This window comes from Pararhizobium arenae, assembly GCF_001931685.1.
GTDB lineage: Bacteria > Pseudomonadota > Alphaproteobacteria > Rhizobiales > Rhizobiaceae > Pararhizobium > Pararhizobium arenae.
The window spans coordinates 225,880-281,208 of the sequence record NZ_MOOY01000004.1; the positions used below are offsets into that span (position 1 = coordinate 225,880).

General features: G+C 61.0%; 57 protein-coding genes and 2 tRNA genes (2 of these 59 cut by a window edge). 27 read left to right on the forward strand and 32 right to left on the reverse strand.

The features are described from left to right. The 3 genes in view from BLX89_RS10440 to pheT are tightly spaced (at most 43 nt apart) and all read left to right on the forward strand, a layout consistent with a single transcriptional unit that may run on beyond the window. Positions 1-210, forward strand: the 3' end of a protein-coding gene (locus tag BLX89_RS10440; protein WP_075290813.1) for a BUD32 family EKC/KEOPS complex subunit. Its footprint begins 585 nt before the window's first position; only the last 210 of its 795 coding nucleotides appear in the window; its start codon lies off the left edge, out of view; it ends in the stop codon at positions 208-210. Positions 211-253: 43 nt separating this feature from the next. Further along, positions 254-1,339, forward strand: coding sequence for a phenylalanine--tRNA ligase subunit alpha (gene pheS, locus BLX89_RS10445; RefSeq protein ID WP_075290815.1), 1,086 nt, complete (start codon positions 254-256; stop codon positions 1,337-1,339). Between the two features lie 38 nt (positions 1,340-1,377). Next, a complete protein-coding gene (gene pheT, locus BLX89_RS10450; RefSeq protein WP_075290817.1) occupies positions 1,378-3,804 on the forward strand; it encodes a phenylalanine--tRNA ligase subunit beta in 2,427 nt (808 codons plus the stop codon). 212 nt (positions 3,805-4,016) lie between these two features. Here the strand turns inward: pheT and BLX89_RS10455 are convergent, their stop codons facing one another. Together BLX89_RS10455 and BLX89_RS10460 are read right to left on the reverse strand one after the other, a co-directional pair. Next, on the reverse strand, positions 4,017-4,883 hold the full coding sequence (locus BLX89_RS10455; RefSeq protein ID WP_075290819.1) for a DUF2865 domain-containing protein: 867 nt from the start codon (positions 4,881-4,883) through the stop codon (positions 4,017-4,019). A gap of 149 nt (positions 4,884-5,032) precedes the next feature. After that, a complete protein-coding gene (locus tag BLX89_RS10460) occupies positions 5,033-5,647 on the reverse strand; it encodes an MOSC domain-containing protein (protein ID WP_075290821.1) in 615 nt (204 codons plus the stop codon). A 58-nt stretch (positions 5,648-5,705) separates the two neighbouring features. Between BLX89_RS10460 and recR the strand changes: the two genes are divergently transcribed. Together recR and BLX89_RS10470 are read left to right on the forward strand one after the other, a co-directional pair. Further along, the gene (gene recR / locus BLX89_RS10465; RefSeq protein WP_075290823.1) at positions 5,706-6,311 is read left to right on the forward strand and encodes a recombination mediator RecR; all 606 of its coding nucleotides are present in this window, start codon (positions 5,706-5,708) and stop codon (positions 6,309-6,311) included. A 167-nt stretch (positions 6,312-6,478) separates the two neighbouring features. After that, complete coding sequence (locus tag BLX89_RS10470) at positions 6,479-7,747, forward strand: lytic murein transglycosylase (protein ID WP_075290825.1); 1,269 nt, start codon at positions 6,479-6,481, stop codon at positions 7,745-7,747. A gap of 16 nt (positions 7,748-7,763) precedes the next feature. Here the strand turns inward: BLX89_RS10470 and BLX89_RS10475 are convergent, their stop codons facing one another. From BLX89_RS10475 to BLX89_RS10515, 9 genes are all read right to left on the reverse strand, one after another. Beyond that, positions 7,764-7,979 (reverse strand): hypothetical protein, encoded by a 216-nt coding sequence (locus tag BLX89_RS10475; RefSeq protein ID WP_075290827.1) that lies wholly within the window; start codon positions 7,977-7,979, stop codon positions 7,764-7,766. Between the two features lie 86 nt (positions 7,980-8,065). Further along, positions 8,066-8,254 carry a hypothetical protein gene (locus BLX89_RS10480; protein WP_075290829.1) on the reverse strand — a complete coding sequence of 63 codons (189 nt, stop codon included), beginning with the start codon at positions 8,252-8,254 and terminating at the stop codon, positions 8,066-8,068. A 208-nt stretch (positions 8,255-8,462) separates the two neighbouring features. Further along, complete coding sequence (locus BLX89_RS10485) at positions 8,463-8,840, reverse strand: hypothetical protein (RefSeq protein WP_075290831.1); 378 nt, start codon at positions 8,838-8,840, stop codon at positions 8,463-8,465. Between the two features lie 11 nt (positions 8,841-8,851). Beyond that, positions 8,852-9,757 (reverse strand): glutathione-dependent disulfide-bond oxidoreductase, encoded by a 906-nt coding sequence (gene yghU, locus BLX89_RS10490; protein ID WP_075290833.1) that lies wholly within the window; start codon positions 9,755-9,757, stop codon positions 8,852-8,854. Positions 9,758-9,928: 171 nt separating this feature from the next. Beyond that, on the reverse strand, positions 9,929-12,796 hold the full coding sequence (locus tag BLX89_RS10495) for a tetratricopeptide repeat protein (protein ID WP_075290835.1): 2,868 nt from the start codon (positions 12,794-12,796) through the stop codon (positions 9,929-9,931). Then, positions 12,694-13,524 (reverse strand): FecR family protein, encoded by an 831-nt coding sequence (locus BLX89_RS10500; RefSeq protein ID WP_158025950.1) that lies wholly within the window; start codon positions 13,522-13,524, stop codon positions 12,694-12,696. The genes BLX89_RS10495 and BLX89_RS10500 overlap by 103 nt, the downstream gene beginning before the upstream one ends. Before the next feature lie 66 nt (positions 13,525-13,590). Continuing rightward, positions 13,591-14,256, reverse strand: a complete 666-nt coding sequence (locus tag BLX89_RS10505) for a DUF2161 domain-containing phosphodiesterase (protein WP_075290839.1) — start codon at positions 14,254-14,256, stop codon at positions 13,591-13,593. A 22-nt stretch (positions 14,257-14,278) separates the two neighbouring features. Continuing rightward, positions 14,279-15,052, reverse strand: a complete 774-nt coding sequence (locus tag BLX89_RS10510; RefSeq protein ID WP_075290841.1) for an SDR family NAD(P)-dependent oxidoreductase — start codon at positions 15,050-15,052, stop codon at positions 14,279-14,281. A 17-nt stretch (positions 15,053-15,069) separates the two neighbouring features. Next, positions 15,070-15,483 carry an NUDIX hydrolase gene (locus BLX89_RS10515; RefSeq protein ID WP_342587593.1) on the reverse strand — a complete coding sequence of 138 codons (414 nt, stop codon included), beginning with the start codon at positions 15,481-15,483 and terminating at the stop codon, positions 15,070-15,072. A 195-nt stretch (positions 15,484-15,678) separates the two neighbouring features. Here BLX89_RS10515 and BLX89_RS10520 point away from each other — a divergent pair, with 195 nt between their 5' ends. Together BLX89_RS10520 and BLX89_RS10525 are read left to right on the forward strand one after the other, a co-directional pair. Then, positions 15,679-17,091: a cytochrome P450 gene (locus BLX89_RS10520; protein WP_075290845.1), complete on the forward strand. Its 1,413-nt coding sequence runs from the start codon at positions 15,679-15,681 to the stop codon at positions 17,089-17,091. Beyond that, positions 17,088-18,080 (forward strand): lysophospholipid acyltransferase family protein, encoded by a 993-nt coding sequence (locus tag BLX89_RS10525; protein WP_075290847.1) that lies wholly within the window; start codon positions 17,088-17,090, stop codon positions 18,078-18,080. The genes BLX89_RS10520 and BLX89_RS10525 overlap by 4 nt, the downstream gene beginning before the upstream one ends. On the opposite strand, the gene BLX89_RS10530 is transcribed toward BLX89_RS10525, so the two are convergent. From BLX89_RS10530 to BLX89_RS10540, 3 genes are all read right to left on the reverse strand, one after another. Further along, on the reverse strand, positions 18,075-18,965 hold the full coding sequence (locus tag BLX89_RS10530; protein WP_083637418.1) for a hypothetical protein: 891 nt from the start codon (positions 18,963-18,965) through the stop codon (positions 18,075-18,077). The genes BLX89_RS10525 and BLX89_RS10530 overlap by 6 nt on opposite strands. Before the next feature lie 112 nt (positions 18,966-19,077). After that, positions 19,078-19,164, reverse strand: a tRNA-Leu gene (locus BLX89_RS10535). A 120-nt stretch (positions 19,165-19,284) separates the two neighbouring features. Further along, a complete protein-coding gene (locus BLX89_RS10540; protein ID WP_075290849.1) occupies positions 19,285-20,724 on the reverse strand; it encodes a phosphomannomutase in 1,440 nt (479 codons plus the stop codon). A gap of 44 nt (positions 20,725-20,768) precedes the next feature. Between BLX89_RS10540 and BLX89_RS24640 the strand changes: the two genes are divergently transcribed. Both BLX89_RS24640 and BLX89_RS10545 read left to right on the forward strand, forming a co-directional pair. Continuing rightward, positions 20,769-20,930 carry a hypothetical protein gene (locus BLX89_RS24640; protein WP_158025951.1) on the forward strand — a complete coding sequence of 54 codons (162 nt, stop codon included), beginning with the start codon at positions 20,769-20,771 and terminating at the stop codon, positions 20,928-20,930. An 83-nt stretch (positions 20,931-21,013) separates the two neighbouring features. After that, on the forward strand, positions 21,014-21,478 hold the full coding sequence (locus BLX89_RS10545; protein ID WP_075290851.1) for a BA14K family protein: 465 nt from the start codon (positions 21,014-21,016) through the stop codon (positions 21,476-21,478). Positions 21,479-21,481: 3 nt separating this feature from the next. On the opposite strand, the gene BLX89_RS10550 is transcribed toward BLX89_RS10545, so the two are convergent. Then, the gene (locus BLX89_RS10550) at positions 21,482-21,820 is read right to left on the reverse strand and encodes a YqaA family protein (RefSeq protein ID WP_075291096.1); all 339 of its coding nucleotides are present in this window, start codon (positions 21,818-21,820) and stop codon (positions 21,482-21,484) included. A gap of 89 nt (positions 21,821-21,909) precedes the next feature. Continuing rightward, on the reverse strand, positions 21,910-22,200 hold the full coding sequence (locus BLX89_RS10555; RefSeq protein ID WP_075290853.1) for an Rdx family protein: 291 nt from the start codon (positions 22,198-22,200) through the stop codon (positions 21,910-21,912). Between the two features lie 239 nt (positions 22,201-22,439). On the opposite strand from BLX89_RS10555, the gene BLX89_RS10560 reads away from it, so the two are divergent. Further along, on the forward strand, positions 22,440-22,889 hold the full coding sequence (locus BLX89_RS10560) for a DoxX family protein (protein ID WP_075290855.1): 450 nt from the start codon (positions 22,440-22,442) through the stop codon (positions 22,887-22,889). A 105-nt stretch (positions 22,890-22,994) separates the two neighbouring features. On the opposite strand, the gene infB is transcribed toward BLX89_RS10560, so the two are convergent. The 4 genes from infB to rimP all read right to left on the reverse strand — a co-directional run bounded on the left by infB (position 22,995) and on the right by rimP (position 28,792). Further along, a complete protein-coding gene (gene infB / locus BLX89_RS10565) occupies positions 22,995-25,697 on the reverse strand; it encodes a translation initiation factor IF-2 (RefSeq protein WP_075290857.1) in 2,703 nt (900 codons plus the stop codon). Between the two features lie 101 nt (positions 25,698-25,798). Continuing rightward, positions 25,799-26,479, reverse strand: a complete 681-nt coding sequence (locus BLX89_RS10570) for an RNA-binding protein (protein ID WP_075290859.1) — start codon at positions 26,477-26,479, stop codon at positions 25,799-25,801. A 21-nt stretch (positions 26,480-26,500) separates the two neighbouring features. Next, positions 26,501-28,108: a transcription termination factor NusA gene (gene nusA / locus BLX89_RS10575; protein ID WP_075290861.1), complete on the reverse strand. Its 1,608-nt coding sequence runs from the start codon at positions 28,106-28,108 to the stop codon at positions 26,501-26,503. A gap of 66 nt (positions 28,109-28,174) precedes the next feature. After that, positions 28,175-28,792 (reverse strand): ribosome maturation factor RimP, encoded by a 618-nt coding sequence (rimP, locus tag BLX89_RS10580; RefSeq protein ID WP_075290863.1) that lies wholly within the window; start codon positions 28,790-28,792, stop codon positions 28,175-28,177. Between the two features lie 294 nt (positions 28,793-29,086). Between rimP and BLX89_RS10585 the strand changes: the two genes are divergently transcribed. Both BLX89_RS10585 and BLX89_RS10590 read left to right on the forward strand, forming a co-directional pair. Beyond that, positions 29,087-30,709: an MFS transporter gene (locus tag BLX89_RS10585; RefSeq protein WP_075290864.1), complete on the forward strand. Its 1,623-nt coding sequence runs from the start codon at positions 29,087-29,089 to the stop codon at positions 30,707-30,709. Between the two features lie 135 nt (positions 30,710-30,844). Continuing rightward, complete coding sequence (locus BLX89_RS10590) at positions 30,845-32,068, forward strand: PQQ-dependent sugar dehydrogenase (protein ID WP_075290865.1); 1,224 nt, start codon at positions 30,845-30,847, stop codon at positions 32,066-32,068. Positions 32,069-32,147: 79 nt separating this feature from the next. Here BLX89_RS10590 and BLX89_RS10595 read toward each other — a convergent pair whose 3' ends face one another. From BLX89_RS10595 to BLX89_RS10605, 3 genes are all read right to left on the reverse strand, one after another. Further along, a complete protein-coding gene (locus tag BLX89_RS10595) occupies positions 32,148-33,179 on the reverse strand; it encodes a hydroxyacid dehydrogenase (protein WP_075290866.1) in 1,032 nt (343 codons plus the stop codon). Between the two features lie 95 nt (positions 33,180-33,274). Next, positions 33,275-33,460 carry a hypothetical protein gene (locus BLX89_RS10600; protein WP_075290867.1) on the reverse strand — a complete coding sequence of 62 codons (186 nt, stop codon included), beginning with the start codon at positions 33,458-33,460 and terminating at the stop codon, positions 33,275-33,277. A 175-nt stretch (positions 33,461-33,635) separates the two neighbouring features. Beyond that, a tRNA-Ser gene (locus BLX89_RS10605) sits at positions 33,636-33,725 on the reverse strand. A gap of 289 nt (positions 33,726-34,014) precedes the next feature. Between BLX89_RS10605 and BLX89_RS10610 the strand changes: the two genes are divergently transcribed. From BLX89_RS10610 to BLX89_RS10625, 4 genes are all read left to right on the forward strand, one after another. Then, complete coding sequence (locus tag BLX89_RS10610; protein ID WP_075290868.1) at positions 34,015-34,332, forward strand: hypothetical protein; 318 nt, start codon at positions 34,015-34,017, stop codon at positions 34,330-34,332. Between the two features lie 167 nt (positions 34,333-34,499). Beyond that, on the forward strand, positions 34,500-35,384 hold the full coding sequence (locus tag BLX89_RS10615) for a helix-turn-helix domain-containing protein (RefSeq protein WP_075290869.1): 885 nt from the start codon (positions 34,500-34,502) through the stop codon (positions 35,382-35,384). Between the two features lie 163 nt (positions 35,385-35,547). After that, on the forward strand, positions 35,548-37,716 hold the full coding sequence (locus tag BLX89_RS10620) for a TonB-dependent siderophore receptor (RefSeq protein ID WP_075290870.1): 2,169 nt from the start codon (positions 35,548-35,550) through the stop codon (positions 37,714-37,716). A gap of 342 nt (positions 37,717-38,058) precedes the next feature. Next, entirely contained in the window at positions 38,059-39,051 is a 993-nt protein-coding gene (locus tag BLX89_RS10625; RefSeq protein WP_075290871.1) for a BMP family lipoprotein, read from the forward strand. Positions 39,052-39,113: 62 nt separating this feature from the next. Here the strand turns inward: BLX89_RS10625 and BLX89_RS10630 are convergent, their stop codons facing one another. Continuing rightward, positions 39,114-39,425: a hypothetical protein gene (locus BLX89_RS10630; RefSeq protein ID WP_143523579.1), complete on the reverse strand. Its 312-nt coding sequence runs from the start codon at positions 39,423-39,425 to the stop codon at positions 39,114-39,116. Positions 39,426-39,490: 65 nt separating this feature from the next. Further along, entirely contained in the window at positions 39,491-39,700 is a 210-nt protein-coding gene (locus BLX89_RS10635) for a SlyX family protein (protein WP_075290873.1), read from the reverse strand. Positions 39,701-39,953: 253 nt separating this feature from the next. Here BLX89_RS10635 and BLX89_RS10640 point away from each other — a divergent pair, with 253 nt between their 5' ends. The 7 genes from BLX89_RS10640 to deoA are packed head-to-tail and all read left to right on the forward strand — an operon-like array spanning position 39,954 to position 46,899. Beyond that, positions 39,954-41,489 carry an ABC transporter ATP-binding protein gene (locus tag BLX89_RS10640; RefSeq protein ID WP_075290874.1) on the forward strand — a complete coding sequence of 512 codons (1,536 nt, stop codon included), beginning with the start codon at positions 39,954-39,956 and terminating at the stop codon, positions 41,487-41,489. Then, positions 41,486-42,616, forward strand: coding sequence for an ABC transporter permease (locus tag BLX89_RS10645; RefSeq protein ID WP_075290875.1), 1,131 nt, complete (start codon positions 41,486-41,488; stop codon positions 42,614-42,616). Before BLX89_RS10640 ends, BLX89_RS10645 begins: the two co-directional genes overlap by 4 nt. A 3-nt stretch (positions 42,617-42,619) precedes the next feature. Next, a complete protein-coding gene (locus BLX89_RS10650) occupies positions 42,620-43,591 on the forward strand; it encodes an ABC transporter permease (protein WP_075290876.1) in 972 nt (323 codons plus the stop codon). A 3-nt stretch (positions 43,592-43,594) separates the two neighbouring features. Beyond that, entirely contained in the window at positions 43,595-43,987 is a 393-nt protein-coding gene (locus tag BLX89_RS10655) for a cytidine deaminase (RefSeq protein WP_075290877.1), read from the forward strand. Beyond that, positions 43,984-44,781, forward strand: coding sequence for a purine-nucleoside phosphorylase (locus BLX89_RS10660; RefSeq protein WP_075290878.1), 798 nt, complete (start codon positions 43,984-43,986; stop codon positions 44,779-44,781). Before BLX89_RS10655 ends, BLX89_RS10660 begins: the two co-directional genes overlap by 4 nt. A 31-nt stretch (positions 44,782-44,812) precedes the next feature. Further along, the gene (deoC, locus tag BLX89_RS10665; protein ID WP_075291097.1) at positions 44,813-45,586 is read left to right on the forward strand and encodes a deoxyribose-phosphate aldolase; all 774 of its coding nucleotides are present in this window, start codon (positions 44,813-44,815) and stop codon (positions 45,584-45,586) included. Then, entirely contained in the window at positions 45,583-46,899 is a 1,317-nt protein-coding gene (deoA, locus tag BLX89_RS10670; RefSeq protein WP_075290879.1) for a thymidine phosphorylase, read from the forward strand. Before deoC ends, deoA begins: the two co-directional genes overlap by 4 nt. Here the strand turns inward: deoA and BLX89_RS10675 are convergent, their stop codons facing one another. From BLX89_RS10675 to BLX89_RS10705, 7 genes are all read right to left on the reverse strand, one after another. Beyond that, positions 46,900-47,418 carry a TIGR02281 family clan AA aspartic protease gene (locus BLX89_RS10675; RefSeq protein ID WP_075290880.1) on the reverse strand — a complete coding sequence of 173 codons (519 nt, stop codon included), beginning with the start codon at positions 47,416-47,418 and terminating at the stop codon, positions 46,900-46,902. Between the two features lie 124 nt (positions 47,419-47,542). Then, the gene (upp, locus tag BLX89_RS10680) at positions 47,543-48,172 is read right to left on the reverse strand and encodes a uracil phosphoribosyltransferase (RefSeq protein ID WP_075291098.1); all 630 of its coding nucleotides are present in this window, start codon (positions 48,170-48,172) and stop codon (positions 47,543-47,545) included. A 106-nt stretch (positions 48,173-48,278) separates the two neighbouring features. Further along, positions 48,279-49,247 carry an adenosine deaminase gene (locus BLX89_RS10685; protein WP_075290881.1) on the reverse strand — a complete coding sequence of 323 codons (969 nt, stop codon included), beginning with the start codon at positions 49,245-49,247 and terminating at the stop codon, positions 48,279-48,281. Next, positions 49,244-50,464: a phosphopentomutase gene (locus tag BLX89_RS10690; protein WP_075290882.1), complete on the reverse strand. Its 1,221-nt coding sequence runs from the start codon at positions 50,462-50,464 to the stop codon at positions 49,244-49,246. Before BLX89_RS10690 ends, BLX89_RS10685 begins: the two co-directional genes overlap by 4 nt. 158 nt (positions 50,465-50,622) lie before the next feature. After that, positions 50,623-51,225, reverse strand: a complete 603-nt coding sequence (locus BLX89_RS10695) for a TadE/TadG family type IV pilus assembly protein (protein ID WP_075290883.1) — start codon at positions 51,223-51,225, stop codon at positions 50,623-50,625. A gap of 1 nt (position 51,226) precedes the next feature. Continuing rightward, entirely contained in the window at positions 51,227-51,796 is a 570-nt protein-coding gene (locus BLX89_RS10700; RefSeq protein WP_143523590.1) for a TadE/TadG family type IV pilus assembly protein, read from the reverse strand. A 176-nt stretch (positions 51,797-51,972) separates the two neighbouring features. After that, positions 51,973-52,332, reverse strand: coding sequence for a pilus assembly protein N-terminal domain-containing protein (locus BLX89_RS10705; protein ID WP_143523591.1), 360 nt, complete (start codon positions 52,330-52,332; stop codon positions 51,973-51,975). Positions 52,333-52,705: 373 nt separating this feature from the next. Here BLX89_RS10705 and BLX89_RS10710 point away from each other — a divergent pair, with 373 nt between their 5' ends. The 4 genes from BLX89_RS10710 to BLX89_RS10725 all read left to right on the forward strand — a co-directional run. After that, the gene (locus tag BLX89_RS10710; RefSeq protein ID WP_075290886.1) at positions 52,706-52,888 is read left to right on the forward strand and encodes a Flp family type IVb pilin; all 183 of its coding nucleotides are present in this window, start codon (positions 52,706-52,708) and stop codon (positions 52,886-52,888) included. Positions 52,889-53,072: 184 nt separating this feature from the next. Continuing rightward, complete coding sequence (locus BLX89_RS10715; protein ID WP_075290887.1) at positions 53,073-53,585, forward strand: A24 family peptidase; 513 nt, start codon at positions 53,073-53,075, stop codon at positions 53,583-53,585. A gap of 121 nt (positions 53,586-53,706) precedes the next feature. Beyond that, positions 53,707-54,525 carry a Flp pilus assembly protein CpaB gene (gene cpaB / locus BLX89_RS10720; RefSeq protein WP_075290888.1) on the forward strand — a complete coding sequence of 273 codons (819 nt, stop codon included), beginning with the start codon at positions 53,707-53,709 and terminating at the stop codon, positions 54,523-54,525. Next, positions 54,522-55,329, forward strand: partial view of a type II and III secretion system protein family protein gene (locus BLX89_RS10725; protein ID WP_075290889.1) — the 5' portion only. Its footprint extends 749 nt past the window's final position; the window shows 808 of its 1,557 coding nt (coding positions 1-808); its start codon is at positions 54,522-54,524; the stop codon falls past the right edge of the window. Before cpaB ends, BLX89_RS10725 begins: the two co-directional genes overlap by 4 nt.

Sequence of the window (55,329 nt, forward strand, 5' to 3'; positions counted from 1 at the left end):
CGTTGCCTGAAACCGGAAACGCCGGCCGCGACGCTTGCCGCATGGCGCAGCAACCGCCCGGCGGAAGCAGAAGCGGCCCTGACCGAAATCATACCTTTCTTCGCGAGGCTTCTTCCGCTCGCCCGGTTTGCGACACGCCTGCGCGCCGGCAAGGATGTCATGCGATTTATATCCGCAACGGACTTTCTACAGTCGGCTACGCGCCGATGACACAAACCTACCCGATTATTCCCGCACCTGAAGGCAGGACAGAATGAGCGAACTCGATACATTGCAAAACACCCTTCTGGCCGAGATCGCCGGCGCCGCCGATGAAGCGGCCATCGAGGCCGTGCGCGTCTCCGCGCTGGGCAAGAAGGGCTCGGTCTCCGAACTCCTGAAGACGCTCGGCACCATGACGCCCGAAGAGCGCCAGACCCGCGGCGTCGCCATCAACGCGCTGAAGACCGTCGTCAGCGACGCTATCGCCGCCCGCAAGTCGGAGTTGAAGGATCAGGCCATCAATGCCCGCCTCGCCCGGGAAACCGTCGATATCTCGCTGCCGGTCCGCTCCTCGCCTGCCGAGCGCGGCCGCATCCATCCGATCAGCCAGATCATCGACGAGATCACCGCCATCTTCGCCGACATGGGTTTCTCGATCGCCGAAGGCCCGGATATCGAGACCGATTATTACAACTTCACGGCGCTCAACTTCCCCGAAGGTCACCCGGCCCGCGAGATGCACGACACCTTCTTCTTCAATCCGGATGAGAAGGGCGAGCGCAAAGTGCTGCGCACCCATACCTCGCCGGTCCAGGTGCGCACCATGGAAGCCCAGAAGCCCCCGATCCGCATCATCATCCCCGGCAAGACCTACCGGCAGGACAGTGACGCCACCCACTCGCCGATGTTCCATCAGGTGGAAGGCCTCGTTGTCGACACCAAGTCCAACGTCGCCAACATGCGCTGGATTTTGGAAGAGTTCTGCAAGGCGTTCTTCGAGGTGGACAATGTGACGATGCGCTTCCGCCCGTCCTTCTTCCCCTTCACGGAGCCGTCCTTCGAGGTCGACATCCAGTGCGACCGCTCCTCCGGCCCGATCGTCAAGTTCGGCGAAGGCACCGACTGGATGGAAATCCTCGGCTGCGGCATGGTGCATCCCAACGTCTTGCGCGCCGGCGGTCTCGATCCCGATGTCTACCAGGGCTTTGCCTGGGGCATGGGCCTCGACCGCATCGCCATGCTGAAATACGGCATGCCGGACCTGCGCAACTTCTTCGACGCCGATGTGCGCTGGATGAGCCATTACGGCTTCCGCCCGCTCGACATGCCGACATTGTTCGGCGGTTTGAGCGCCTGATCGCCCGGCCCATACATTTTTAGGAAACGAGCAAGACAATGAAGTTCACTCTCTCCTGGCTGAAAGACCATCTGGAAACGGATGCCACCCTCGAACAGATCTGCGAACGCCTGACGGCGATTGGGCTGGAGGTTGAGGATGTCGATGACAAAGCAGCCTTCAAGCCTTTCGTCATCGCCAAGGTCATCTCGGCGGAAAAACATCCGCAGGCCGACAAGCTGAAGGTGCTGATGGTCGATACCGGTTTGGGTAGCCCCGTACAGGTCGTCTGCGGTGCACCGAATGCGCGCGCCGGCCTCGTTGGCGCCTTTGCCGCTCCGGGCGCCTATGTGCCCGGTATCGACGTCACGCTCTCGGTCGGCACGATCCGCGGCGTCGAAAGCCGCGGCATGATGTGCTCAGAGCGCGAGTTGCAGATGTCCGACAATCACGACGGCATCATCGATTTGCCCGAAGACGCCCCCGTCGGCCAGAGCTTCGCTTCCTATGCCGGCCTCGACGATCCGCTGATCGAGATCAACCTGACGCCGAACCGCCCGGATTGCACCTCGATCCGCGGCATCGCCCGCGATCTCGCCGCTTCCGGCCTCGGGACGTTGAAGGCCGCTCCGGCAAACACCTTCCCCGTCGAAGGCGAAACACCGGTGAAGGTAAAACTCGATCTCGGCGCCGACACTTATCTTTGCCCCGGCTTTGCGCTCCGCCTCGTGCGCGGCGTCAAGAACGGCCCGAGCCCGAAGTGGATGCAGCAGCGCCTGCTCGCCATCGGCCTTCGCCCGATCAACGCATTGGTCGATGTCACCAACTACATGACCTTCGACCAGGGCCGTCCGCTGCACGTCTTCGACGCCGCCAAGGTCAAGGGCAACCTCATCGTCCGCCGGGCTGTTGAAGGCGAAAAGGTGCTGGCGCTCGATACCCGCGAATATACTCTTTCGCCGGCTAACGTCGTTATCGCCGATGAGAACGGCGTCGAGTCGATCGGCGGCATCATGGGCGGCGAGCATTCCGGCTGCGACGAGAACACGACCGACGTCTTGATCGAATCGGCCCTCTGGGACCCGATGAACATCGCCAAGTCCGGCCGAGCCTTAGGCATCATCACCGATGCCCGTTACCGCTTCGAGCGCGGCGTCGATCCGGAATACATGGTTCCGGGCTTGGATGCGGCAACCCAGCTGGTCGTCGATATCTGCGGCGGCACGGCGGCCACGGCGGATGTCGTCGGCTATGCCGGCTACACGCCGAAGGTCGTCGATTTCCCGGTCTCCGAGGTCAAGCGCCTGACGGGTCTGGAGGTCAGTTCCGAAGAGAGCGTCTCCATCCTCTCCAAGCTCGGCTTTACCGTTCAGGGCTCGGGCGAGCGCGTCTCGGTATCTGTTCCCTCCTGGCGGCCGGATGTCGATGGCAAGGCCGATCTGGTCGAGGAAGTCATGCGCATTCACGGCGTCGATTTCATCAAGCCGGAACCGATCGAAAGGCACACCTCGGTCAATGGCCGCATCCTGACGACGCTGCAGATTCGCACCCGCCTTGCCAAACGCGCGCTTGCTGCCCGCGGCATGCTGGAAGCCGTCACATGGTCGTTCATCTCAAAGGCCCATGCCGAGCTTTTCGGCGGCGGTGCTGCGACCCTTTCGCTGGCAAACCCGATCGCCGCCGATATGTCGGACATGCGCCCGTCGCTCTTGCCGGGCCTCTTGACGGCCGCCCAGCGCAATGCCGACAAGGGCTTTGGCGATGTCGCAATCTTCGAAGTTTCGGGCACCTATGAAAACGATACGCCTGCCGGCCAGCGCCGCGTTGCCGGCGGCATCCGCCGCGGCACGGCCTCGCTTGCCGGCGCCGGCCGCCTTTGGTCGAATGCGCTGAAGGGCGGCGGCAAGCCGGTCGATGTCTTCGATGCCAAGGCCGATGCGATCGCAGTTCTGGAAGCCTGCGGCGTGCCGATGGGCAATGTCCAGTTCGAGGCCGGCGGCCCGTCCTGGTATCACCCCGGCCGCTCCGGCACGATCAAGCTCGGTCCGAAGATCGTTCTTGGATATTTCGGCGAATTCCACCCGAAGACGCTGGAAGCGCTCGATGTTTCCGGCGCGCTCGCCGGCTTCGAAATCTATATCGATGCCATGCCCGACCCGAAAAAGAAGGCGACCCGCACCAAGCCGGCGCTGGAGCTTTCGCCCTTCCAGGCCGTCAAGCGCGACTTCGCCTTTGTGGTCGATCGCACGGTGGAAGCCGGCACGATCCTGAAGGCGGCCTCGAGCGCCGATCGCAAGCTCGTCAGCGGCGTTACCGTCTTCGACATCTTCGAAGGCGCTTCGCTCGGCGAAGGCAAGAAGTCTGTCGCGATCGAAGTGGTCATCCAGCCGGCCGAACGCACGCTGACGGACGAGGATTTCGAGGCGCTGACGGCCAAGATCGTCGCCAACGTCACGAAGTCGACCGGCGGCACGCTGCGCGCCTGATTCAGCGATGAAGAAAGTCCTCGGCTTTTGGCCGGGGACGCCGTGCCAATGAGGCAAGAGAGACCTGCTTTCCGTCATGCTCGGGTCAAGGCTGAGGGATGACGACGGCGTGTGGGCGGCGCGCAATCGGCATCTTTGGCAAGCACCAGCAGCGTATATGAAGTGCTCAGTGAGAGTGGTTTCTTGCTGTGATCACGGGTGAGGTTTTACTCTTACGGCAGATATGCCGAACCGACGACCCTGATTTTCTTCGGGAGATCGAGCGACAGACTGCGTGTGCCACGCAGCGGCGTGTCGTCCCAGAGCGCCAGTTGGTGACTCACCGTGACTTCAGTATCGATCCCGGCAGTGGCCCCAACCTCTCGGTCATCATCGGCGTTGGGTCGTGAGTCCGCGCCGGCCATCGCCTGCTTGCCCGCCAGCGCCGCCTTGTAGAAACGGGCCATATCACAGGTTTTCGGCTCGGTCGCCGTGCGATAGGCGCCGGCATTCGGCAGATCGGCATAGGCAGTACCCGTCGTCAGAGAAATCATCTCGTCCGCATCACGGTCGGCGCCGATACGGTACACATCCATCGCCGGATCGTCGCAGATGAAACGGCATTGGGCCGCCAGCGCCGGCACGTCGCCTTCGGTGGAAAAGCCCGAGTTGGGCGTTGGGAAATAATATCCGTCGGAAAGGCGCACGCAGCGCGTCTCGATGCGGGCAGGAGTTTTCGGCTGTTGCGCGGCAATCCGCCCGTTGCTGCGGTCGGTCTTGCGCGCCGCAACCGCCTTGTCCGGCTGGCACGTCGGCGCGGAACCCTGCAGGCTCGCCAGTTTTCCGCTTGCCGCCGATATCCGCCCGGCAATCTCGCGGCAGGCAAAAGTGCCACCGGCCGTGCAGCCGTGCTTCTGTTCAAAGCTGCGATTTGCAGCGATCTGCCGCTGCAGGCGGGCGATCTCTTTCGCATGCGGATTTGCGCTGCCGCAGAGAGCCGCGTGCGCTTCAGCCAAGGGCGTCATCGCGACGATAAGTGCAAGAAACAGGAATGCCGCCGCGAAAGCAAAACGTTCGATGGACAGGGAAAGACGGATCATCAGCGGCCTGCTCCCAAGGCAAAACTTTGCCTGTTGTCTGGAACCGGGACGCTTCATGGCCCGGTGAGGAGCCTTAAATACGGCGAGTTTAGGTCTTTCCCAAGCAAGACCTTAAGGAATGGTTAAGCCGGTCGGTTAAGACATAAGCCTCAGGCCGAGGTGAGCATCGCTCTCAGTTTCTGATTGATCGGCGCTGCCAGATACCGCGCGCGATCTTCATCGGACAGGTTCTTGCCGAAGGTTTTCAGAAGTTCCGGCATGGTCACCGGCGCTCCGGAATAGGCGTGGTAGGAAACGGCATCGCCGGCCTGCAACGCCCCGTCGCGCAGCACGCGACAATAGAAGCCGGGCCGCCCGGCCTTGAGGAAATGCTGGGCGAAGGCAGGATCGTCCATGCGCCGTGTCAACGTCGCGCAGGGGATGCGCGCTGATGTTACCTCCAACGTCACCGTTTCCGTTTCGAAGCGATCACCCACGGCGATCCTGCGGCTGTCGATGCCCTCGATCACGAGATTTTCGCCAAAGGTGCCGGGCTCGATCCTTCGTCCAAGTTCCTTGGACCACCAGTCAAGATCGATGGAGCCCATGCTATAGACCGCCTGATCCGGTCCGCCATGGTGCTTGCGGTTGCAGATGGCGTCGCCGATCAGCCCCTCTGTGTCGACCATCACGCCGGCTTCGACCGGGTGCTTGAAGATGCCGGTCTTGTAGCTATTCTCCGGCATTCGTTCGGCCTGACCGGTGCAGACGGCGATGATTTTCATAGGCAAGTGACCTTCCATGGCGATTCCGTTCCACGAGGATATGGGGTAGAACCGGCCAATGGCAAAGCGAGTCACTGGTCCCGAAATCGAAAAACTCATCCAGCTCCTGGCAAAGGTGCCGGGACTTGGTCCCCGCTCCGCCCGCCGTGCGGCGCTGCATCTGGTCAAGAAGAAAGAACAGTTGCTCGGTCCTCTGGCCGATGCCATGGGGGAAGCACACCGCAAGGTCTGTACATGCTCGACCTGCGGCAACGTCGATACCCAGGACCCCTGTAGCGTCTGCACCGACGAGCGCCGCGACAATTCGGTCATCATCGTGGTGGAAGACGTTTCCGATCTCTGGGCGCTCGAGCGGGCAGGGGCCATGAACACGGCTTACCATGTTCTCGGCGGCACGCTCTCGCCACTCGATGGTGTCGGTCCGGAAGACCTGAACATTCGCGGCCTCGTGGATCGTATCGCCAAGGGCGGCGTGCGCGAGCTGATCATCGCCGTCAATGCGACGGTCGAGGGCACGACGACCGCCCATTACATCACCGACCAGCTCGAGGGGTTCGATATCAAGATCAGCCGCCTCGCCCACGGCGTCCCTGTCGGCGGCGAGCTGGATTATCTGGACGAAGGCACGCTGACAGCGGCGCTGCGGGCGAGGACGAGTATATGAAATTTTTGTGCCACCTGTTGAGCTCGTTGCGAAACACCCCGCTCTGTCACTTCGTGACATCTCCCCCTCAAGGGGGGAGATCACTCTTCTACCTCGTCTATAAAATTCCGCGTCTCTTGAAGGAGCGACCGGTTCGGCATACTCCCATCTCCCCCCTTGAGGGGGAGATGTCGGCAAAGCCGACAGAGGGGGGTACTTTCCGGCCGATTCGAAATTTATTCCTTGCTACCATCTTTGCACTTGCCCCGCTCCCGGTGCTTGCTGCCTCGAAAGCCGCCACCGAAGCGCAGTTTCGTCAATGGTTGCAGCAGGATCTCTGGCCTGAAGCGCAGAAGGCCGGCATTTCCGCCTCCGCCTTCAAATCTGCCTTTGCCGATATAAAGCTCAATTGGGACTTGCCCGATCTCGTTCCCCCCGGCACGAAACCCCAGGGCGAGCAGAAACAGAGCCAGGCGGAGTTTTCCTCACCGGGCGCCTATTTCTCCGAGCAGCGCCTGCAGGGTCTCGCCGCGACCGGTCGCAGCCTGTCCAAGACTCATGCCGCCACGCTTCGTCGCATCGAAAAGACTTACGGCGTTCCGGGCGGCATCGTGCTGGCCATCTGGGGGCGAGAATCCGGCTATGGTCGTGCGAAGATCCCGCATCCGGTCATGGAAGTTCTGTCTACCAAGGCCTTCATGTCGACAAGGCCGGAGCTTTTCCGCAAGGAACTGATCGCCGCGCTTCATATTCTTGAAAGCGGCGACGTGCGCGAATCCGATATGCGCGGTTCGTGGGCTGGCGCCATGGGTCAGCCGCAGTTCCTGCCGTCAAGCTTCTTGCAATATGCCGTGGATTTCGATGGTGACGGGCGCCGCGATATCTGGAACTCTGTGCCGGATGTGCTGGGCTCCATCGCCCATTATCTTTCCGAAAAGGGCTGGCAGCGCGGTCGCGACTGGGGCTTTGAAGTCTCGATCCCTGACGCCGTCTCCTGCGCGCAGGAAGGTCCCGATCTCGCCAAGCCGATCTCGGCTTGGGCGAGGGATGGCATCACCCGCATCTCCGGCAAAGCCTTTCCCTCAAGCGAGGCATCGGCCAGCGGCATGATGCTGGTCCCTGCCGGCCGGTACGGTCCGGAGTTTGTCGTCACGCCGAATTTCTACGTGATCAAGGAATACAACAATTCCGATCTCTATGCCCTGTTCATCGGCAATCTCGCCGATCGCATCTCCTCCGGCGGGGGCGCGTTTCGCGGCAGCTGGGGCGATGTCGGCAAGATGCTGCGCTCGGATGTTCTGAAAATGCAGAAGAGCCTGCAGGCAAAGGGTTATGACGTCGGCAAGGCCGATGGTCTCGCCGGCTACAAGACCCGCCGCTCCCTGGGCGATTGGCAGGCTAAAAACGGGCTTGCGGCAACCTGTTTCCCGGATGCCTCGCTGAAAGGCAAGCTGTAGGTTCCGCCGGTCGCGATCAGACCTGTTCCAGCCCCGTAACCTTCTGCATTGCCTGCAGAATTGCCGGCTTGGTGGTCTGGCCTGTCTTGTAGAGACCAAGCATGACCGTCGCCACATCCCGGCCGTCGGGGCTATCGATCTGCACGTTGGTTTTTTTGCACCAGTCCTCAAGTGCACCGTATACGATCGCGATCTCGCCTTGCGTCAATGCCATGTCGGAAAGAAAAGACATATGCGTCATCCCCCATCGAAACTATCGACTGAGTTTAGTGCTGCCGCAGGCGGCCGCAATTCTCAGATTTAGGGGGTCTGGAACGGCTAATCGATCCGCGCCGAAGAGGCTTCGACAAGCGATGTCGCAATCGCCATGGCAAGCTGTTTGCCGCGAATGCGAATGATTTTTGGATCGAGATCGCGCGCGGAAAGCACGAGGTCCATGCCTTCCCGCATCACGATCTGCTGTGCCCTGTGAACTGCCCAACTCTCGACTTCATCGCGCTTGTGCATTGCGCCTTGCCCCCGGCTAAATCATCTAGCGTGTCGTTCGGCTCGTCTATCCGACCTGAACGCGGTCACCTGGGGCGAATCACTGAGCGTATTCATAGGATGCGGTATTTTCGTCTTTTCTGTACTACTATTTCTAGGGAGTAATTATTGGGCGACGAAACATCGTTTCGGTCAGTTTGCGACAGGCGTGGCCTGTTTTACTCGACCGTTAGACTTCGAAAACATCGTCGAAGGATTCCGGAAAGTTCTGGCGCGCCACCCGTTCGTCGATGACCAGCATCGCTTCATAGGACAGCGGATCGAAGTCCTTCTCGGCAGCGATCACTTCCCGTCCGAAGAGCAGGTTGAGACGCGCTGCATCGAGGTTGCCGCGCTCGAACGGTTCCGTGCCGAAATGATGCCAGAGTGCATGCAGGAAGGCAGCATCGATCCGATGTTCCTTCGTTCCCGGCCGCGCCTTGCGCGGCAGGGCCTTGATCGGGGTTACACCCTTCGGATTGGCGCGTCGGATTGTGAACTGGATGCCCGTGCCCGGCATTCCACCCGGGAATCCGCGGTGTTTGGTCATGTCGGGCAGGTTTGCCATCCGGTTTCTCCTTAAGCCTTGGTAAGCTTGTCCTGCGTCTTCGTATCGAAGTCGGAGGCATCGTGGCGTTCGTGCAACTGCTCTGCCGGATCGCCGAACAGCCGGTTGACCATGCGGCCGCGCTTCACGGCAGGGCGGGCTGCAATTTCGGCCGTCCAGCGCTGAACGTTCTTGTAGGTTTCCACCTCCAGAAACGTTCCGGCGTCGCCATAGGCCTGGCCGAGCGCGATGTTGCCATACCAGGGCCAGATCGCCATATCGGCGATGGTGTAGTCCGAGCCCGCCATGAACTGATGATCGGCAAGGTGGCGGTCGAGCACGTCGAACTGGCGCTTCGCTTCCATGGCGTAACGGTCGATCGCATATTTGATCTTGATCGGCGCATAGGCGTAGAAGTGACCGAAACCGCCGCCGACGAACGGTGCCGAACCCATCTGCCAGAACAGCCAGTTGAAGGTTTCCGTGCGCGTGCGAAGATCGGTCGGCAGGAAGGCGCCGAACTTTTCCGCCAGATAGAGCAGGATCGAGGCCGATTCGAAGACGCGCACCGGTTCGCCGCCGCCCTTCGGCCCATGATCCATCAAGGCCGGGATCTTGGAGTTCGGATTGATATCGACGAAACCCGAGCCGAATTGGTCGCCATCGCCGATACGGATCGGCCAGGCATCGTACTCAGCATCGGAATGGCCGGCAGCCAGCAGCTCTTCCAGCATGATCGTGACCTTGACGCCGTTTGGCGTCGCCAGCGAATAAAGCTGCAGCGGATGCTTCCCGACCGGCAATTCCTTATCCTGGGTCGGGCCGGCGATCGGGCGGTTGATATTGGCAAAGGCGCCACCATTGCCCGCGTCCCAGGTCCAGACCTTGGGAGGCTCATAGCCGGCGGGAAAATTATCGGCAGGGGATTTTTCGGTCATGAAAATCGGTCCTTGTTATTGAGCGATGCACGAAAGCGCATCAGGCATATGGGAAGCGGATGAGCGATTGTCTCTAGTCCCGCCCGTCGATTTCAGAACTATTTTTCGCCGTAGTGTCAGGAGGTTTTTTAAGAAAATTCGTCGCCCTTGCAAGCCTTTGAAGGCAAGTTGCTAGAATCGGGCGCGAATACTGCCGAGCAAGGTTCGTCCGGGGGCCGCGACGCCGTAGGCAACCTGAAAGTCCGTGTCGAAAACATTGAGCAGTTGAAGGCTCGTTTCCAGATGACCATCCGGGGATTTCCAGGACAGGCCGATATTGGTCAGGGAAAACGGATCTAGTTTCAAGCCGTTATCCATGCCGGCTCTCTTCCCGATAAAGGTCTGCCCGATTGTCGCAGTCCAGCGATTCGGGTCAACGTAAGTGAGGCCGACCTGCGCCATTTGTTCAGGTACCATGGGCAGTCCGATATCTTCGGGTACGTCGGGCGAGGTGTTTTTGCTGTCCATGAGTGTAAAGGAACCATAGGCACCAAAACCGCCGCCGATCCAGTAATTGGCGCTCAAGTTGATGCGGTCGATATTCCCCTCGCTTGCGCCAAAACGGGTATAGAGTACATCGGGTACTCGCAGCGAAAGACCGTCCAATCTCTGGTTCTGATACTCAGCTGCCGTGAAGAAACGTTCGGACCATTCCGCATCCCAACGGAGTGCCAATGTTTTCGAATGTCCGGTTGTGATTAGCGGCAAGTCAAGCGGCGCAAGCCCGACCGTTGAAATCGGTGAAAGGGTATAGTTCGAATCGAGGCTTGTATCCTCGCGGTAATAGGCACGTAGCCAATGGTTATCGACAGGCGCCCAGGCAATTCCGATGCGTGGATCAATGCGATCATAATCGTCGCCGCCCTCTACCCAGTTGTAGAAAAGCCCGCCTTGAAACTGAAGCGATCGATCGATCTCCCAGAGTGCGTCGCTGTAAATACGCGCGGAGCGACCTGACGATTCAAGATCTGGCGATGTATATTCGTCGCCATTCCAGAATGTGTAGATTGAGTAGTCGTAGTTGCGAGCCCAGACATTGCCTTCCAGCCCGTAGCGCAGTGTAACGGGGCCAATGCCCAGGAGGTGCGATATGCCCGCTGTCAGCGTGCGTTGGCGCGTGTTTTCTTTCAGTTGAAACAGGGCATCATCGTCCAGAATGGGATCGTAGTCGATAAAATCGATCTCCGTATGCTCCCGGATATCATTTCCCGCGACGAAAGCCTGGACCACGTTGCGGTCGGAAATCGTGTGGGCCCAGCCAACACCCAGATTGGCAAAACGTGTATCGCTGATGTCGTAAGGTGTCGGGTTCCAGTCCGGCCCGGGATATCCCTGCTCGGTACGACCCGCATTGGCGAACACGAAGATGTTGTCTTCGAGGGTCGGACGCAGGCCGATCTCTGCATTGACATTCTCAATGTCATCACGGTCGTTTTCCCGCGGGCTATCGGGACGGATCATGCCGGCCTGCAGGTAATAGCTCACCGGCAGGGTGGCATAACTGGTGCCCTGAAGAAGGATCTCGTCATTCCAACCAAGACCACCATCCTTCTCCCACATCAGCCCGCCCGTGAGGGAGGCCTCGAAAAAAGCACGGCCTTCCAGCGAATTACGCTTGGTCTCGCCCGCGACCGCTATGGGGTCGAGCATCAGCGCCTGCATTTGAGAGGAGAACGTCGAGCTGCCGGGCTGCCGGCGTTCCTGTGGTGTCAGAAGCGGTGACTCTCCGCTGAAAGGCGTATCGCGTCCGCCGTCCGCCTCATCAAGATAGGACGAGCCCTTGAAAGGGTCGTAACCACGGTCGGCATAATAATCGCCCCATTCACTGAGGCCGAGATTATGGAGGGTGATGCCCAGGAAGGAGCTTGCCTCGCGGTTGGCATCGTAGCCGCTATAATATCCGCCACGCGCCTGTCTGCGCCGCAGCGCCTCCCGAGCCTGTTCGATTGCCTCGTCGGCCCGGAACTGGTCGAGCGCAATGCCGGAGCGGATCAGCGGGATGGAGGGATTGTCGTCTTCATAGCGGTCGGCATTGTCGAGTGCCTGTATCGCCTCGTCCTCATTGCCGTTCTGATAGGCGGCGATTGCCAGCCCGATCAGGCTGTCGCCATAGGTCGGGTTGACGGCAGACGCTTCAAGCAGCGCGCGTTCGCCTTCATCGGTCTCGCCCATGCGCAACAGGTATCGCCCCTTGGCCGCCAGCACGGCGTAGGATTTGGCATCGAGTTTTTCGGCGATGTCGAGCGCAGATTTCGCTGCCTTCATCTGCTCGTTGTCCATCAGGAAACGAGCATAATTCGCATAGAGTGCGGCGTTTTGCGGATTGAGTTCGATCGCACGCCGATGGGCATCGTCCGCCTCGACGATCGCGTTTCGGTCGCTCTGGACGGTGCCTATCTCATCCCAGACATCATCGGCACCGGGAGCTATCTTCACGGCCCGCTCCAGATCAACAAGCGCGCCATCGAGATCGCTGTTGATGGTGGCGTGAAAACGGGCGCTGGTCAAAAGGGCCGCCGGGCTGTCTGGATCGAGCGCCAGGGCACGCGCCAGAGCCTCGCGAACCTCGTCACGGCGGTCGAGCTCGAAGGCAAGTTCGGCACGCGCTGCCGGAAGGCGGGCGGCGTCGGGAAAGCGGCCCTCCGCAGCCTTCAGGAAATCGATCGCTGCCGCCGCTCCGCGATCGTTGGCAATGACAGAGGCCTGGGCGAGGACACCGACCGGAGTGTCGTCATAGCTGCCCATGTCTGGCGGACGTGTCTGACGATCAGGATCGGCAAGCGTTTCGGCGAACCAGAGGCCATAGGCCGCAGACGCACGCCGCTCCCGTTCGAGACCCGGTATCGCCTCACGAAAAAGACGTACAGCGTCGTCATAATGCAGGTCGTTTCCGGCAATCATGGCTTCGACGAGTTTTGCGCGCGCTTCGAGCGGGCCGGGCAGCGGGCGGGGCAATGAGCCGATCGCCGCCTTGGCAGCGGCAAAGCCGTCATATTCCAATGCTGCTTCCGCCAGTATTCCGTGCTGCGGGTAGCGTCATCCAGGGATAGAATGCGACTGCGCTCCGCTCGCAATGCCGCCGGTTTCAGGGTGCTGACCGAAAGGCTGGAAAAAATGCCGCGCAGCTCGCTGTAAAGCAGGATCTGTTCGCGTTCTTTCAGATTGACCAGCGTATATTTCCGCGGTGCCTGACCTATCGCAACCGTCGCGCCTTCCCCTTTCGCAACCGTCACCGAGCCTTTCGGGTTGGAGAGCGAAACCGATCCTTCGAATACGGAAAGCGTCGTCTGGTCACCTTGTACTGTCAGCGTCCAGTCCGTGCCGCGGATAGCTGCAGCGGCGGCTGGAGTCTCAATCGCAATGCTGCTTCCGCCGCGCTTCGCACGCGCCCATATCGTGCCGCCCTGCAATTCGAGCCGGCTATCGGCGCTGGCGTTGATCGAGCGCACGACAAGGGTGGTGTTTCGCCCCATGCGCACCTGCGTATCGTCGGCGAAGAGAATGGCAAGACGGCCTTCGGCGTTGGTTCGCAGGGTGTCGCCCGCCAGAAGCGCTTGATCGACTTCGACCCCGCGCCAGTTGTCGAGTTCGACGAAGCGTGCCTCTTCCCCGGATTTTCGGGAAATGACCGAGCCTTCGGCTGCGGACGGGCGTGACAGGACCTCCGCCCAGGCGGTCCCCGCAAGCGACATCACGCTCCCCAGCGCCGCCAAGGCGACAGCACGCACGATCATTCCTAGACACCACAGAAACCGTTTTAACGGCGCGACTATTGTTGGGCGTTCAAGACATTGTCAATCTTCGCCGGGTGCCCGGACCGGCCAGCGGACAATCGCGTCCCGGCCTGTGTCATTGAGGCCATAGATGCCGCGGTCCAGACGGTCGAACCAGCCATAGACATTCCGGAGAAGGATCGCGGCCGCATCCGGCGCAACGGTCTTCATGTCGCGCGGGCGGAGGGGGCCCGCTTCCAGCATCCGGGCCATGTCGAGCGTGCGCTGGCGATAGGCGGTCATGATTGGTTGGCGCGTTGCGCCGCCGCGTGTCGGGTCGCCCTTGCGGCGCTGGTGTTCCGCGACCAGACGCGACCGCTTCTTTGTGTTCTTTCGCGGCAAAAACGCCGTGGGGCTGACAAGGATATCGACCGTGCCGAGATCGGAAACGCCGAGCATGCCGAAGCCGAGGCGGCGGCAAAGGTCGCGGAACCGCTTGTCCCGTTCGCGGCCCTTGCCTTTTGCCGAAACGCGGGCCGCAATCCAGATTTCGTCGCTGGCCGCAGCCCGGTCGACCGCCTGAAGCACAAGCTCCAGATTGAAGGTGAGCTTGAGTTCGCAGATGACGACAACAGGCGGATCGTCGGCGCTCAGGCCAACGATATCGCAGCCGCCGATTTCACCTTTCACCTGATAGCCGGCCTCTTCGAGAAACCGTTTGATCGGCAGATAGAGTTCGGTTTCCAAAAAAACGCTTCCCGTCCTGCCCTTACGGCATCAGCTGGCCGCCATTGACCTCGATTATCTGGCCGGTCACGTAACCGGAGAGCATGCCGGAGGCAAGGAAGAGATAGGCGCCGACACATTCGTCCGGTGTGCCGAGCCGCCCCATGGGCACCGTGCGGCGCTGAGCGTCGAGCATCTCCGGCGGGGTGTATCGTTCGTGGAAGGGTGTGCTGATGACGCCGGGCGCCACCGCATTCACGCGGATGCCGTCGGCGGTAAATTCCTTGGCGTGGCCTCGGGTGATGGTCGAAACGAACCCCTTGGAGGCCGCGTAGAGGATAGCACCGTTGCCGCCGCCGTTGCGGGCGGCAATCGAGGTGGTGTTGATGATGAAACCGCCCTCACGCGCGAGATAAGGATGCGCGGCCCGCGTGGCAGCCAGCACGGAGCGGGCATTGAGGTTCATCACCCGCTCGTAATGGGCATCGCTCATTTCCGCGGTCGAGACACGGCCGAGCATGCCGCCGGCATTGTTGATCAGCCCGTCGAGACCTCCGAAATGGCCGGCGGCGGCTTCGACAACACGCTCTGTCTCGCCATCGGTCGAGACATCGCCCTGAATGAGAAACGTACCATCCCGCCCCACCTCTTCGGCAAGCGCTTCGGCCGCATCGCGGCTTTCGTTGTAATGAATGGCGACCCGCGCCCCTTGGGCGGTGAATGCGCGCACGAGCGCCGCGCCGATGCCGGTGGAGGCGCCGGTAATCAGCACGGCTTTCCCCGCAAGATCGGGTATTCTGATCGTCTTCCAGTCCATGAGAATGCTCCGTGGTTTCAAGAGGCGGCTTCAAGGCGCGCGAGATAGGTGGGCAGAATATCGTCGCGGGTCAGCGGTGCGAGATCCAGTTCATGTGCCTTCTGCGGCAAGACCCAGATGATTTCCTCGATCTCCGCCGCCGCCGTGACCGTCAACTGGTCGATTTCGACGCGAAACACGTCGGCAACGACGATGCTGTCCGGTTCGTTTGCCGCGACGGCCTCGAAACGACCAAGCGGAACGAGGAGAGCGCGGTCAATCTTCAGGCCGATCTCTTCCTCAAGTTCTCGCAGCACGGCGGCTTGCGCGTCCTCTCCGGGTTCCAGTTTGCCGCCGGGTTGCATGAAAGCGCGTGTGCCGCGCTTTCGCACAAGCAGGGTCTCGCCGCTCTCGCGAAGAACGAGGGCCGCCGCGATTCGGATGGTGTTCATCATCGATCCAGATGACCGCAAGCAGCAGGCTTAGGCAAGGGGTGTATTCGCATGCCTGATGGGGCAAACCTTGCCGGTCTCCTGCGAATTGCGGGCTTTGCTAAAATATCCTCTGTACGTTCCCTGTGCTGCGTGTAGTGTCGCTCCTGCCTTCTTTTCGCCGTATTTCGACACTCAGGACCAGGACCAGCCTCCATGCGTTTGCCATTTCGGGTGGAACCACCCCAGATCATCGAAAAACGCGGAAAGGGATATTTCGAGCCGGCAAGGCCCGCCCATTTCACCGGCCCGCCGCGCGCCTACCTGAAAATGTTCCTGCTGGCCCGCAAGGACTATCTCAGCGTTTTCCGCAAGAACGACTATCGCAGCCGCAATTCGCAGATGCGAGGGCTCGGGCGTCAGCTGATAGTGGTCAATGTGCCGGAGCATGTGAAATATGTGCTGGCGACACGCAATGACAATTTCGAGCGCAAAAGCCCGGCCATGCGCCGCGCGCTGGAATATCTCCTGGGTGACGGGCTTTTTATCTCCGATGGGGAAACGTGGAAATGCAGGCGCCCCCTCGTCAGCGATATCGTGCACAAGAACCGGCTGCCGGATTTTGCTCATCACATGGAAGAAGCGACGCTTGAAATGGTGCGGCGCTGGTCGCAGTTCCCGCCGGGCGCCACGGTCGATGCGTTGGCAGAAATGGGAGGGTTGACGGCGGAAATCATCGCGCGCACCGTTTTCGGCGACAAGATCGGTCCCAACGATGCAAGCGAGATCGTGGAGGGCTTCAGCAGCTTTCAGGGCCTGGTCGATAACATCAGCCTCGCCTATGTCGCCGGCTTCGACAACGGCATCCCGCTCCTCAAGACGCCGCGCTTGAGGCGCGCGATCGCGCGGGTGCGGGATGTCATCGATCGCGTCGCCAGCAACCATCTGGAAGGCAAGACTGAGGACGGATCGATGCTCGCGCTGCTGGTGCGCCGGCAACAGAAGAACCCGGAGCTGGGGCTCGATCTCCGGGCGCTGCGCAACGAGGCGGCAACAATCTTCATGGCGGGGCAGGAGACGACGGCCGCAACATTGACATGGGCCTGGTACCTGCTTGCCAACGCTCCCTGGGCCGAGCAGGCGCTCCATGCCGAAATCGAGCGGGTGTGCGGCAATGCGCCGCCAACGCTCGCCGATGTGCCCAGGCTCGAATATTGCCGCGCTGTCATCGAGGAAACGCTCAGGCTTTATCCGCCGGTGCCGCTCTTGGGGCGGCAGGCGCGGGATGCCGATCGCATCGGGAATATCGATGTCATCCCCAGTGCGCTGATCACCATTTCTCCGTGGCTGCTCCACCGCAATCCGGACCTCTGGAACAAACCCAACCATTTCGTTCCCGAGCGCTTCCTCGGCGGTTGGCGGCCGCTGCCCTATTCCTACATTCCGTTCGCCAGCGGCCCGCGCATCTGCGCCGGGCTTCAGTTCGGCCTCACCGAATCGATCCTTTGTCTTGCAATTCTGGCCCAGCGCTTCAAGGTGAGGCTGGCGGCGGGAACCACAGTTCGACCCGCCTCGAGGCTCACCCTGCGTCCTCTGGGTGGCCTGCCGGTGACGATCGAGCTGCGATGAAGAAGAGCCTGAAAACGAAGACGGATGATCCCGGGCTTGAAACCCGCAAGGCCTTCGTCTGGTCGCATCAGGAGCCGCCGCCATTCTCCAGCCTTTTCAGCGGAGGAGAGGCGCGTCGCCGGTTCATCCGCTATTGGGTCCGCGACACGATCGCAGACCTGCCGAAACGTCTGAGCTTTCATCTGCTCCGGCTTTTCCCGGCGCGCATCGCTTCGGAAATGGGAGCCTTGCATTATGGCACCCTTCGACATCTCTTCCCGGCGCGAAACCGCCGCATCGCCGAAAATCTGGCGCGCATTCGTCCGGATCTCGATCCCGCTGCCGTTACGCGCCTGAACTGGCGCAACAAAGGCCGGGTCATGTCGGAATTCTCGGTGCTCTCGCGTATCGATGCCTCTGACAAGATCACGATCGAGGGCGAGGAGAATATTCGCTCCGCCCACGCAGAGGGACCTGTCGTGGTGCTCGCGATGCATCTGGGCAATTGGGAACTGATCTCGGTCGTTCTCCGTCGTCTCGCAATCGCCGCGGCAAGCTTCTACATGCCGCCCGAAAGTCGGCTGGAGCATGAGATCGCATGCCGGGTGCGAGAGAGCTTCGACATGGTGCTTTTCCCTCCCGGCGTCAAAGGCGTGCGGCCGGCCATGCGGCGCCTTGCGCAAAATAACGGGGTCGTTGTCATTTTCGGGGATGAGGGCTTCGATGGCCGCATCATGGCCCCGTTTTTTGGACGTGCCACGCATATTTCCGGCAATCTGGCGATCGCCGTGCGCCTTGCCCGACACGCCGGCGCGCAGATCGTTCCGTTTTACGTGGTGCGCAAGGCAGGCACAGAGTTCACCTGCCGCTGGCTGAAACCAATAAGGTTGGCAGAGACGCGTGATGCGGCCGCCGCCCTGGCCGAGGATGTGGAACGTTTGAACGCCGTCATCGAGCCGATCGTCAGGCGCCACGTCAGCCAATGGTATTTTCTTGATCACGTTTTATGAGGCAAGGCGCTCCGAAGCATCGACGAAGGCGCGGGAAACCGCCGCAAGCTTGACGGCCTGCCAGTAGAGGTAGCTGTCGAACAGCCGCTTCGATATCCAGGCTTCGCCGCCATAGGGCGGATCGGCCCAGCCGATATCGCCGATGCTTTGTGCACGCGCGAGAAGGCGAATGACCTGGCTGCGGGAGACCCCGTAGCGCGCAACGAGGCTGCGCGGTCGCAACGGGCCGATTGGCAGCCTTTCGGCATCGTTCCGCGGCAAGGAGACACGCGAAATCAGATCATGCAGCAGGTTGCTGCCCATGCCCGAAAGCGTGAAGATGGCGATGCTTTCCGGGGGATCGGCCCAGGCGGGATCGGCAAGCAGGGTGCGGGCGATCCGTGGCTGGGCGTGATGGAGAAGCGAAGGGTTTGCCTTGGAAAACGCCAACCTGTCGCCGCCATCCAGATTGTCGAGCGCGGCAAGATGTTCGTCGAGCCAGATGCGAATGAGGCGTAGCGCTTCCTCCACCGGGATAAGCGGGCGTGTGCGCATATCTCCCTGTGCCTCGACCGTAAAGATGTTGAAGCGGCGCATCTGCAGCAGATGGGCGGAGACGGTGTTGCGGCTTGCATACCGTTTCAGCGGCTCAAGCTTGAGAAGCCGCGAAGCCGTAAGCCCTCCCGGATCGGCACCCGTCTGCTGGTCAAAATAAAGCGACAGGGCAATCTGGGTGATCAGCCAGCGCCGCAGGTCCGAGACATAGTGCACAACGCGTGGCGTTTCGTCGTGGATTCGCGTCAATTCGCGCCCGATACCGGTCAAGGTTTCCTCGATGCCGGGCATGCGGAGCAAGGCTGAAGGGTCGTATGCCGTCATCGCCGTTTCGCGAGGTTCGAAATCCACACGCCCATTCCGGAAACCATCAGGCACACATTTCCATAAACCCCCGGAGGGGTTCGATGACCGTCATCAATATCGGGAAAATCATCAGCATAATCAATGCTGAAAGATGGAATGGTGCCCAGAAGAGGACTCGAACCTCCACACCCTTTCGGGTACCAGCACCTGAAGCTGGCGCGTCTACCAATTCCGCCATCTGGGCGACGGGCTGGGATGTAAGGGGATGGGCGGCAGGTGTCAACAGGGTTTTTGCAGTTTTGTGTCAGTGGCTTTCAAAAAACTTTCAAGCCACTGAAATAAAAAGACAATATACGATAAGGTTTCAGCCTTTGCTTTCCGTCTTGCTGAGGCCGAACTCGCGAATCCGCGTCAATCCCTCCGCCAGCAGGGCGTGAGCCGATGCTTCGTCCTTCGCTTCGACATAGCAGCGCATTTCCGGCGCATTTCCGGAGGGACGAAAATGGATGACGCTGTCGTCATGAAGTGTCACCCGCAGGCCGTCGATGTCGCTGACATCTGCCGGCCGGCCGATACCCGTCAGGAAATCAGCCAGGTTTTCGCGAGTGGAGCGCAGGTGCGCCATCAGGGCGGCGCTGGTGTCGGTCGGGAAATTCTCGATCCGGTCGGCGACTGCAACGGGAAGGCCAAAACCGGCGGCAAGCGCGGAGAGCGTCTGGGCTTGCTTCTTCGAAAGGGCAAGCACCGCAAGCGCTGGTAGGAAGCTGTCGCGCGTCGGAAGCGCCGTCAGGGTGGTGCCGTTGACAACGGCGTCCGTGGCGAGAAGCGTGCCGCCATTGGCCTCGAAACCGACGACCGTCTTTTGCCCCTCGGAAACCGCCTGCTCCATGCCGGCGATAACGTAGGGCGAACCGACGCGGGTGCGCAGGATGGGAAGATGCCGTTCCAGCCCCGAGTTGGACGTGACCGGCGTTACGGCGACGGTAGCGTCAAGAAACCGCGCCGCGATAAGCCCGAGCAGATCGCCTCGCAGCGGCAAACCTGCCTCGTCGGCGACCAAGGGCCGGTCACCGTCGCCATCGGCGGAGACGATGGCGTCAAGGCTGTGTTCTGCCGCCCAGCGCTTGAGGCTGTCGATGGTTGCCGGCGAGACGGCCTCGGTATCGACCGGAATGAACGTGTCGGAGCGGCCGAGTGCCACGACCTGCGCGCCGTAGTGGTTCAGCACGTCGACGAAGAGGTCCCGTGCCACTGTGCTGTGCTGGTAGACGCCCACGCGCAGCCCTGCGAGAGCACCCACCTCAAGGAGCGCGGTGTTGCGGGCGAGAAACTCGGCCGTGGCGGTCGCCATGCCATCTTCCGCTTCGTCCGGCGTGACATCGAAGGAGGTCTGGTCGGCGAGCAGGGGCGCTGCGGCGGCAGCGATTGCTTCTTCATCCACCTTGGCGATTTCACCGTTCGGTCGGTAGAACTTGATGCCGTTGCGATCAGCCGGAATATGCGAGCCCGTGACCATGAGGGCCGCGGACTGTCGCTTGCCGGCGTAAAGCGCCAGCGCAGGCGTGGGCACCGTGCCGCAATCCGCCACCGAAAAACCGGCGCGTTTGAGCGCGCCGGCGCATATTGCGGCGATGGACGGGCTGGAAGGCCTGAAATCGCGCCCGATCATGACGGTATCGCCAGCTTTCGCTTGGCCGGAAGACAGGAGATAGCGGGCAAAGGCGGTGGCATAGATGGCGGCAGCCGGGCCGTCGAGATCGACCGACAGGCCGCGCAATCCGCTGGTTCCGAATTTAAGGCTCAAGAGAAAATTCCTTCTGCAATCATGGGCGGGGCAGGGGGTAAACTATGACCCCTGTCCTTTTTGGAAACCCCTTGGAAAATGAATGGTGCGCAATAGCAGAGGAAGCTATTCGAAATGTCGGAAAACACAATGACAGGGTGACTGTGCTGAATAATTTCGGCAACCCGGACGTTAAACCCGAAGATGCTTATAAACCGTTCGCCTGACCTTTCGCATGCGGAGATAGCCAGATGGGTCAGGAAGGTTTATCTTAGGTGAGGCCTTGAGCTTTCGGCAGGAGAACAGGACCATGTCGGGAATTCGCAGTTTCGTTCTTGGATGCGCGCTGGGTGTTGTTTCGTTCATCGCCCCCGCCATGGAGTCGCAAGCCATGCCGCTTGCCGTTTCAGGCGTAGGGAAGGTGACGGCAACCGATCCCCAGCTTGTGGACTACCGTTCCCGATACGGCTGGAACGGAACGGGGTATCGACCATACCGCCCCTATGCCTACCGCCCATACCGGCCATACCGCCCTTATGCGGCACCCTATGCCTATCGACCCTACAGGCCCTATTCGAGGCCGTATTATCCCGCCTATCGCCCTTATTATCGCCCGGGCGTGCAGGTCTATGTAGAGCCTCGGCGCTATTATCAGCCGTCGGGCAATGCGCATGTGGAATGGTGCCTGTCCCGCTATCGTTCCTACAATCCGCAGACCGATAGGTTCCTGACTTATGGCGGCGTCTATAAATATTGCCGCTCGCCATATCGCTGAAGGTCAGGCGAAGAAGCTTGAACCCCATAGAACGAGCGCGTAGCGCGCGGCCTTGCCGATGGTGACATAGGCGAGGAAGACCATAAAAGGCGTGCGCAGAAGGCCGGCGACAAGCGCCAGCGGGTCGCCGATCACCGGCAGGAACGAGAACAGCAGCACCGGGCGTCCGTAGCGCGCGAAAATCGCTTCCGCGCGTAAGCGGCTTTGCCGCGTGACCGGAAACCAGCGGCGATCTTCGAATCGAGCGAGGAAACGGCCCAGCAGAAAGTTGACGACGGCGCCGAGTACGTTGCCGATCGTTGCAACCACAAAAAGCCAGACGATCGGGACGTCGCCGGCCATGGCGGAGGCGACAAGGGCGGCCTCCGAAAGCCCGAAAAGCAGGGTGGCCGAAAGAAACGCGGCGATGAAGACGCCGATCAGCGTTGATGTCACGGCGATGAAGACCGGTCCGTATGGCCAAGATCCCGCTCGGGCTCGATGATATCCCGCACCCGCTGCTTCAGTTCCTTGGGGCCGGGAAACCCGCCGTCGCGCTTTCGTTCCCAGATGAGGTCGTCATCGACGCGAATTTCGAAGTTTCCGCCGGTGCCGGGTATGAGTGCCACCTCGCCCAGGCTATCGGAAAAGGTCGAAAGCAACTCCTGCGCCATCCAGGCGGCGCGCAGCAGCCAGTTGCATTGGGTGCAATAGAGGATGGTGATGCGGGGCTTTTCGCTCACTGTGACGTCTTTCCTTTGTAGTTGTTATCCGGAGCGCACCAGCAATGCGCCTCCTACGGTCCGACGGTATCGTGGAAATCCGCGGCGCAGGCAACAAAGATGTAATCTCGGCAATACGGCGGCAGTTTTCTCTCACGATAATGTCAACTTATTTTATCATGTTTTATGCCCCGTGCCGTTGCCCTTGCGCGCATTCGCGGCGACAGAATGCCGCATTGCAACAACCCCTGGGGACATCAATGACCGACATTCCATCCAGCCGCCCGCAACCATTCCTTCCGGGCCTCGCCCGCCTCTACCTGCCGCTCGACACGACCGCTGAAACTGTCTTGCGCGTGGTTGCCGGCGTGCTTCTCGTTATTCATGGCTATGGCAAGATCATGAATCCCTTCGGCGCCGTCGGGATGGTCGAAGGACTGGGCTTCTACCCAGGCGTCTTCTGGTCGCCACTGCTGGCCGCGACCGAGTTCTTCGGCGGCATCATGGTCGCGATCGGCGTGTTCACGCGTCCGGCCTCCTTTGCCGCTATGATCGTTCTGCTGGTCACCGTCTATTTCCACGGCATCGTGCTGGGCGAAGGCGTTGGCGGCGCAGAGAAGTCGATCCTGTGGGCGGCCATTTTCCTGTTCTTCGCAGTCCGCGGCTCGAATTCGCAGTCGGTGGACGCCAAGATCGGCAAACAGTTCTGAGAACCGTTTCTGCTTTGGCGGAGAACGAAACACATCCAAACCTCTGCTCAACGAAATATGGCGGCCGAAAGGCCGCCATTTGCGTGTCTATGAGACCCGAAGCGATTACAGCGTGCGGGTGATGTGTTCGACGCGGAAGCACTCGATCGTGTCCCCGGCGCGGATGTCCTCGTAGTTTTCGAAGGCCATGCCGCATTCCTGGCCGACCGGCACTTCCGAGACTTCGTCCTTGAAGCGCTTGAGCGTCTTGAGCTTGCCTTCGTGGATGACGACGTTGTCGCGAACCAGACGCACGCCTGCCCCACGCTCGACCTTGCCTTCGACCACACGGCAACCGGCGACCTTACCGGTCTTGGTGATGTTGAAGACCTCCAGAATCTCGGCATTGCCGAGGAAGGTTTCGCGACGTTCCGGCGACAGAAGGCCCGACATCGCCGACTTCACGTCATCCACCAGGTCGTAGATGATGTTGTAGTAGCGGATTTCGATGCCGGCACGCTCGGCGGCCGCACGGGCCTGTGCGTTGGCACGAACGTTGAAGCCGATGATCGCCGCATCCGAGGATTCCGCAAGAGAGACATCGGATTCGGTGATGCCGCCGGCGCCGGAATGAACGATACGAGCGCGAACCTCGTCCGTTCCAAGCTTGTCGAGAGCGCCGATGATGGCTTCGATGGAACCCTGAACGTCACCCTTGATGAGCAGCGGGAATTCCTTGAAGCCGGTATTCTGCAGCTTGCTCATCATCTGCTCGAGCGAGCCGCGCTGACCGGATGCACGGGCAACGGCCTTGTCCCGGGCCAGACGCTGACGATACTCGGAGATTTCGCGAGCGCGGCTTTCGTTTTCGACGACAGCGAAGCGGTCACCGGCGGCCGGCGTACCCGACAGACCGAGAACCTCGACCGGCATGGACGGACCGGCTTCCTTGACGTGTTCACCACGATCGTTGACGAGGGCGCGAACGCGGCCCCACTGATCGCCGGCAACGATGATCTGGCCGGGCTTCAGCGTGCCCTTCTGGACGAGCACAGTCGCGACCGAACCACGACCGCGGTCAAGCTGGGCCTCGATGACCGTACCCTCCGCCGTGCGGCTCGGATCGGCCTTCAGGTCGAGAATTTCGGCCTGCAGCAGCACGGCTTCGAGCAGCTTGTCGAGGTTGACGCGGTTCTTGGCCGACACTTCGACGTCCAGAACTTCACCGCCCATGGTTTCGACGAAGACGTCGTGCTGGAGCAGCTGGTTGCGGACCTTCTGCGGATCGGCTTCGTGCTTGTCGATCTTGTTGATCGCCACGATGATCGGAACACCGGCAGCCTTGGCATGCGCGATGGATTCGATCGTCTGCGGCATGACGCTGTCGTCGGCGGCGACCACGAGGATCGCGATATCCGTCGCCTGGGCGCCACGGGCACGCATCGCGGTAAACGCGGCGTGGCCGGGGGTGTCGATGAAGGTGATCTTGTGGCCGTTGTGCTCGACCTGGTAGGCGCCGATGTGCTGGGTGATGCCACCCGCTTCGCCGGAAACCACGTTGGTCTTGCGGATCGCGTCGAGCAGCGAGGTCTTGCCGTGGTCGACGTGACCCATGATCGTGACGATCGGCGGGCGTGTCTGCATTTCGCCTTCGTCGTCCTTTACGTCGAAGATGCCTTCTTCAACGTCGGATTCCGATACGCGCTTGACCGTGTGGCCGAATTCGCCGGCGATCAGTTCAGCCAGATCGGCGTCGATGACGTCGCCCGGCTTCATCATCTGGCCTTCCTTCATCAGGTACTTGATAACGTCCACGGCGCGTTCGGACATGCGCTGCGACAGTTCCTGAATGGTGATGGTTTCCGGCAGAATGACTTCGCGAGCAACCTTTTCGCGGGTTTCCTGCATCTGGCTGCGGCGGAACTTCTCCTGGCGGCGACGCATCGCAGCCATGGAGCGACCGCGCGACCCGCTCTCGTCGTCGAGAGCAGCGGTCAGCGTCAGCTTGCCCTTGCGGCGCTCGTCTTCGGTCTTCGGACGGGCAGGAACCTTTGCCGGCTCAGGACGGGTGACCTTGCCGCGTGCGGGCGCTGCAGCACCACCCCGGTTCGGGCGGGCATCGTCCTCGTCATTGGCACGGCCACGGCCGGCAGGACCGGCACCGGGCGGTGCGGCGGAACCCGGACGGGTCGCCTGGGGTCGCGATGCAGGCGCATCGCTGCGGCGCGCGACAACCGGGGCGGCGGCGGCCGCCTGTTCGGCAGCCTTCGCTTCTTCGGCGGCTTTGGCTTCGGCAGCAGCCTTGGCTTCAGCGGCAGCCTTTTCGGCTTCCCGCTCGGCGGCCGGACGGGCAGCTTCGATGGCGGCCAGGCGCGCTGCCTCTTCCTGCTCGGCCTTCAGGCGGGCGGCCTCTTCGGCGGCGCGGCGCGCTTCCTCGGCGGCACGGACCTTGGCTTCCTCGGCATCGCGAATCTGGGCTTCGGCCAGCGCGCGGCGACGGGCGTCGATCTCGCCGGCGGAAAGCTGGTTGAGGACGACGCCGGTGCGCGGGCGGTTGTTGTCGGGACGCTGCTGCTGCTGCGGAGCCGGTGTCGGGCGCTGCTGCTGAACCGGAGCCGGACGGGGCTCGGGTGCACGCACCACAGGGGTAATCGGCGTAACCGGCTTGTCGTCTTCCGGGCGATGCGGGCGACGTTTGCGGGTTTCTACGACGACAGCCTTGGTCCGGCCGCGCCCCATGTCCTGGCGGACCGTTCCCTGATTGACCCCCGAGGGCCGCAGGGTCAGCGTCTTCTTGCCGAATGTCTTGTCGTCGTTGTTATCGGTCATTCCGTTCCGTTCCTAAGATCAGGGCCGGAGGCGTATCACCAGACCCTGTCGTTCTCTCGAATTACGTTCGCGATGGCTCCGGGCTCGGCCGGTGACCCGCGTCATGTTCTCATCTGGCGCGCGTCGCCAGGGGCTCGGTCCGGGACGGTTCCCCGGTAACGTTCGAGCATGTTTGCGCGCTTCACTACACCCTCACCCGCCTGCCCTGCAAGCGCGCAGGCATGGATAAAAGCATTACTTGCCAAAAGCCCCTCCATTTCCGCCTCCGTATGGAAGCGAAACGAGGGTATTTCCTGTCCGTCTTCGGCGACAAAGCTCATCGCCTTGCGCGCCTGGTCTATTTTTCGCACCCCGTCGGCGGCCGCATCGACCGCGTGAAAGGTTGCGATGGCCGCCTGGCCGCGCACGGCCTGTTCAACCTTCGCAGCCCCGGTGACGAACTGGGCCGCCTTGCGCGCCATGTTCATCATACCGGCGAGCTGAACCGACAACAGCCGATCGACCTCGTCGGCAAGCTCCGGTCCTGCCGTCACATCCGTTTTAAGGGCCCGCGCGAAAAGCTTGCGCGCGATCGCCTTTTCCAGAACCGGACGTTCGGCTTTCACCCAGCAGCCGCGACCGGGCAGCTGACGCTTCAGGTCGGGTACCACGCGCCCATCCGGGGCAGCGACGAACCGGATCAGATCGTCCGGGTCGCCAGTCTCGCGGGTGACGATGCACATGCGGCCGTTGATCGGGCCCTCATCAGCATCCCCCTCGGGGGTTTTGTTCTCTGCCTGCATCGCCAATCAGAAAGACGCCGGTTAGGCGTCTTCCTCGGCGCCTTCGAGAGCCTCAAGAGCCGCTTCTTCGCGGGCCAGGTCGTCTTCGGTGATCCAGCCGGCCGCAAGACGTGCCTGCAGGATCATGCGCTCGGCTTCCGTGCGGGACACTTCGAGCTTCGAGAACAGGCCGTCGAAACGCTTGGTTTCGCCGTTCTTGCGCTCCGACCAGCCGACGAGATCGTCTGCGGCGCAACCGGCAAAGTCTTCCATCGTCTTGATGCCGTCTTCGCCGAGCGCAACCAGCATCTGGCCGGTCATGCCGTCGATCGTGCGCAGTTCGTCGGCAACGCCGAGCTCCTTGCGCTTGGCATCCATTTCGGCCTCGAGCTTTTCCAGATACTCGCGGGCTCGGGTCTGGATCTCGGTTGCCGTGTCTTCGTCGAAGCCATCGATCGAGGCGATTTCGTCGAGATCGACATAAGCCAGTTCCTCGACGGCGGCGAAGCCTTCCGAAGCCAGAACCTGACCGACCATCTCGTCAACGTCCAGCGCTTCCATGAACAGGGTGGTGCGCTCGTTGAATTCCTTCTGACGGCGTTCCGATTCCTCGGCTTCCGTCATGATGTCGATATCCCAGCCGGTCAGCTGCGAGGCGAGGCGAACGTTCTGGCCGCGGCGACCGATGGCGAGCGACAGCTGCTCGTCCGGAACCACCACTTCGATGCGCTCCGCATCCTCGTCGAGAACGACCTTGGCGACTTCAGCCGGCTGAAGGGCGTTGACGATGAACGACGCCGGATCCTGGGACCACGGAATGATGTCGATCTTTTCGCCCTGCAGTTCGCCGACGACGGCCTGAACGCGCGAGCCGCGCATACCGACGCAAGCGCCGACCGGATCGATCGACGAATCATTGGAGATAACGGCGATCTTGGCGCGCGAGCCCGGATCGCGGGCAACCGAGCGGATCTGGATGATGCCGTCGTAGATTTCCGGAACTTCCATGGTGAAGAGCTTCACCATGAACTGCGGATGGGTACGCGACAGGAAAATTTGAGGCCCGCGCTGCTCGCGACGAACATCATAGACGTATGCGCGGACGCGGTCGCCGTAGCGCATGTTTTCGCGCGGGATCATTTCGTCGCGGCGGATGATGCCTTCGCCACGGCCGAGATCGACGATGACGTTGCCGTATTCGACGCGCTTGACCGTGCCGTTGACGATCTCGCCGATGCGATCCTTGAACTCGTCGAACTGGCGGTCACGCTCGGCTTCGCGAACCTTCTGGACGATCACCTGCTTGGCCGACTGGGCAGCGATGCGGCCGAAATCCATCGGCGGGAGCGGATCGGCGATGAAGTCGCCGAGAACGGCGTCCGGGTTGCGGTCGCGGGCCAGCTCGAGCGGGATCTGCGTCGAATAATCTTCGGCGTGCTCGACCACTTCGAGAAGGCGCTGCAGGCGGATTTCGCCGGTCTTGGAATTGATGTCGGCGCGGATGTTGCTCTCCGAACCGTAGCGCGAGCGGGCCGCCTTCTGGATCGCATCGGCCATGGCGGCCAGAACGATTTCGCGGTCGATGACCTTTTCGCGCGCGACGGCATCCGCGATCTGCAGAAGTTCGAGCCGGTTAGCACTCACTGCCATTTTCAAGTCTCCGTCTGGTGGGCGGGGCCTCTCATCGAGGTCTTCCGCACTCTTGAACTTATAAAATCAGTTGATCGGCGAATCTTCGTCTTCGAAGTTTTCGTTGGCCGCCTGCGCCGCCTTGGCCTTTTTGTCGGCCGTCAATGCATCACGGATCAGATCGTCGGTCAGGATCAGGCGCCCTTCGGCAACGGCCGTGAACGGGATCTTGACCGAAGGCTCTTCGCCGTAAGCCGGCTGATCGCGCTCGATGGTGAAGCCTTCGGCGTCCGTTTCGGTGATCTTGCCGCGGAAACGCTTGCGGCCTTCAACCAGAACAGAGGTTTCCAGCTTGAGAAGATGGCCTGTCCAGCGGGTGAAATCCGACTTGCGCACCATCGGGCGGTCGATGCCCGGCGACGAGACTTCCAGATGATACTGCTTGTCGATCGGGTCTTCCACATCGAGAACCGGCGAGATCGCCGTCGAAATGGCTTCGCAGTCTTCAACCGTCATGGTGCCGTCGGTGCGCTCCGCCATGATCTGCAACGTTGCGCCGTTCTGCGAAGAAAGGCGCACGCGCACCAGCTGGTATCCCATGGGCACGAGCACCGGCTCGATGATTTCGGCGACGCGAAGGTCGATGCCGGTCTCGACGACGAGACGCGGTTCCTGCTCAAATGTGGCCGGCGTGGTGTCGGACAAAGATGCTCTCCCGTATCACCGGTAATAAAAAAGAGCGGGTCCTGACGGGCCCACTCTTCATCAACCGATCAAGAATTTGAGCGTCATATACGCTTCATTATCCGCAATTGCAAGGTATCCCGACAATACCCGGGGTTTCGCCCCCACCATAGCCAGAATTGGCGGGGTGGATCGCGCGAATCCTGGTTGCCACCCGTGGCACCTGTTCTATGTTCGCGTCAAAGGCCAACCCGCTCTGATATCCGCCCGGGGCAACGGGCATCGGTTGGTCGAGAGACAAGAAGGGGGAGAGCCGTGGCGTCATCGCCGCTCGCGCCGTTCCGGCACGAAACATTCCGCACGATCTGGATTGCCAGCCTCGCGTCGAATTTCGGCGGGCTGGTGCAGGCCGTTGGCGCGGCCTGGCTCATGACCTCGCTGTCTTCCTCGGTGGATATGGTGGCGCTGGTGCAGGCCTCCACGACATTGCCGATCATGCTGTTTTCACTCGTCTCGGGCGCGCTTGCCGACAATTTCGACCGCCGCCGCATCATGATGACCGCACAAAGCTTCATGCTGGTCGTCTCCATCGGCCTGACCATTGTCGCCTGGCTCGGGCTGCTGACGCCCTGGACCCTTCTGCTCTTCACCTTTCTGATCGGCTGCGGCACGGCGCTCAACAATCCCTCCTGGCAGGCTTCCGTCGGCGACATGGTACCACGGGACGATCTCCCAGGGGCTGTCGCGCTCAACAGCATGGGCTTCAACATCACCCGCTCCGTCGGCCCGGCCATCGGCGGCGCCATCGTCGCGGCGGCGGGTGCGGCGGTAGCCTTTGCGGTCAATGCCGTCAGCTATCTGGCGCTGCTCTTTGCATTAACCCGCTGGCAGCGGGACGTGACCCTGCCGACGCTGCCGCGCGAATCGCTCGGGCGGGCGATTTCGGCCGGCCTGCGCTACGTCGCGATGTCGCCGAACATCCTCAAGGTGCTGGTCAGAAGCTTCATCTTCGGTCTTTCGGCCAGCGCCATTCTCGCGCTTCTGCCGCTGGTCGCGCGCGATCTGGTGGCCGGCGGCCCGCTGACCTACGGCATCCTGCTCGGCGCCTTCGGCTTGGGGGCCATCGGTGGCGCACTGCTCAGTGCCCGGCTGCGCGAGCGCATGTCGAGCGAGATGGTGGTGCGCATCGCCTTCGCCGCCTTTGCCGTATCGAGCATTATCACCGCCGTCAGCACCAATGGCGCATTGACCGCCGTGGCCCTGCTTGGCTCCGGTGCCGGCTGGGTGCTGGCGCTGTCACTCTTCAATACCACCGTGCAGCTTTCCACCCCGCGCTGGGTCGTAGGTCGCGCGCTGTCGCTTTACCAGACGACCACCTTCGGCGGCATGGCGGCAGGCAGCTGGATCTGGGGCATCACCGCCGAAAATTACGGTGCGGAATTTGCGCTGTTGTGCTCGGCTTTCCTGATGGTCGTCGGTGCGGCGATCGGCTTCTATCTGATGCTGCCGGAGTTCAAGGCGCTTAATCTCGATCCGCTCAACCGCTTCTCCGAGCCGCTTCTGAAACTCGATCTCAAGCCCCGCAGTGGCCCGATCGTGATCATGATCGATTACGAAATCGACGATGAGGACGTGCCGAAATTCCTGACCGCCATGGCTGAACGGCGGCGCGTGCGCATCCGTGACGGCGCGGGCCAATGGGGTCTCATGCGCGATCTCGAAAATCCCACCGTCTGGACCGAGACCTATCATGTGCCGACCTGGGTGGAATATGTGCGTCACAACCAGCGGCGCACCCAGGCGGATGCCTCGATTGGTGACGAGCTGCTGGCGCTCCATCGTGGCAAGACGCCACCGCGCGTGCACCGCATGATCGAGCGCCAGACCATCCTCCCCTACGACTATGAGCGCTACAAGCAGCAGATGGACATGCACTGAGGCCACCTGTCGTGGCGACAATAAACTCTTGTTGATTCGATGTTGATCGGCCTGCCTGCAACGAAAGGGCGGCCCGGCAGTTTGCTTGCGTAGCAAAGCGTCTGCCGACGCCCCACTAGAGACAGGAGCCATCCCATGCGCACACCGCCCCTTCTTCTTGCCGGAACCATTCTTTCGCTTGCGCTTGTCGCGGGCCCCGCATTGTCGCAATCCGCGGGCGAGCCCGTCGAGACCCGCGCGCCGAACGGCGAAGGGCAGACACCCGCCTTCGAAAATCAGACGCGCGCCCCCCAGCCCGCCGCCACTGTGAAGATCAAAGCCGAGGTCGTTGCCGATGACCTGCCGCAGCTCTGGGCGATGGAGCTCCTTCCGGATGGGCGCATGCTGGTAACCGCCAAGGAGGGCGAAATCCATATCGTGACCGCCGGAAGCGGCGGCACGACAGAGGTCGATGGCGTGCCGGAGGTGGCGTCGGCCGGTCAGGGCGGATTGCTTGATGTTGCTCTCGCGCCGGATTTCGAGCAGTCGCGGCTCATCTATTTCTCCTTCTCCGAGCCGCGTGACGACGGCAACGGCACATCCGTTGCGTCCGCCAAGCTGGTGGAGGAGAGCGATGGCGCGGCGCTTGAAGACGTGAAGGTGATTTTCCGCCAGTCGCCGAGCTACAACAACAGCAAGCACTTCGGTTCGCGCCTCGCCTTCGGACCTGACAACATGCTCTATGTGACCGTTGGCGAGCGATCCGACCGCAACACCCGTGTCCATGCGCAAGATCTGGACAGCGGCTTCGGCAAGGTCTTCCGCATTGATGCCAGCGGCAAGGCGCCAGCGGACAATCCCTTTGTCGGGCGAAACGACGCTCAAGCGGAAATCTGGAGTTACGGACACCGCAACCTGCAGTCAGCCGCCATAGACAGTCAGGGTCGTCTCTGGACGGTGGAGCATGGGCCGAAAGGCGGCGACGAGCTGAACCGTCCGGAGGCCGGCAAGAATTACGGTTGGCCGGTCATCAGCTACGGCGTCGAATACAGCGGTGGGCCGCTCGGCGACGGCATCACGGCCGCGGACGGCATGGAACAGCCCGTCTATTATTGGGATCCGGTCATCGGTCCCTCCGGCATGGCCTTCTATGAGGGCGACGCCATCCCCGAATGGAAGGGTGCCGTGTTGATCGGCGGGCTTGTGGCGCAGGGCGTTGTCGTGCTGCATCTGGAGGGCGACCGGGTGAAATTTGAAGAGCATGTGCCGCTCGAAGCCCGCATTCGCGATGTGAAGGTGGGACCCGACGGTTCGATCTACGCGGTCACTGAAAGCCGTGGCGGCGGCGGATCGTCGATCCTAAAGTTGACGAAGGCCTAGAATTTATCGGGATAAAGCGGGCATCCTTTGACCAAGACAAAGGATTGAACGCGGCGGCAAAAAATTACGGCCGCCGCGATCAGTTCACCGTTACCGGCCTGGAGCGCATGCGCGACACGGTTTCGCGCTCCGCGCGTTTGCAGCGCATGGGCGGCAGGTCGCGGTCCATCAGGTCCATGTCCTCCAGAACCATGTCGCCCATTTTCTTGAAGGCGCTGTCGAGAGCGCCGGCGCGATGTGCGGACCGCAGAAAACCCTTGAGTTTGCGCACGGGGTGATCAAGCGGCAGGGGCTCTTGCGGGTAGACGTCGCTCGCCGCCACGATGCGTCTGCTGGCGACGGCAGCCATCAGGTCGTCGAAATTGACCACATTCGCCCGGCTGAGCAGGATGAAGGCGGCTCCGTCCCGCATCCTCGCAAAGGCTTTCGCGCCAAGAAAACCCTCGTTTTCGCTGGTCACGGCGGCGACCACGAAGATGAAGTCGCTGTTCGACAGCACGTCGTCGAGACTGGCCGGGATGACGCCATGCTCACGCAGGATCGACGCCGGCATCCAGGGGTCGAACACCCGCGTCGTCGTTCTGAAGCCCGTCAGCACGCGGTTAAGGGCCTTGCCAAGATCGCCGAAACCGATGATCCCGACATCCGCGCCCGAAAGAAGCCGCGCCCGTGCGTTGCCGTCTCCGCCCCACAGCTCCCGTCCTTCGCGGAAGTCCACATCGGCATCGACGATACCGCGGGCAATATTGAGCGCCATGGCAAGTCCAAGTTCGGCGACCGGTTCGGCGAAAACCTGTCCCGTCGTCACGACATGGATGCCGCGCTTAAACAGCACCTCATAGGGCATGTTGTTGATCAGGTTGCTCTCGACATTGAGAATTGCCCGAAGCTTCGGCATGCGGTCGAGCGTCTCGCGGCTGAGGGGCGGCTGACCCACGATGTAGCGCGCTTCCTGAAGAACGGCGTCGCCCAATCCGGCGATGTCGTTCGGATCGGCCTCGATGACGTCATATCGTTCATCGAGAATTTGGCGGGCTTGCGGGGTGAAAATGAGATCCAGCGTGCGCGGTTCCGGCGCGCTGATGACGAGTTTCTTCTGCCCGGCAGCCATTCATCTTCCTCCCGCCGACAGTGTTGTCTGCCGGTCTCCCGCAGCAGATGTATCGGCAGGAAAGCGCTTTGAAAAGGGCGGGCTTTGCTCTGAGCTTAACGCCGTGTCAGGCGGCGTGCCGCTTCCTGGGCGGCGGCCTGAGCCTCGAACATCGTCGCAAACTGGCCCTGCGCCGGATAGACCACACCGCGGTTGGTCAGCACGAAACACCAGCGGCCATTCTGGCGCTTTTCGACCGTGATCTTGCTTTCCGCGGGCTTTTTATCGTTCTCGGTCGCCATCGTCGTTCCTCGTCGGGATCATGCTTGCCCTGCTATAACCGCTTGCGAGGAATTCTTGCAAGCGACGGTTAGCGCGCGGCGCAATTTCAGGATTGAGCCGATTTGAAAGAAGCGCGACTCCCGCGCGAGGAACCGGCGATAATCCGTGTTTAAACCGTAATTTTTATAAGGAAAATGGCGGACAGAGAGGGATTCGAACCCTCGATACGCTTTCACGTATACACGCGTTCCAGGCGTGCGCCTTCAACCACTCGGCCACCTGTCCGTTGTCATCGCACCGTCGGTTGGTCCGGTGGGATCGGAGAGATTTTCATCGTCTCCAGAAAGTTCATCGGTGACGAACCCTGTCTCGTCGGCGCGGTGCCGTGGACGGCGCGATATATACCGATGAATTCTGTGGGATCAACTGCTTTCTGACAGTTTTTTGACTTCTTGCGCCATGCCTTCGAGAAATCTGGTGATTGCCGTCCACGAGGGACTTGCCTAAGCCTTTGTCGTGTCTAGCTATGCGAGGCGTCGCCGGTGTTTCCTGCCGGCATGGATGGAGGGTCTGGATGCGGTTCATTCTGCGGTTTGCAAGTTTCCTGTCGCTGGTTGTGGGAACCCTCGTGGCGTCGGTGGATTCGATCCAGTCCGTCTCCGCATCGCAGGTGGTCCTGACGCCGCTTGGAATCGCAATCGCAGCGATGGGAGAGACGGGGCTAGCCTTGGTTCAGTCGCTGGAGCGACCGGGTGGCGCGGCCGGCATCTTCCAGCCGGTCATGCGCTGGGTTCTCATGCAGCCGGCATTTGCCTTCTTCATGATGATCTCCCTGCTGCTGTGGATGGTCGCCTATCGCCGGCCGCCCGTTGCCGGCCGTTTTTCGGGGTAACCGGCCTCTGACCGGACAGGCCGCGCGCCATGGCGGAAAAGCCACAATGCCGGTGGTTTCGGCCCCGCGCGGCATTTTAGCGATTGCGATGAAATGGCTTCTCGTCTACCAAAAACCTGATTTAAAAAAGCAGGTTTTAGCCGCGCAAGTCCGGGCCGGATCGGGTAATGACGTTTCAACCCCGCATGAACAACCGCATCAATGGATTTTCCGTCATTGGCGGCCTTAATCGGCGCCAGTGGAACGGGGTCGTTGCCGATTTGTGGAATGTCAATTGCGCGCCTTTGGCGGGCGGGTTCTACGTGGCGGACGATCCGCGCCTGTTCATTGTGCTGGATGCGAAGGGGGCCGGCCGGCCAAATATCCGCCTGCGTCAGCCGCAAAGCGGCTTCTGCGAGGCGGGGCAGGGGCAGGTGGCCTCCTATATCCCGGCCGGTATGGAATTGTGGGCGGAAATGGTCGAGGTCGAGTATGTCCGCCACCTCGACCTGCATTTCAACGTCGAGATCCTCAGCAGGCGTCTCATGGAGGATTTTGACCCGGCACAGCTCAAGGCGCCGCGGCTGATGTTTTCCGATCCGCGCATTCTGTCGCTCGCCGAGTTGATCGCCGCCGAATGCGTCAATCCCCAACCGCTGCATGATCTCTACGGCGATGGCCTCTCGCTGGCGCTGTTGATCGACGTCATGCGGCTTGGACCGTCGAAGCAGCGAAAGCGCAGCGCCCTTGCAAACTGGCAGCTGCGCCGCGCCATAGACTATATCGAGGAGAATTGCCTGAGCGGCATCCGCATGGAAACGCTCGCCGAACTGACGGGCCTGTCACAGTCCCATTTCAGCCATGCGTTCAAGGCCTCAACGGGGCTGCCGCCACACCAATGGCAGATGAAAGCGCGCATCAACCGGGCCAAGCAACTGATCCTGACGGCAAATCATTCAATGAGTGTCGTGGCGTCCGAAACCGGATTTGCCGATCAGGCGCATTTCACCCGCGCGTTTCGCAAGATCGTGGGCGTGACGCCCGGGAACTGGGCGCGCAATCAGAAAGCCTGATGGGCAAATGCTCCGCTGTGTGAAATTGGCCCAGAAACAGTCAAAGACCGCAGGGAAAGACAATCCCCACCGTAATAGCTGAGATAAATACTCATCTTATATGGGGCGGTGTACGCCGGTCGAGCGGGACTGGCGGTCGCCGGTATTTTTCTAGGGTGACACTATGCGTAACAATGAAACTGGTCTTAACCGTTTCCTCAAGGCGGGCGTCTCGCTTGTAACCTTGGCGATTGCCGGCCTGGCCATGCCGGCCATGGCGCAGGATGCCGGCACCGAGGGCGCGACGCCGCTCGAGCGGCTCGTCGTCGAAGGTGGCAGGACGACCGATGCCGAGGCGAAGGGCCCGGTGGATGGTTATGTCGCCAAGGCCACCGGCACCGGCTCGAAAGCGGCGATGACTGTGTCGGAAATCCCGCAGTCCGTCTCCGTCATCGGCCGCGAGGAACTCGATGACCGTGCGGTCATCAACAAGGTGGATGAGGCCCTGCGTTACACGGCGGGCGTTTCCGCCGAGCCGTTCGGGACCGATCCGGATACGGACTGGTTCTATATCCGCGGCTTCGATGCCAGCCAGACGGGCGTTTTCCTGGATGGTCTCAATCTCTTCTCCTATGGTTTCGGCGGCTTCCAGTCCGATCCGTTCATGCTGGAGCGTGTTGAAGTTCTCAAGGGGCCTGCTTCGGTCCTCTACGGCGGCTCCAACCCCGGCGGTATCGTCGATCTTGTGCGCAAGCGTCCGCAGGACGAACCGCTCTACTACACGGAAATCGGCATCAACAATTTCGGCAATGCCTTCTTCGGTTTCGACGTCAACGACAAGCTGAAGGACGATGGCACCATCACCTACCGCATTACCGGCAAGATCGCCGGCGGCGACAACTATACGGATTACTCCGAGGACCTGCGCGGCTTCATCATGCCGCAGATCACCTATACGCCGGATGATGCGACGAGCCTGACGGTTTATGCGCTCGCGTCCGGCCTCGACCAGACCCACGTTGCCAATGGCTTTCTGCCATATTACGGCACCGTCGAGGATGGCCCTTTCGGCGGCAAGATCGATCGCGATTTCTTCTATGGCGAACCGGATCACGATTATGGCCGCTACGACCAGCAGATGATCGGCTATGAGTTCCAGCATCAGTTCGACAGCGGCTGGACCTTCTCCCAGAACCTGCGTTTCGCGCATCTCGATAAGTCCGAGGAGCTTGTCTATCCTTATGCCTACACGGCAGCGGGGGATCTGGCGCGTCTCGGCTTCAAGCACGATACCAGCGTCGACAGCTTCAACGTCGATAACCGCCTGCAGAACGAGTTCGAGGTGGCCGGCACCGAGCACAACCTGCTTGTCGGCCTCGACTACAAGAACTTCAAGATCGACCAGACGCAGGCTTCGGCCTTCCCCGCTTCGGATCTCGACCCGGAGAACCCGGTCTATGGTGGTGCGCTGCCAGATTACTTCGTTTATCTCGATGGCGTTTCGCGCATGCAGCAGGTCGGCCTTTATGCGCAGGACCAAATCCGCTTCGGCAATGGCTGGCTGATGACCCTGAACGGCCGTTACGACTACGTTGATACCGAGACCGATTCGCGTCTTGCCACGGGCTCCTACACCTCCGACGACAGTGCGCTCAGCGGCCGGGCCGGTCTGGCCTACGAGTTCGACAATGGTCTGACGCCCTATGTCAGTGCCGCGACCTTCTTCAATCCGCTGATCGGCATTTCCGCTTCGGGTACGCCGCTGGTTCCGGAAGAAGGCGCTCAGTATGAAGCCGGTATCAAGTATGAGCCGACCTTCTTCGACGGTCTGCTCACGGCGTCCGTCTTCCACCTGACTAAGGAAAACGCGCTGAACCCGAACGGCTTTACCATGACCCAGCTTGGTGAAGTCGAATCGAAAGGCATTGAACTCGAAGGCAAGGTCAATATCGATCAGAACTGGAAGCTGCTTGCTTCCTACACCTACACCGACATGGAGATCACCGAGGAGGCGGTCGCTGCCTATATCGGCAAGCGTCCGCGCCTGATTCCCGAGCATCAGGCTGCGTTGTGGCTGGATTACACGGTCACCGAGGGCGCAATGGAGGGTCTCAGCCTTGGTGGCGGTTTGCGTTATCAGGGCGAGTCGGCAGCAGATATAGAAAACACGGTTTGGGTTCCCGATGCCGTCGTTGCTGACGCGGCAATCCGCTACGAGAAAAATGGCTGGGGTGCCTCGCTGAACGTCAGCAACCTCTTTGACAAGGAATACGTCAAGGGTTGCCAGGGCACGTTCACTTGCGGTTATGGCGAACAGCGCACGGTCACGCTGAAACTCAGCAAGAGCTTCTGATACCGGCAGCAATACGCAATATTCAGGCCGCCGCATGGTTCATGCGACGGCCTTTTCTTGTGCTGCGATCCGTGACGGAGACCGGTTACCCGCCTGCTGCTGACGGCCTGAAAATCGACCATTTAGCCGCCAAATTCGGCAGATTTTGCCCGCGGTTTGAGCAATTTGCCTTTTTTTACCAACTGAAAAATTTCGGGTGAATTTTCGTTTGAGCCGTGCAAGGATGCGCGCCAGCCAGACCTCCCTGGGGGGCGGTCGGTGGTTCCGCAGACATGCTCTCCGAAGAGAGGGCGTGCGGGAGGACCCAACAAAAAAGATCAATAGCAACAATAGGGCTGCACTATGAAGAAAACCCTCCTCGGCCTCCTCGCTTTTTCGATGATGTCCGCAACGGCGCTCGCCGCCGATATCAAGCCGGCGATCATCTACGATCTGGGCGGCAAGTTCGACAAATCCTTCAACGAAGCGGCTTTCAACGGCGCCGAGAAGTTCAAGGCTGAAACCGGCATCGAATATCGCGAATTCGAAATCGCCAACGACGCTCAGCGCGAGCAGGCGCTTCGCCGCTTCGCAGGCGACGGCAACAACCCGATCGTCATGGCCGGCTTCTCCTGGGCTGCTGCCCTCGAAAAGGTCTCGGCCGAATATCCGGACATCAAGTTCGCCATCATCGACATGGTCGTCGACAAGCCGAACGTGAAGTCGGTCGTCTTCAAGGAACAGGAAGGCTCCTACCTCGTCGGTGTTCTCGCCGGCATGGCGTCCAAGTCCAAGACCGTCTCCTTCATCGGCGGCATGGACATTCCGCTGATCCACAAGTTCGCCTGCGGCTATGTCGGCGGCGCGAAGTCGACCGGCGCTGACGTCAAGGTTCTCGAAGCCTACACCGGCACAACGCCGGACGCCTGGAATGACCCGGTCAAGGGCGGTGAAATCGCCAAGTCGCAGTTCGACCAGGGGTCTGACGTCGTTTATCACGCGGCCGGCGGCACGGGCGTTGGCGTCCTGCAGGCGGCTGCAGATGCCGGCAAGCTCGGTATCGGCGTCGACTCGAACCAGAACATGCTGCAGCCGGGCAAGGTGCTCACCTCCATGCTGAAGCGCGTCGATGTTGCCGTCTATGACAGCTTCATGTCCGCCAAGGACGACAAGTTCGCCGTCGGCATTTCCAATCTCGGCCTAAAGGAAGATGGCGTCGGTTACGCGCTCGACGACAACAACAAGGCCCTGATCACCCCGGAAATGCAGGCCGCCGTCGACAAGGCCAAGGCCGACATCATTGCCGGTACGGTTCAGGTTCACGACTATATGACGGACGAAGCCTGCCCTTACTAAGAACGGCTATGGAATGAGAAAGCCGCCGGTCCTGTGCCGGCGGTTTTTTGTGTCGTAGTCCTTCATGTTGAAGAGGCGGCGGCGTCAGTTTCGTCGAGAAATCGCGTGAGAATGACGACCGCGTGATCCACGGACTCCCGCCCCTTCAAGTTTTTTGGAAGGATTTGCAGCACCAGTACGGAAAAGCCAAACGGTCCGCTGCATGCCGGATAGGTAGCTAGAAGCCACTCGCGAAATCCTTCGAGGACCGGTGGATCGCCTGCAGCATCGAAGCCGGCGAGAAGCCCAAAAAACTGATCGAGGTTGTCGTTTGAAACCCACATGCCTCGATAAGCAAGAACTTTTCGAAAATGCTCTTTGCTGTCTCTCTTCATCGCATGCTCCAGAAGCGATCCTGTCGTCCACTAGTCGATATTGATTCTTGAATTGCGACCAGTAATCAATAATGCGGCGGCCGGGTAATCGCTGGCGCTTCGAGGCTCTGCTCTTCCAGATTGAGAAACCGCTCCGTCAGCCGGTCGAGCTTGGCGCGGGTCTGCTCCACCACTTTCCACTGCTCGGTGAGCTGGTCGGAGAGTTCCTCGATCACTTTCGCCTGATGGGCCACGGTTTCCTCGAGATTGGTGATGCGCGCGTCTTGATCGGCCATGGTCTGTTCCTCGACGTTTTCGTCTCGCCCTCTATCACAATGCAGAGCAGAAACCCTGCGGTATTTCAGGGCGAACGAAGCAAATCGGTGCTGGACTCTCCTTGGAGAAATCGGGAAGAGTGTGCGTGAAATGCGAATTTGGGCTGACAAAGCTAAAATTCGAATGATAAATATATACCAACTGGTAAAAAAATCGACGCCCGTGCCATCCGCCAGAAGATGAAACCGGGCCACTTGGGGAATAAAGGCCGACATGAGCGATCTAGCCATCGAGCTCAGAGGCATCGACAAGAGTTTTGGTCTTGTCCATGCCAATAAAGATATCAATCTCCAGGTCCGCAAGGGCACGATCCACGGGATCATCGGCGAGAACGGCGCCGGAAAATCGACGCTGATGTCGATCCTCTACGGCTTCTATCAGGCCGATCGCGGCGAGATCGTCGTCGACGGCAAGGCCGTTGTCATCAAGGATCCGAATGCGGCGATCGCAAGCGGCATCGGCATGGTGCATCAGCACTTCATGCTGGTCGAGAATTTCACCGTGCTCGAAAACATCATGCTTGGCGCCGAAGACAGCCAGGTGCTGAACACCAGCATCTCCAAGGCGCGCGTCGAGCTGAAGCGGCTGGAAAAGGAATATGCGCTGGAGGTCGATCCCGATGCACTGATCGAGGAACTGCCGGTTGGCCTGCAGCAGCGTGTAGAAATCCTCAAGGCGCTCTATCGTAAGGCCGATATCCTGATCTTGGACGAGCCGACCGGCGTGCTGACGCCTGCGGAAGCCGATCATCTGTTCCGCATCCTCGGGCAGCTGAAGGATCAGGGCAAGACGATCATCCTCATCACCCACAAGCTGCGCGAGATCATGGCGATCACCGACGAGGTCTCCGTCATGCGCCGCGGCGAGATGGTGGCGACGCGCACGACGAAGGAAACCTCCGTCGAGGAACTGGCCGAGCTGATGGTCGGTCGCCGTGTGCTCCTGCGTGTGGAAAAGGGCGAGGCCAATCCCGGCGCGGTCAAGCTGTCGGTCAAGAACCTCACGGTGCGCGACGGTCGCGGCGTGACCATGGTCGACAATGTCTCCTTCGACCTGAAGGCCGGCGAGATCGTCGGCATTGCGGGTGTCGCGGGCAATGGTCAGTCCGAGCTGCTGGAGGCGATTTCCGGCATTCGCCGTGCTGTTTCCGGCTCCGTGGTGCTGAACGGAAGCACTGTTGATGTTACCGGCCATGTCGATCCGGGCGCGTTGCGTAGCCAGGGTCTCGGCCATGTGCCGGAAGACCGTCACCATGTCGGCCTCGTGCTGAAGTTTGATGAAAGCGAAAATGCCATTCTCGGCTATCAGCGCGACAAGCGCTACCTGAACGGCCCCTTCCTCAACATGGAAGCGATCCGCGCCGAGGCCGAAGAGAAAATCCAGAAATACGACATTCGCCCGCCGAATGCGAAGCTGAAGACCGCCAATTTCTCCGGCGGCAACCAGCAGAAGATCGTGCTGGCCCGCGAAATGGAGCGTGGCCCGGACGTGCTGATCATCGGCCAGCCGACCCGCGGCGTCGATGTCGGCGCCATCGAATTCATCCACAAGCGGATCATCGAGATGCGCGACCGCGGCATGGCCGTGCTTCTGGTCTCCGTCGAACTCGATGAAATCCGCGCGCTGTCCGATCGTATCCTCGTGATGTTTGCCGGCCGTGTCGTCGGCGAGCGCGGCACGGACGCGACGGAGGGCGAACTCGGCCTGCTGATGGCCGGTGTCGAAGGCCCCAAGGAGGCCGCCGAATGAGCAATCCATATGCAAAACTGCCGAACTGGGCAGAATACGGGCTGATCCCGCTGGTCAACCTCGTCGTCGCCTTCCTCGTTGCCGGCCTCGTCGTTCTGCTCGTCGGCGAAAACCCGCTGAATGCCGCCTATCACATGGTGAACGGCGCCTTCGGCCGCGGCGAATATATCGGCTTCACCCTCTATTACGCGACCACCTTCATCTTCACCGGCCTTTCGGTGGCCGTCGCCTTCCATGCCGGTCTGTTCAACATCGGCAGCGAAGGTCAGGCCTATATCGGCGGTATCGGCGTGGCGCTCGCCTGCCTCTGGCTCGATCGCACCATGCCGTGGTTCGTGGTGTTTCCGCTGGCAATCATCGGTTCGGCCGCTTTTGGCGCAATGTGGGCCTTTCTTCCGGGCTGGCTGCAGGCAAAGCGCGGCAGCCATATCGTCATCACCACCATCATGTTCAATTTTATCGCCTCGAGCCTGATGGTCTACCTGCTGACGCGCGTGATGAAGCCGCTTGGCTCGATGGCGACGCAGACCCGCACCTTCGAGGCCGGCGGCCAGTTGCCCAAGCTCGACTGGCTGCTTTCGATCTTCGGGCTGAACATCGGCAACGCCCCCTTCAACGTCTCGTTCCTGCTGGCGCTGCTGGCGGCCTTCGGCGTCTGGGTGCTGATCTGGCGCACGCGCTTCGGCTATGAGCTGCGCACCATGGGCCACAGCCCCTCTGCCGCCCGTTACGCCGGCATCAGCGAAACCCGCATCACCATCATCGTCATGATGATCTCGGGCGGCCTCGCCGGCATGATGGCGCTGAACCCGATCATGGGCGAGCAGTTCCGCATGCAGCTCGATTTCGTGCAGGGCGCCGGCTTTGTCGGCATCGCGGTGGCGCTGATGGGTCGCTCGCATCCGGCCGGCATCATCCCGGCGGCTATCCTGTTCGGCATGCTCTATCAGGGCGGCGCCGAGATCGCCTTCGAAATGCCCGCCATTTCGCGCGACATGATCGTCATCATTCAGGGCCTCGTCATCCTCTTTGCCGGCGCGCTTGAGAATATGTTCCGCCCGGCGATCAGCCGCGCCTTTGCATCCTTTGGCCAGCGCTCTGCTGCCGTCCAGACGAAGGGAGCCTGAGCCATGGATTTCTTCCAAACCATCATCGCACTTCTCGAATCCACCATCCGCCTTTCCGTGCCGCTGATCTTCGCAGCCCTTGCCGGCCTCTACACCGAGCGCGCGGGCGTCTTCGATATCGGTCTTGAGGGCAAGATGCTGGGCGCCGCCTTTGCGGCCGGCGCGGTGGCCGCCGTCACCGGCTCCGTCTTTATCGGGCTTCTCGCCGCGATCCTGATTTCTGTTCTGCTGTCGCTGGTGCATGGTTATGCCTCGATCACCCAGCGCGGCAGCCAGATCGTCTCCGGTGTCGCCATCAATTTTATCGTTTTCGGCTCGACGGTCATTCTGGGCGAAGCCTGGTTCCGCCAGGGCGGCCGTACGCCGGCACTCTCCGGCGACGCCCGCTTCCAGACCTGGGACCTGCCCTTTGCAGATGCCGTCAAGGACGTGCCGTTCATCGGCCCGATCTATGCGAACCTGCTTTCGGGCCACTTCCTCCTGACCTATCTCGCCTTCGCGCTGGTGCCGATCAGCTGGTGGGTGCTCTATCGCACCCGCTTTGGCCTGCGCCTGCGCGCCGTCGGGGAAAATCCGGGTGCGGTCGATACGGCGGGCATCTCGGTCATCTGGCTGCGCTACCGGGCCGTCATCTGCTGCGGCATTCTCTGCGGCTTTGCCGGCGCCTATCTGTCGCTTGCCATGAATGCCGGCTTCGTCAAGGGGATGACGGCGGGCAAGGGCTATATCGCGCTCGCCGCGCTGATCTTCGCCAAGTGGCGTCCGGTCAACATCATGCTGGCCTGCCTGCTGTTCGGCTTCCTCGATGCTTTGGCGATCCGTCTGCAAGGCAATCCGCTGCCGCTGATCGGCCAAGTGCCGGTACAGCTGATGCAGGCGCTGCCCTATATCCTGACCGTCATCCTGCTGGCCGGCTTCATCGGCAAGGCCATCCCGCCGAAGGCTGGCGGTATTCCCTATGTGAAGGAGCGCTGATCGATGGAAAACGATCTCTTCGAAGCCGCCCGCGAGGCGATGTCCAAGGCGCATGCGCCCTATTCCAAGTTCCCCGTCGGCGCGGCGATTCGCGCCGAGGACGGAAAAATCTATTCCGGCGCCAATATCGAGAACCTGTCCTTCCCCGAAGGCTGGTGCGCGGAAACCACGGCCATCAGCCACATGGTCATGGCCGGCCAGCGCAAGATCCTCGAAGTCGCCGTCATCGCTGAAAAACTGGCGCTCTGCCCGCCCTGCGGCGGCTGCCGCCAGCGGCTGGCAGAGTTTTCCGGCGCCAGCACGCGCATTTTCCTGTGCGACGAGACCGGCGTGAAGAAGACACTGGCGCTTTCCGATCTGCTGCCGCATTCCTTCGAGACCGAGGTGATCGGTTGACGGCCGCCGCAGACCTGCTGAAGAGCCGTCTCGGCGGGCTTCAGCCCCGTTACGGCATCGTGCTCGGCTCCGGCCTCGGCTCGCTGGTGGAAGGCGTGACGGATGCGGTGCGCATCTCTTATGCCGATATCCCTGGCTTCCCCGTCAGTGCCGTTTCCGGCCATGCGGGTGAGCTGGTGGCGGGCAAGATCGGCGGCGTGCCCGTCATCGTGCTGTCCGGCCGCGTGCATTATTATGAGCGCGGCGATGCTAATGCCATGCGCGGGCCGATCGAGACGATGAAGGCGCTCGGCGTCGAAACGCTGATCCTCACCAATTCCGCAGGCTCGCTGCGGGAAGATCTGCCGCCGGGCTCAGTGATGATGATCACCGACCACATCAATTTCTCCGGCGAGAGCCCGCTGATCGGCATCGACAGCGACGCCCGCTTTGTTGGCCTCACGGCCGCCTATGATGCGGAGTTGGCTGAAGCCATCCGCGCCGCCGCCATAAAGCTCGATATTCCGCTGGGTGCCGGCGTCTATATGTGGTTCTCCGGCCCAAACTTCGAAACGCCAGCTGAAATCCGCATGGCGCGCATTCTCGGCGCCGATGCCGTTGGCATGTCGACGGTGCCGGAAGTGATCCTGGCACGATTTTTCGGCCTGAAGGTTGCCGCAGCCTCGGTTATCACCAATTATGGGGCAGGCATGACCGGCGCGGAACTCAGCCATCATGAAACCAAGGATATGGCGCCCGTCGGCGGGCAGCGTCTCGCAGCCATCCTGAAAGAGATGATAACTGCCCGGCCATGAGCCGAGGCGGGAGAGGAAACGGACCAAAATGATGCTCGAAGCCAACAACCGACAGGTTGCGTCGCTCGCTTTGTCGCTGCTGGATCTCACCGATCTCAACGATACCTGCACGCCGGAAGCCATCGAAAAGCTCTGCGCACAAGCGCAAACGCCCTTTGGCCACACCGCCGCCGTCTGCATCTGGCCGCGTTTCGTCGCGCAGGCGCGGGGTATTCTTGGGGCCGACAGCGCCGTCAAGATCGCGACCGTCGTGAATTTCCCTTCCGGTGATCTGCCGGTCGAAACCGTTATTGCCGAGACCGAAAAGGCGATTGCCGATGGCGCCGACGAGATTGATCTCGTCATTCCCTATAAGGCCTTCATGGCCGGTGACGAACGGGCCGTGCGCACGATGATCTCGGCCGTCAAGGCTGTCTGCAAGCCGCCGGTGTTGCTCAAGACCATTCTGGAAACCGGCGAACTGAAGGATCGCGGCCTGATCCGCAGCGCCTCGCATATCGCCATCCAGGAAGGCGCCGATTTCATCAAGACCTCCACCGGCAAGGTCGCCGTCAATGCGACGCTGGAAGCGGCCGATATCATGCTGACCTGCATCCGCGAAAGCGGCCGCAAGGTCGGCTTCAAGCCGGCTGGCGGCGTCCGTACGGTCGGCGATGCGCGCCTCTATCTAAACCTCGCGGCGACGATCCACAGCCCGGACTGGCCGATGCCCTCCACCTTCCGCTTCGGCGCTTCCGGCCTGCTCGGCGATATCCTTGCGGTGCTCGAGGGTCGCGAACCAGCCGTGGCCGCGGCCGCCTATTGACGATGCTCCCGCAGGAAATCATCCGGCGCAAACGTGACGGCGAAGTCCTCTCCGCCGAGGATATCGCCGCGTTTATTAGTGGCCTCTCGGATGGTTCGATCTCTGAAGGTCAGGTCGCGGCCTTTGCCATGGCCACCTGGTTTTCCGGCATGTCGACGGATGAGACCGTGGCGTTGACGCTTGCCATGCGCGACAGCGGCGATGTGCTGGACTGGAGCGGCATTACCGCCCCGATCGCCGACAAACATTCGACCGGCGGCGTGGGCGACAATGTCTCGCTGATGCTGGCACCGATTGCAGCCGCGTGCGGGCTTGCCGTGCCGATGATTTCCGGCCGCGGCCTTGGCCATACCGGCGGCACGCTCGACAAGCTGGAATCCATCCCCGGCTACGACATCAAGCCATCGGCAGCACTTTTCCGCCGCACAGTCGAGGAAGCCGGCTGCGCCATCATCGGCCAGACGGCCGCACTCGCGCCCGCAGACCGTCGCCTCTATGCGATCCGCGACGTGACGGCCACCGTCGATTCCGTCCCCCTGATCACCGCCTCGATCCTTTCCAAGAAGCTTGCCGCCGGCCTGCAATCGCTCGTGCTCGACGTCAAGATCGGGTCCGGCGCCTTCATGGTGAGCCTGGAAGAGGCAGAGACGCTTGCCCGCTCGCTCGTCGGCGTTGCCAACGGGGCAGGGGTCAAGACCACGGCCCTGATCACCGACATGAACGAGCCCTTGGCCGATGCCGCCGGCAACGCGCTGGAAATCGAAAACTGCCTCGCCTTCCTACGCGGTGAAAAGGCCGGCACCCGGCTCGAAACCGTCGTGATGGCCTTTTCTGCGGAAATGCTGCTTTCTTCAGGCTTTTCAACGAATTCGCAAGAAGCCGAAGCGACTGTGCGCCAAGCGCTTGAGAGCGGTGCCGCGCTCGACCATTTCGGTCGCATGGTCCATTTGCTCGGCGGCCCGCATGATTTCATCGAGCGAAGCGACGCCTATCTACAAAAAGCGCCGGTCGTTTTGCCGGTCGAAGCGCCGCGCGCCGGCTTTCTTGTCGCCTGCGACGCCCGAGCTGTCGGTATGGAGGTGATCGCGCTCGGCGGCGGCCGCACACGCCCCAACGAGCCCATCGACCATCGCGTCGGCTTCAGCGAGTTGAAGCCGCTGGGAACGCGGCTGGAAAAGGGCGAGCCCTTCGCCATCGTGCATGCCGCGGATCAGGCGGCGGCGGAAGCCGCACGCACGCGACTTTGCGCCGTTTACGAGTTTGGTGATCAAGCCCCGGCAACAAGGCCGGTCATCGTTTCCCGGATTGGCTAACTACCTGACGAGGTGCAGTGCGCCGTTTTCGACCCGGTAGGATGACAGCCGATTGAGAAAGCTCATGCCGACAAGCATGCCCGAAAGCGATGCATCCGGCAGCACCATCGCCCGCACGTTCTCGACACTGATCGAGCCGATCTTCACGCGGTCGAGAACAACCGGTGCGCCCTTGACGACGCCATTTGCGGTGTTGGCGCGCGCGTTAAACTGCAGGCTGCCCGGCGCTATCCCGAGTTTGCGGGACATGGAGACATTGATAGCAATCATACTGGCGCCGGTGTCGATCATGCCGGGCTGCTTGCGGCCGTTGATCTCAAACGTGCCGAAGAAGTGCCCCTGTGTCGCCTCAAGCTTTACGCCCTTGCCGCCGGCATAGCTCGCCGTCGAAACAGGCGCCTGCTCGATAGGTTGGCCCGCCGCACTTTCCGCCTGTTCCAGATATCGCGTCGCAACGCCGGGCAAGACCATGGCTGCGACGGCAATTCCGGCTGCGAAGATCGAAAGGCGTGCAAGCATGATCCGGCCCCATCATGAGGTTGAGAGGTATCGAGCTAAGCACGGCAGTTGCTAATTCCAAACGAAAACGCCGCCGGTTTGGCCGGCGACGGTATCTGGAAATGAATACCTAGTTAAGAAGGCCTTACTTCGTCCCGTACATCCGGTCGCCGGCATCGCCGAGGCCGGGCACGATATAACCCTTTTCGTTGAGATGGCTGTCGATGGACGCTGTATAGATCGGCACGTCCGGATGCACGGCGTGGAAGTTTTTGATGCCCTCGGGGGCGGCCAGCAGGCAGAGGAAGCGCAGGTTCTTGGCGCCGCGCTCCTTCAGCTTGTCGATGGCGGCGATCGAGGAGTTGCCGGTGGCGAGCATCGGATCGACGACGATGACGAGCCGCTCGGCCATGGCTTCCGGCGCCTTGAAGTAATATTCCACGGCTTCCAGCGTTTCATGGTCGCGGTAGACGCCGACATGCGAGACGCGGGCGGACGGAACGAGTTCCAGCATGCCTTCGAGCAGGCCGTTGCCGGCACGCAGGATCGAGGCGAAGACCAGCTTCTTGCCTTCGAGAACCGGCGCCTGAATGGTTTCAAGCGGCGTTTCGACGGTCTCCATCGTCAGTTCGAGATCCCGCGTGACCTCGTAGCAGAGCAGCACGGAAATCTCGCGCAGCAACCGGCGGAAACCGGCCGTCGAGGTTTCCTTCTTGCGCATGATGGTCAGCTTGTGCTGCACGAGCGGATGATTGATGACCGTTACGCCGTCCATGGCCAAGCCTCCGTAAAATTCTGGATAGACCACTCTTTTTCACGGAAAAGCGGGTGGCCGCAAGAGGTGAGCGCCGGTTTGCGGCGTCATCCCCAGCCGTCGCTCTCTAAAACTTCGCCAGAAGCTTCGCCCGGGTCGCCTCGTCCACGAACGCGCCTTCGATTGCGGTCAGCGTCATGGCGTTGATCTCGCCGTCGCTGAAGCCGAAGACATGGGAGGCGATCTCGTATTCCTGCTCCAGCGAGGTGTGGAAGAAGGGCGGATCGTCGGAATTCAGCGTCACCCGGCAGCCGGCGTCGCGAAGCTTCCGCAGCGGATGCGACGCAAAATCCGGGAACACCTTGAGCGAGACGTTGGAGCCGGGGCAGGTTTCCAGCACCACACCCTCATCGGCGATGCGGGCGACCAGGCCGGCATCCTCGATGGCGCGCACGCCGTGGCTGATGCGCGAGGGGCGGACATGATCGAGCGCATCGCGCACGCTGAAGGCGCCGGCCATTTCGCCGGCATGGATGGTGATGCCGAGACCGCTGTCGCGGGCGATATCGAAGGCGCGGGCAAAGTCCGCAACCCTGTGCATACGCTCCTCGCCGGCCAGATTGAAGCCGGTCACGAGCGGATGGGCGCGCTTGGCGGCGTAGAGCGCGGTCTTTTCCGCTCGCTCTGTGCCAAGATGGCGGATGATGGTGATGATCATCCGGCCTTCGATCCCGGTCTTGGCCTTGGCGGCCTCGATGCCGGCGGCAAGGCCGCTGATATAAGCATCCGCGCCGATGCCGATGGTGTTGCCATGGTCGGGCGAGACGATGATCTCGCTATAGATCGTGCCGGCTTCCGCCAGTTCCGTCAGATAGGTCTCGGCGAGCAGGGCATAATCCTCTTCCGTGCGGAAGAGTTCTGCGACCTTGTCGTAGCAGATCAGGAAGTCGGAAAACTCGGTCCAGACATAGGCGCCGTCGCGGATGATGTCGCTGACATCGACGTTGTACTTGCGCGCCATGTCGAGCGCGAGCTTCGGCGATGCCGCACCTTCGATATGGCAGTGCAGCTCGGCTTTCTTCAGATGTGCAGTCAAAGGAAACTTCTCCCATGGAGGCCAGGCGCAATGCCGAGATGGCGGGCAACGGTTTCGCCGATGCCGGCAAAACCGTTGATGATGCCGATGGAACGCGGGCGGATATCCGGCCCGAAGGCCAGCACCGGCACGCGCTCGCGCGTGTGGTCCGTGCCGCGCCAGGTCGGGTCGCAGCCGTGATCGGCGGTGATGATGGCGAGATCGCCGGGTTTCAGTTTTTCCTGAATTTCCGGCAGGCGCGCGTCAAAGGCTTCGAGCGCCGCCGCATAGCCCGGAACATCGCGGCGATGGCCGTAGAGCATGTCGAAATCGACGAAATTGGTGAAAACGAGATCGCCGTCCTCTGCTTCGTCCATGGCATTCAGCGTGGCATCGAACAGCGCCATGTTGCCGTTTGCCTTGATCAACCGGCCGATGCCCTGATGGGCGAAGATATCGGCGATCTTGCCGACCGCATGCACGGTGCGGCCTTCTTTCGTCAGCCGGTCGAGAAGGGTCGGTTCCGGCGGCAGGACGGAATAGTCGCGGCGGTTGCCGGTGCGGGTAAAATCGGCTGGCGATCGGCCGACGAAGGGGCGGGCGATCACCCGGCCGATGTTGTAGTCATCCAGCAGCCGGCGCACGACCTGGCAGAACTCCAGGAGCCGCTCGAGACCAAACGTCTCCTCATGCGCAGCGATCTGGAAAACGCTGTCGGAGGACGTGTAGCAGATCGGCTTTCCCGTCCGCATATGCTCCTCACCGCAGCGGGCGATGATGTCCGTACCCGAGGCATGGCAGTTGCCGAGAATGCCCGGCACATTCCCTTCGCGACAGATTGCCTCCACCAGCTCCGGCGAAAATGCGTCTCCTTCTGTCGGGAAGTAGCCCCAGTCGAAGCTGACCGGCGTGCCGGCGATTTCCCAGTGGCCCGAGGGTGTGTCCTTGCCGCGCGAAATTTCGTTTGCCGCCCCATAGGCGCCGTTGGGCTGCGCATCGATAGCAAGACCGGCCGGCACGCTGCCGGTCGCAAGCTTGGCCGCATGGACAAGGCCGAGCGCCGTCATGTTCGGAACGTTCAGCGGCCCTTTACGCAAACCTGCACGATCAGCCGCACCCGCAGCGCAGAATTCGGCGATATGGCCGAGCGTATCGGCCCCTTCGTCGCCAAAGGCTGCCGCATCCGGCGCATTGCCGATGCCGAAGGAATCAAGAACGAAGAGAAAGGCACGCGCCATTGTTCACCTGAAATGTTTTCGCTCCCGGCGACAGCGCGATCCGTAACGATCTGGACGATCCGCGTCAGCCGTACGGCGGCCCCTGCGTTACGTCCGCAAGCGTCGCCAGCCGGCAAACGGATAACGTGGCCGGCTGTGGAATGCAAATCGAGGAAGGCTTAGCTAGCGCAATTGGAGCAGGTGATCTGGTCGCCGAGGCGCTGCTGGTAATAATAGGTCTTGGAAATGTCGATTTCGTTGACCGAGTTCGACAGGGCCGGCGACATCAGCATAATCTGATGGGGAACGACGAGTTCTGCGCGCACGACGAACGTGTTGACGGCAGAGAGTTCCGAAGGCAGGTCCGTCGTCGAGCCTGCGGTGTATGGCTTGCCGCCATCCTGATCCCGCGACCAGGCGACTGTGCCCTTGCCGGCCGCGCTGACCGTGATGCCGGTGATCTTCAGCGTATAGTCGCCCATCTTGTAGGGCGCCATGGCGGCGGCCACGACGTCCTTCATGCCGTCGAGCGTTTCCTTGGTGACATCCTTCTTGCGCGACAGGATTTCCGCCACCGTGCTCGATGCGTGCGCCACCTTGCGGCTGACGCCGACGCCGACGGAGATCTCGAAGGCTCCGAGATAGCCCATGATGAGCAGGGGAATGATGATTGCGAATTCCACCGCGCCCGCGCCCTTGCGGTCGCGAAGAAGGGCACCAAGGAGGCTTTGGCTCGCAAACCCTTGGAAGTGGGTCTTGAGGAGAGACGGCAGTCTGTTCATCTCAATAAGCCTCGTTCACGACGGTATTGGTGGCGACCATCAGATAATCGTTGGGCATGGCGCTGCCGGCCGAGCGAAGGTTGGTCACATAGGGGCGAACCAGATCGGTCGTCACTTCCCAGCGATAATAGGCGCGCACGACATTGATCTTCTCGGCGCCACCGGGGTTGAAGGTGAAGCCATCCGATGAGAAATTAGAGTTGTTGCGCGGAATATCGGCTGGAATATCCGCGAATTTGGGGAAGGCGCGCACATCAAGGTAGAGCCGGTCGGCATCGCAGCTCAGGAAGAAGTTGATCTCTTCGCAGTAGAGCGCACGAAATTCCGCGGCGTTCTTGTCGGTGGAGCGGCCGAGATTATAGGTGATTTCGCCGGTTCTGATCTTGCGCGACATCGTATCATTGGCATTGGCCAGAACCTGCTCGCCGAAGAAGGCGACAAAGGTTTCGATCGATGCGAAGGTCACAAGCATGAACGGCAGCGCAAGAAGCGCAAATTCGATTGCCGCGGCGCCACTCCTGTCTTTCGCAAGACGGCGCAGAAATCCCTTGCGGAGCATGGGTTTCTTCATCTCGGGGATGTCAGCAGCAACTTGCTGTTTTTCCAAACCGGTCATCGGCGGGTTCCTCTCGTGTCGAGGAACTATAGGAAAGGAGCATTGATAAATCGTTTGCGCGATAGGGGCCTATTCGAATGATAATGCTTACCTTTCCGTAAGCATCCGGTTGCGTCGATCGGCCCTTGGCATCAGTTTTTGGGGGTGAGGTCCGCGTGCTCTTCGCAGGTCGGTGTGCAGGAGAGGAGCGTTCTGGCAGTCTGCTTGAAAACCCGCACCGTATTGCCCTCGTCGATCGACACCAGGATACGCTCGTCCACCAACGCATTGCCGTCCGCATCGAGCAGCACAAGGTTGGTGGTGCCGAATGCCCGTCCGGTGAGCACGATCGTGCGCGCATCGGCGACGGTCGCATCGGCAACATCGGAATTTCCGACGATGACCTTGGAGACGGGACGGTCCAGCTTCAGCACGCGGGCATGTCCCTTATAAACACGCATGATGTCCTGCTCCTCCTGCGCCACGGCGGCATTGGAGAGCGACAGCGTCATGATCAGGCTCGCAAATGCGGGAAGCGTCCAGCGGGTGGCGAGTGCGAACGTGTTCGGTTTCATGACGGTTCCTTGAGGAATATGGACGCTAGAGCATCGCCGCTTTTGGTGAATGAAGCGTTAAATTGATTTTCGGTGAATGGCCGCATCTGGCGTGAGCCCGGTGCCTGCCTGCATTTCCAGGGTTAAGCGTCGGATTTTACACGTCTGGTTTGTGGGGCGTTTACCATATAAACCGGGATCAGATGTTAATGGGTTGGTAACTCACTTCCTTAAGCCGTTTGAAATTGGCTCTCCTGTAGCTTCTGCCTCGACCGATCAACGGAAACAGTTGGCGGCAGTGCTGAACAACAAGTGAAGTAGGAGAGATCAAATGACCAAGCTTTTTGCACGTTTCATGAAAGATGAATCCGGCGCGACCGCCATCGAATATGGCCTCATCGCCGCCCTCATCTCCGTTGCCCTGATCACCGGCGCAACCGCCCTCGGTGACCAGCTCGACACCACATTCAATGACCTGTCGACGAAGCTCGACGAAGCCGGCAACGACCGCTAAGCGCAGTCGCCGTCAAGGGAAAAGGCCGCTTCCTCCGCGAGGCGGTCTTTTTTCGTTTTTCGGACATCAATCATTTCGTGCCGAAAACATGCAGCGGTTCCTGAAGGATCGCGTTCCGCTTTAGCGAAGACTTAATCGATCCAGCCGATCCTGAAAGCTCCCGTCGCCAATACCAGAGTGTTCCATGACTGACGCCGCCATTTTCGTCGTGTTTCCTCTTTGCCTCGCCTTCGCCGCGTTTTCCGATTTCTTCACGATGACGATCCCCAACCGGGTTTCGGCCATTCTTCTGGCCGCTTTCGTGGTCGTTGCGCCATTTGCGGGCCTTGGGCTTCAGGATATCCTGACGCATCTCGGCGCCGGAGCGATTGTCTTCACTTTCTGCTTTGCACTCTTTGCGCTCAATATCATGGGTGGGGGGGATGCGAAGCTGCTGACGGCCAGCGCCGTCTGGTTCGGCTTCGAACATTCGCTGTTTCTGTTCCTCGCCTATGTGTCGATCTTCGGCGGCGTGCTGACGCTGGTGATCCTGATGTTGCGCAAGCAAGAGAATGCCTTGCTCGCCACAGGGCTTCCGCTACCGCATCTTCTGTTCACGGCAAAGAAGATCCCATACGGTATTGCCATCGGTCTTGGCGGGTTTCTCGCCTATCCCTCATCGTCACTGATGATGGCGGCGCTTGGCCAGGTCCGTTAGCCAAAGGCGGCCGCACGGTTGCTAACTGCGCGTTAACCAAGCCGTTAAGCAACTCGTTAACCATAATTACACCAATTTCGGATCATTCTGCCCCAACGTAATTCTGTGGGGCAGAAAAACCATGAAACCGGTGCGCGTAATCATTCTGGCGGTTGCTGTCGTCTCGGCGGGGCTTGCCGGCTTTCTGGCTCTGAAATTGACGAGCCCGCGCACGGTGATTGCTGCCGGCGAGCCGGTCGTCGAAAAGGAACCGACGGTCAACGTTCTCGTTGCGAGCAAAAGCCTTCCCGTCGGCTCGCGCCTCAATGGTGATTCCGTCCACTGGACGACCTGGCCGGAAAGCAATCTCGTGGATGGGCTGATCACCGATCAGAACCGCCCGAACGCGGTTACCGATCTGACCGGCGTCGTTGTCCGCATGCCGCTTTTCAATGGCGAACCCGTCCGTCAGGAAAAGATCGCCGATGCTTCTTCGCGCATCATGTCCGCGCTGCTTCCGGCCGGAAAGCGTGCGGTCGCAACCGAAATCACCGTCGCGACCGGCGCCGGCGGCTTCATCCTCCCCAACGATCGCGTTGACGTCATCATGGTCCGCAAGACGGACGAGGGCGGCTTCATCACCGAAACCGTGCTGAGCAACGTGCGTGTTCTCGCCATCGACCAGCAGATCGAGGAGAAGGAAGACGGCTCAAAGTCCGTTGTCGGCACCACTGCCACGCTCGAGCTGACCCCTGATCAGTCGAAAGTCATGACGGTTGCCCAGCAGATGGCGGACCGCCTGTCGCTGGCGCTGCGCAGCATCGCCGACGCACAGGAGCCGGATACGGTCGCGGCGGATTATCTGCTGAGCGGTGATGGCCAGCCGGCCATCCAGGTCATCAAGTCGGGCTCCATCGTCAAGCCAGACGAAAGCACGTCCCAGGAAGGCACCCACGAATGACTGCGGAGCATAACGTGAAACTCATCGCAAAAACGCTGCGCGCATCCGTCGCCGGCAGCCTCGCGCTCTGCATGGCCTTCGTTGGGTTGCCGGGGCACGGTTTTGTCGCAAACGCCGCGAGCGAATCCCTCGTTCGCATCGTTGACAGCGGTCCTGGCGTCAAGAAGAGGATCAAACTTGGTCTGAACAAGGCGATCGTCGTTGACCTGCCGACGGATGCCCACGACATTCTCGTTGCCGATCCGACACTTGCGGATGCGGTCACGCGGTCCTCGCGGCGCATCTATCTTTTCGGCAAAACGGTCGGCCAGACGAATATCTTCGTCTTCGGCCCCAATGGCGAGGAAATCGTCAGCCTCGATCTGGAAATCGAGCGCGACATCGCCGGTCTGCAGTCGAACCTGCGTCGCTTCCTGCCGGACTCCGACATCAACGTCGAAATCATCTCCGACAACATCGTCCTGACCGGAACGGTGCGTACGCCGCTTGATTCGACACGCGTCGAGGAACTGGCCCGCGCGTTCATCAAGGGCGGTGAAGCCACAACCCGCAACATCACGGCCCAGGGCAACAACGGCGACGCCGACATTTTTGCCGAAAATCGCCAGCTGTCCCAGATCGTCAACCTCCTCACCATCGAAGGTGAGGATCAGGTCATGCTCAAGGTCACGGTTGCGGAAGTTTCACGCCAGGTCCTGAAGCAACTCGGGATTAGCGGCAGTATTTACAGCACCTCAAGCGGTGACGGAATCACGTTCAAAAACCCCGCAAATCTAGGAAATGCGGTTAACCCGCTGTCTTCCT

What these genes read in the sequence shown, in the direction of transcription:
- BLX89_RS10455 (WP_075290819.1), bottom strand. Translation starts at nt 4,883, where the DNA reads ATGATCCGTCTTTCCCTGTCCATCGAACGTTTTGCTTTCGCGGCGGCA.
- BLX89_RS10705 (WP_143523591.1), bottom strand. Translation starts at nt 52,332, where the DNA reads ATGACGCTGTCGCTCTCCAATGCCGCCGTGGCGCAGGAGGAGCAGGAC.
- BLX89_RS10620 (WP_075290870.1), top strand. Translation starts at nt 35,548, where the DNA reads ATGCGTAACAATGAAACTGGTCTTAACCGTTTCCTCAAGGCGGGCGTC.
- BLX89_RS10615 (WP_075290869.1), top strand. Translation starts at nt 34,500, where the DNA reads ATGACGTTTCAACCCCGCATGAACAACCGCATCAATGGATTTTCCGTC.
- deoC (WP_075291097.1), top strand. Translation starts at nt 44,813, where the DNA reads ATGCTCGAAGCCAACAACCGACAGGTTGCGTCGCTCGCTTTGTCGCTG.
- BLX89_RS10630 (WP_143523579.1), bottom strand. Translation starts at nt 39,425, where the DNA reads ATGAAGAGAGACAGCAAAGAGCATTTTCGAAAAGTTCTTGCTTATCGA.
- BLX89_RS10485 (WP_075290831.1), bottom strand. Translation starts at nt 8,840, where the DNA reads ATGGCAAACCTGCCCGACATGACCAAACACCGCGGATTCCCGGGTGGA.
- BLX89_RS10545 (WP_075290851.1), top strand. Translation starts at nt 21,014, where the DNA reads ATGTCGGGAATTCGCAGTTTCGTTCTTGGATGCGCGCTGGGTGTTGTT.
- cpaB (WP_075290888.1), top strand. Translation starts at nt 53,707, where the DNA reads ATGAAACCGGTGCGCGTAATCATTCTGGCGGTTGCTGTCGTCTCGGCG.
- BLX89_RS10690 (WP_075290882.1), bottom strand. Translation starts at nt 50,464, where the DNA reads ATGGCGCGTGCCTTTCTCTTCGTTCTTGATTCCTTCGGCATCGGCAAT.
- pheT (WP_075290817.1), top strand. Translation starts at nt 1,378, where the DNA reads ATGAAGTTCACTCTCTCCTGGCTGAAAGACCATCTGGAAACGGATGCC.
- BLX89_RS10510 (WP_075290841.1), bottom strand. Translation starts at nt 15,052, where the DNA reads ATGGACTGGAAGACGATCAGAATACCCGATCTTGCGGGGAAAGCCGTG.
- BLX89_RS10655 (WP_075290877.1), top strand. Translation starts at nt 43,595, where the DNA reads ATGGAAAACGATCTCTTCGAAGCCGCCCGCGAGGCGATGTCCAAGGCG.
- BLX89_RS24640 (WP_158025951.1), top strand. Translation starts at nt 20,769, where the DNA reads ATGACCCCTGTCCTTTTTGGAAACCCCTTGGAAAATGAATGGTGCGCA.
- BLX89_RS10710 (WP_075290886.1), top strand. Translation starts at nt 52,706, where the DNA reads ATGACCAAGCTTTTTGCACGTTTCATGAAAGATGAATCCGGCGCGACC.
- BLX89_RS10460 (WP_075290821.1), bottom strand. Translation starts at nt 5,647, where the DNA reads ATGAAAATCATCGCCGTCTGCACCGGTCAGGCCGAACGAATGCCGGAG.
- BLX89_RS10600 (WP_075290867.1), bottom strand. Translation starts at nt 33,460, where the DNA reads ATGGCGACCGAGAACGATAAAAAGCCCGCGGAAAGCAAGATCACGGTC.
- BLX89_RS10595 (WP_075290866.1), bottom strand. Translation starts at nt 33,179, where the DNA reads ATGGCTGCCGGGCAGAAGAAACTCGTCATCAGCGCGCCGGAACCGCGC.
- recR (WP_075290823.1), top strand. Translation starts at nt 5,706, where the DNA reads ATGGCAAAGCGAGTCACTGGTCCCGAAATCGAAAAACTCATCCAGCTC.
- BLX89_RS10640 (WP_075290874.1), top strand. Translation starts at nt 39,954, where the DNA reads ATGAGCGATCTAGCCATCGAGCTCAGAGGCATCGACAAGAGTTTTGGT.
- BLX89_RS10525 (WP_075290847.1), top strand. Translation starts at nt 17,088, where the DNA reads ATGAAGAAGAGCCTGAAAACGAAGACGGATGATCCCGGGCTTGAAACC.
- BLX89_RS10560 (WP_075290855.1), top strand. Translation starts at nt 22,440, where the DNA reads ATGACCGACATTCCATCCAGCCGCCCGCAACCATTCCTTCCGGGCCTC.
- BLX89_RS10570 (WP_075290859.1), bottom strand. Translation starts at nt 26,479, where the DNA reads ATGCAGGCAGAGAACAAAACCCCCGAGGGGGATGCTGATGAGGGCCCG.
- BLX89_RS10475 (WP_075290827.1), bottom strand. Translation starts at nt 7,979, where the DNA reads ATGTCTTTTCTTTCCGACATGGCATTGACGCAAGGCGAGATCGCGATC.
- BLX89_RS10590 (WP_075290865.1), top strand. Translation starts at nt 30,845, where the DNA reads ATGCGCACACCGCCCCTTCTTCTTGCCGGAACCATTCTTTCGCTTGCG.
- yghU (WP_075290833.1), bottom strand. Translation starts at nt 9,757, where the DNA reads ATGACCGAAAAATCCCCTGCCGATAATTTTCCCGCCGGCTATGAGCCT.
- BLX89_RS10635 (WP_075290873.1), bottom strand. Translation starts at nt 39,700, where the DNA reads ATGGCCGATCAAGACGCGCGCATCACCAATCTCGAGGAAACCGTGGCC.
- BLX89_RS10550 (WP_075291096.1), bottom strand. Translation starts at nt 21,820, where the DNA reads ATGGCCGGCGACGTCCCGATCGTCTGGCTTTTTGTGGTTGCAACGATC.
- BLX89_RS10715 (WP_075290887.1), top strand. Translation starts at nt 53,073, where the DNA reads ATGACTGACGCCGCCATTTTCGTCGTGTTTCCTCTTTGCCTCGCCTTC.
- BLX89_RS10700 (WP_143523590.1), bottom strand. Translation starts at nt 51,796, where the DNA reads ATGAAGAAACCCATGCTCCGCAAGGGATTTCTGCGCCGTCTTGCGAAA.
- BLX89_RS10625 (WP_075290871.1), top strand. Translation starts at nt 38,059, where the DNA reads ATGAAGAAAACCCTCCTCGGCCTCCTCGCTTTTTCGATGATGTCCGCA.
- BLX89_RS10520 (WP_075290845.1), top strand. Translation starts at nt 15,679, where the DNA reads ATGCGTTTGCCATTTCGGGTGGAACCACCCCAGATCATCGAAAAACGC.
- infB (WP_075290857.1), bottom strand. Translation starts at nt 25,697, where the DNA reads ATGACCGATAACAACGACGACAAGACATTCGGCAAGAAGACGCTGACC.
- BLX89_RS10470 (WP_075290825.1), top strand. Translation starts at nt 6,479, where the DNA reads ATGTCGGCAAAGCCGACAGAGGGGGGTACTTTCCGGCCGATTCGAAAT.
- BLX89_RS10645 (WP_075290875.1), top strand. Translation starts at nt 41,486, where the DNA reads ATGAGCAATCCATATGCAAAACTGCCGAACTGGGCAGAATACGGGCTG.
- upp (WP_075291098.1), bottom strand. Translation starts at nt 48,172, where the DNA reads ATGGACGGCGTAACGGTCATCAATCATCCGCTCGTGCAGCACAAGCTG.
- nusA (WP_075290861.1), bottom strand. Translation starts at nt 28,108, where the DNA reads ATGGCAGTGAGTGCTAACCGGCTCGAACTTCTGCAGATCGCGGATGCC.
- BLX89_RS10480 (WP_075290829.1), bottom strand. Translation starts at nt 8,254, where the DNA reads ATGCACAAGCGCGATGAAGTCGAGAGTTGGGCAGTTCACAGGGCACAG.
- BLX89_RS10675 (WP_075290880.1), bottom strand. Translation starts at nt 47,418, where the DNA reads ATGCTTGCACGCCTTTCGATCTTCGCAGCCGGAATTGCCGTCGCAGCC.
- BLX89_RS10610 (WP_075290868.1), top strand. Translation starts at nt 34,015, where the DNA reads ATGCGGTTCATTCTGCGGTTTGCAAGTTTCCTGTCGCTGGTTGTGGGA.
- BLX89_RS10650 (WP_075290876.1), top strand. Translation starts at nt 42,620, where the DNA reads ATGGATTTCTTCCAAACCATCATCGCACTTCTCGAATCCACCATCCGC.
- BLX89_RS10695 (WP_075290883.1), bottom strand. Translation starts at nt 51,225, where the DNA reads ATGAACAGACTGCCGTCTCTCCTCAAGACCCACTTCCAAGGGTTTGCG.
- pheS (WP_075290815.1), top strand. Translation starts at nt 254, where the DNA reads ATGAGCGAACTCGATACATTGCAAAACACCCTTCTGGCCGAGATCGCC.
- BLX89_RS10515 (WP_342587593.1), bottom strand. Translation starts at nt 15,483, where the DNA reads ATGAACACCATCCGAATCGCGGCGGCCCTCGTTCTTCGCGAGAGCGGC.